The sequence below is a fragment of the Methylobacterium durans genome (assembly GCF_003173715.1).
GTDB classification, from domain to species: domain Bacteria; phylum Pseudomonadota; class Alphaproteobacteria; order Rhizobiales; family Beijerinckiaceae; genus Methylobacterium; species Methylobacterium durans.
This window is the reverse complement of sequence record NZ_CP029550.1, coordinates 5,231,336-5,288,058: the sequence shown is the minus strand read 5'-3', so window position 1 is coordinate 5,288,058 and position 56,723 is coordinate 5,231,336. Positions and strand designations below refer to the sequence as shown.

Sequence of the window (56,723 nt, the reverse complement as noted above, 5' to 3'; positions counted from 1 at the left end):
CACCATATTGACTCCGAGCAATGGTTTGTTGACTCCGTTGTGGCAGGTGGCGCAGTAGACCTTCGGCGCATCGCCAGCCGCCGGACCGAGGCGGTTCGCGGGAAGCTTATCGCGCAGCGGATTCAGGTAATTTCCGTTAAGCTCACGCACCATTCGGATGCCGTGCCAAGCCGTCACTCGCTGAGGTGGACTATCTGACCAACTATAGAATGAGCGCGTATTGTGGCAGAAGTTACAGTTCACACCGAGCGATTTCGAGAAATTCATCATGAGCGCGTAGGTCCATTGAGCCTGCTTGATCGATTGCGGGTTGCCTGTCTGCAATGCGGTCTTCGACGCGACCCGGATCTCGCCCTCCTGCTCCAGGAACGGCGTGAACGGGTCGAAGGGCAGAGCGGAGCCGCCGGCCGCTGTCGAAGGATGATTCTTGCCGGCCGGCATCTGAGCCGAACCGCCGGCCTGCGCAGGGCCGGGATCGCTGAACCAGACATGGGGCGGGACCAGCTTGCCGCGATGGCAGGTGAAGCACGTGACCCCGGTTTCACCGACATGCTTCGTCCAGTCTGAATTGATGTGCTGCACCATCTGCAGCATGCGCCGAGCCACGACCTTGGTGTAGAGCGAGTCGTCCGCGAAGTTCGCTGTGTTGTGGCATGCGGCGCACCCCTGATCGGCCGCGACCCATTTGGTCATCGAGACCATCAGCCGCGTGAACTCGCCGACATTGACGTCGCCCAGGACTTTGACGTTCTCGTAGACGGTGCCGGCCTTCTCGCCCTCGTCTCCCGCGTAGGGCACCGAGCCTGGGATGGTGTTCTCGGCCAGCGCGGCGGCTTTGGCCTTCGGCTCCTGCAGTAGCACCATGCCGGTGCCGCGATAGCCGTGCTGCTCGCTCTGCGTCTTCGGCGGGTTCATCGCCTTGTACACGACGAACCCGAAAACGTTCAGGGCGATTGCGATCGGAACGAGGAGAAGCAGCAGGGCTAGGCGGAAGCCGATCATCGCAGAGCCCCTTCCCGCAGAGCGTGACGACGTGGCCTCAGAACCCCTTCCCGCCCCTGCGGTAGCTTAATCGGGAGCGCACGCGGTGTTTACTGTCGCACCCTTTCTCCCGGTGCGCATAATAAGTTTGCTGATCGTCCCGATAAGAAGTTCTGCATTTGTACAAGTCGATATTTCGTGTTCGGTAGAATGTGAGGAACGCCTTCAGGGATCAAAGTCATGACGACGTCGCCGATGCGCTCGACGATGGGCATGTGCTCGGCGCATCGGGAGTTCTCGTCTCCCGAATCCCTTGCAGGCGACGCCAAGATGGACATCTCGGCCAGGGCAGGGCCTCGGCGGAGATGTCCAGGCGCACCTCGGAATCATCGGGACGATGGCGGCTCCGGCCGGACGCGAACCGGTGCGGAGGTCGTCCGATGAACAGGCTCTTCGCCGCGTCGGCGGCCTGCACCGGCGTTCTCCTCCTCGCGTCGAGTACCCAAGGGGCGTCGCCCCCCGGCGATCCGCCGGCTGCCGACAAGCAGGTGACGGCCGTCGTGCGCAACGATCTCGGCCAGCTCAAATGGGTCGTGACCGAGGCGGCCGACTACACGCCGCTGGAGGCGGAAGGGCGCCGGGTCTACATCAAGGGCGGCTGCAACTACTGTCATTCCCAGTACGTGCGTCCCATCAGCACCGACGCGCGTCCATGGGGGCCGGTCACCGCCGATGTGCGCCGCTGGGGGCCGCTCGCGGAGCCGGGCGAGTCCGCCTATGATCTTCCTCTGAATGAGTGGACACCTCTGCTACGCTCCTACGGGGGCTGGAAGGTGTCTGATGGGGACAACGAAACGAACGTTCACGCCTGAGTTCAAGCGTGAGGCCGTGGCCCTTCTGGAGAGCAGCGGCCGGCCGCAGATGCAGATCGCAGCCGAGCTTGGCATCCAGCCCTCGATGCTGCGGGCCTGGCGCGCGAGCCTACAGGACAGCCCGCCACGTGTGGTCGGCAGTGGGCCTACGCCTGTGGCGGCTTCGCCTCTGACCTCACCGGCCGATCAGGCCGCCGAGATCGCTCGCCTGCGGCGCGAACTCGATCGCACGCGCATGGAGCGCGACATACTAAAAAAAGCCATCGGCATCTTCGCGGAGGTGCCGAAATGACGTTTCGCTTCATCGAGCAGCATGGAAGCATCTGGCCGGTGCGTCTCATGTGCCGCGTGCTCGGGGTCTCGGCCAGTGGGTATTATGCCTGGCGCTCCCGGCCTGAGAGCCGCCGCGCCCAGGAGAACCGTACCTTGCTGGCGGACGTGCGACGCCTGCAGGAACAGCACAAGAGCCGCTACGGCTCACCGCGGATGCATGCCGCTCTGCGCGCGGAGGGACGCGGCGTCAGCCGAGGCCGCATCGAGCGGCTGATGCGCCGACACGGCATCCGGGCTCTGGCAGGCCGCCGCTATCGCCCGTGCACCACCGACAGCAATCATCCCCTGCCGCTCGCTCCCAACCTCCTGCAGCAGACCTTCGTGGCGGCAGCCCCCAACCGCGTCTGGCTAGCCGACATCACCTACCTGGCGACTGGCGAGGGCTGGCTCTACCTCGCGGCCGTGCTGGATCTGGCCACCCGCAAGCTCGTGGGATGGGCCATGCGCGAGCACATGCGCATCGAGTTGACCCTGGCCGCGTTGATGATGGCCACCCAGCGGCAACGGCCAGCTGCCGGGCTCATCTGTCATTCGGATCGCGGGAGCCAATACGCTGCGGCAGCTTACGGCGAGCAACTCGCCGTCGTAGGGGCGGTCGCCTCGATGAGCCGGACAGGATGCTGCTTCGACAATGCCCCGATGGAAAGCTTCTTCCACACACTCAAGGTCGAACTCGTCCATCAGCGCCGATGGGCAACCCGCGACGAGGCACGTCGCGACCTGTTCGCCTACATCGAGGGCTACTACAACCGACAGCGCCTCCACTCCGCCCTCGGCTACCGTACGCCTGAGCAAGCTGAGCAGCGCTGGGCAACGTAACCTCCGTGTCCACTGAAACAGGGATCATCGGTTACGTCCGTCAATGAGGTGGACTTTCGGGGTGGAATTGGAGCCGCCATCGGTCAGGCAGCCTGTGGTGGAAGTGTCGTGACGCTCTCCTCGATCAACGCCGGAGCAAACCCGGCCATGCCCTCGATCTGCATATAGCGGTGCTGAAGCTGCCACTCGTCGTTGGCCTCCAGAAGCACCGCACCGATCAGGCGTTGGATCGAGTCCGTGTTGGGGAAGATGCCGACCACATCGGCGCGCCGCTTGATCTCCTTGTTGAGGCGTTCCAGCGGGTTCGTGCTGTGAAGCTTGGCCCGATGCTGGAGCGGGAAAGTCAGGTAGGCCAGCACGTCCTCGCACGTGGCCTCGATGAAGACCTTCAGCTTCGGCCAGCGGTTGTGCAGTTGCTCGCCCAGGTGCTGAAGGGCGGCCCGGGCGGCGTCCTGATCGGGCTGCTGGAAGGCGTGGCGCAGGCCGGCAGCCACCATGGTCTGCTGGGTCCGCGGCACGTAGGCCAGCGCGTTCCGGGTCCAGTGAACGCGGCAGCGTTGCCAGGTCGCCTTCAGCACCCGGCGGATGGCCGCCTTGAGCCCCTCGTGGGCATCCGAGATGACGAGCTGCACGCCCGAGAGCCCGCGCTTGACCAAGCTCCGCAGGAAGTCGGTCCAGAACACCTCGGCCTCACTGGGGCCGATGTGCAGGCCGACGATCTCGCGCCGGCCTTCGGTGTCCACCGCGACGGCGACTATGGCAGCGACAGAGACGATGCGACCGCCCTCGCGCACCTTCAGGTAGGTGGCATCGAGCCAGAGATAGGGCCACGCACCCGAGAGAGGGCGCGTCAGGAAGGCGTTCACGCGCTCGTCGATCTCCTTGCACAGCTTCGACACGGAGGACTTGGAGATGCCCGACAGACCCATGGCCTGCACCAAGTCGTCCACGCGCCGGGTCGAGACGCCGGCGATCCACGCCTCCTGGATCACGGCGACCAGCGCCTTCTCGACCGTGCGGCGCGGCTCCAGGAAGCCGGGGAAATAGCTGCCGGTCCGCAGCTTGGGGATCTTGAGGTTGAGTGAGCCGAGCCGTGTGTCGAGGCTGCGCTCGCGATAGCCGTTGCGGTAGGTGCTGCGTTCGCCTGTGCGCTCGTAGCGGCCCGCGCCGATCAGGCCCTCCACGTCGGCCTCCATCAGGATCTGCAGGACCGTCTCGGCCAACGAGCGCAGGAAGTTGCCGTCGTCAGCCTTCTGCAGCGCCTCGATCAGTGCCACTCTGTCGTCGGTCATCGGGTGCTCCCGGCTCAGGTTGAAGTCCGCAAACTCCACCTTAGCCGCCGGCCCCGATGGCCACCCCAATCCCCACCGAAACGGTCCCGGAAATTACACCTCGTCCGTGGACGCTACCTCAGGATCCTTGAGGATCTTGACGTCGAGACCTTCGCTTTTGGCCTCCAGGAAGATCTCCTTCTTGGCCTCCATGAGATCCTTGATCTCCTCCTCAACCTTCTCGACGCGCTCAATGATCGAGCGGATGCGGTCACCCGCGACGCCTACGGTGTCAGTCGTGTCGGTCATGGTTGATCCTTTCCCAATCTGGATGGGCAACCTCGCCGAGGAGGGTAAGCAGCCGGTTAAGGCTATGGAGTGGCTCCGCCTTGCTGATCGGGGCGCTACGTTTCGTAGGGGCGAAGCCAATGTGAGCCGCCTTGGCGGTCCGCCTTACCGATCTTCCAGCGTCGCCGTGACGAGGCCAAGGATCCTCTGCCAAGCCGGTGCGGACGGCGTAACCAGGTCGAAGTGCCCGGCGTCCGGGATGTCGACGAGCTTCGGCTCAACCCCCGACCTTCCGCGTAGGGCAAGTGCATAATCATACGCGACCCACGGCGGCACGAGCCGGTCGAGCACGCCACTGACCATGACGACCGACCCGGCCGATGGAGTGAGGGCGGCCGGCGAGACCTCCGCAAGCCTGTCGGTTGGGGCGAGCCGCTCGACGATGCCGGGCCCACACAGCACGGGGACGAACCGGACGAACGTCCCCAGGTCGCCGACGCCGCCCAGGCTGATCACGGCGCGGGGCGTGAACTGTGGCACCGCACGTAGCAGGCTCTCTGGCGGGAGCGAGCCGCGCGAGGCTGCCCACAGAGCCAGATGGCCGCCGGCGGAGTGGCCGACGAGCACGACGCGCGAGAGATCGAGTCGGTGGGCTGACGCTTCCGAGGCCAGCCGGTCCAGCGCCGCGACGACATCCTGATAGGTGCCCGGATAGCCGCCCCCAGCCTCGTTCGCGCGCCGGTAGCCGATGCTCCACACGGCGATGCCGCGCCGTGTCAGCTCCGGTCCGAGATGGCGCATCTGCTCGCGTCCAGCGGTGCTCGCACTCCAACAGCCGCCATGGATGAGGACCGCGACCGGGTGCGGACCGGGGCCGGAGGGCAGGAACACGTCAACGCCTTGAGAGACTGCCTCGCCGTAGGGGACCTGCAGGGTGGGCTCAGGCCGCGGCAGGTCGCGGAAGGCCGACAGCGCCACCGGATCGGCAAGGGCAGGGCCAGCTGCCAGAGCTGCTATGAGCGCGAGGGATGCGCGCCGCTTCATGTCGACCTCCTTGCTACCGCGCTTGGCCGCAGTGACAGGGTGCGTTCGGGCTTCAACATAGCAGGAGCGCTTGCGATGATCTCTCGACGCCGGAGCACAGAAGCCTTAGCGAGTAGGTTTCACGCCGTGCGCGATCGCCATCAGAATGACTTCCCGCCGAGGTACTTCACGAGCATGCAGCCAAGCTTCAGTCTCGCTTCGATAAGCCGTACCGCTCAAGAACCTTGAGCAGGATCAGAACTGCAAAGGCAAAGCCCATCGCCACTGCGAGCAGCTTGAACTGTGCCGCCCCTGCCACGATGCCAGCCGACGCTGCGAGCCAGATGCTGGCTGCCGTGGTCAGGTTCTTCACGTCGCGCTGAGCCACGAAGATGGTGCCGGCCGCGATGAAGCCGATGGCCTGCGCCAAACCCTGAATGACACGAAGCGGATCTGCATCACCGCCGTGCGCCCGCACGTCCGCATACATGCTCAAGGCCGATGCCGTGATCAGGGCCGAGCTGAGGCTAACGAGCGAGTGGGTCTTGAGACCTGCGTCCTTGCCGCGCAACTCGCGCTCAAATCCCAGCAGGAGACCACACAGCGTCGCCGCGCCCAGCCGCAGCAGGATCTCAGACAAGGGCAACGCTGTCGCGTCGGGAAGCATCTCAAGCCTCGATCCGCTTCATCGTGTCCATGGGGCGTGGGACTACCAGTAGAGTTGCAGCCGGAACTCGGCGATGTCAGCGTCGATGTCCCGGCCACTCACCGCGGGAGAGCGCTCCGCCTTCGCGTGAATGTAGTTGGCCATCAGGCGGATGTTCTTGTCAGGATACCAGTTCACGCCCGCCGTCCAGTTGCGTTCGACACCACCGGCGATCGCGGCGTCCTTGAGATCGAGGAAGCTGAAGCGGGCTGCAAGTTCGAACACGCCGATGCCGCCGCGGCTCACCCGCTGATCCTCACCGACCTGGACACCTTTGAAGATCGCGAGATCGGCGCCGTAATCGGTCTTGAGCTGGTAACGGCGGCCCTTGCCGTTGATGACCCACGCGCCCTCAACGTAGCCCCCCTCGAAGCTGGCGCCCGGCAGCAGACCGTCGCGCCCGACCTCCGCTCGGATGTACTCGCCCTGCAGGCGGAAGGGGCCGTTCTGATAGGCTGCCTCAAGGCCGAGGCGGGTCAGATCGGCTGCGTTCCGGATGGCGCGGGTGTTGATCAGGCTGGTTTGGAAGACGAACGCCTCTGGCTTTGACGAGAAGGAAGGGCTGCGATCGTTCTGGTCATAGGAGCGGAAGCTGCCGGCAAGACCCAGATGGAGCACCTCGGTCTCACTCAGGATCGGAGCGTAGGTGGCGCGCACCGTCCCGGCGATGCCGCCGAGCTCGACGCCGGTGTTGATGTTGCCGCCGAACACGCCCCCCGTCAGCGTCCAGCGCTCGCCATACCCCGCGACAGCAAAGCCCGCGTTGCGGGCCGGCACGAGGGCGTCGGGCAGCGCGCGCTCGACGAAGGTCGTGTTGTTGTCGCTGATCAGCTGCTGCAGGCTGAACGGCTCCTTGAAGTTGCCGAGCGAGATGACCAGCCCGTCGATGCCGCGATAGCCGATAGCCGCGTCTTGGATCGGCGTCCGGTCGGTGTTCACGTCGTACTGGAAGGCGAGTTCGACCGCGTCGTTGATCGTCAGGTAGGTCTCGATCCAGGCACGCCGGACCTCGATGTTGGAGCCGAATCCGTCGGCGATCCGCGGGCTGGTGCCGCCGAAGGCGGGATCGAGGTGCAGGCGGCCTCCGATCCGGAACTTCACCGCATCGTCGGCCGACTCAACCGTGATGCCCCGCTCGTTGAGGCTGACGCCCGGGATGCCAAGGTCCGTCTGGACGAAGCGAGGCAGGGAAGGCACGGCTCCGGCATCGGCGGCAAGGCTTGGAGCGGCAAGGCTCACAACCGCAACAGCATAGCTAGTAGCGGCGGCTAAGCACCGGGAATGCCTGAGAAAACGGTGCTTCATCGTGGATTTTTGCCGTGGGAACTCGCGGCAACGACCATCTCCGTCCGCACCTCCGGAGTCACTGTCCCTGGCTGTACGCGACGGCTGTTCCTCAGCCGCTGCGGTTTATAGGTGACACGCCCGCTGAAGGTTGGTGGCGTTCGCAACACCCAGTCGACGCATGGCCGCTTTCGAGAAACCTTCCGAGTCAACTGAACGGCCTCAGAGTGCCCCCTTCCGGACCTTCCATCTTGCCGCTTCGGTGGTCTGCTTTAGAGGAAGAAACAGACCTCGTAGTAGCGGCAGGGTCAGCGCTGTCGCTCGCCTTAGCGACGCAGGTCCGGATGATCGCGGCCCACTGCGGCGGGCACGAACGGGCCAGCTTGGACATGCCCGAGTGTTTGGCAGCCTGAGGCGCGGCATGTGCCGAGGTCAGCGTCGACAGTTGCGCCGTGCCGGGAGCCCGGGGCAGCGTCACCGTCGCCAGCGCCCACATAGCCTGCGTCACCGCTGCGACAGCAGTCATCTGCTCCGCTTCGACCTTGTTAAAGGCCGCCGGAGCCGCGGTGTGCAAAACGGCCTATTGCTTCAGCGGAATAGGGACGGCCACCAGAACTGGATCAACGCCTCGGGGTAGAGGAGAATGGCGCAGTCGGCCTACCCGCAAGTCGGGCGGCATGGAGCGCCATACGTGACGGGCTTTGAGGGTGCAGCATTCCGTCACGAGCTGGGAGCAAACGAGGTGGAGCAGCGCGTGCCAGACGGAGAGCAACGAATCGGTGCCTCCTACAGTGGCGATCAATCCAAAGCGACATCCGCGCCTCCGCCTGAGACGCAGTCTCAGTTGGCGTACCGGATTATCGAAGAGATGATTGTCACGTTGCAGATCCCGCCCGGCAGCATCATTTCCGAAAAGTCCTTGAACCGGCAGCTGAGCATCGGGAGGACACCAATCCGCGAGGCGCTGCAAAGGCTCGCGCTTGAGGGGACCGTCAGAGTTGTTCCGCGGGCGGGTGTGATCGTTTCGGACATAGACTTGATCGATCAGCTCAAGATGATCGAAGTGCGTCGAGAGATCGAGAAGATCCTCGCTGGGCGTGCTGCCCGCCTTGCCGGCCCGCAGACATGCGACGAGTTCCGCCGCCTTGCTTCCGACTTCGAAGAGGCTGCCGCTAAAGACGATGGGAAGCTTTTCATCGCGGCCGATCGGGAGTTCAACGGGCTGATCGTGGCGGCGGCGCAGAACAACTACGCAGCACACGCAATCGGTCCGATCGAGGCTCAGACGCGGCGCTTCTGGTATCTGCACTTTCAACGGTTCGGTGATCTGCAGCGGGTCTGCGAGCTTCATGCGAAGATCGCTCTGGCAGTTGCGCAGAACGACGAGCCCGCAGCCCGGCGGGCCTCCGACGCGCTCCTCGACTATGTCGAGTGGTACACGAGGCGCACGCTCGAGAGTCTGCGCTAAGATTCAAAATGCGGCTTGCGAGGGCGGAAGAATCGTGTAGTTCTATTCTGACATGTCAGCGACACGTTAGAGGTCGGCATGCAGTCTCAGGGAATGGGCATCAAACCCGTTCATGGGAGGAACGTGATGGACGCTAAATTGCCGGGCTCGATGCCTGTGTCGCCAAGAGGCAGGCGCCTTGGTCTTGGCTTGACCGCCATGATGGCAACCTCCAGTCGTCATCACTACTGGGTTTAATTCGCGCGGCTATCTGCCAATAAGATCAGCGCCACCCTAGCCGAGTTCAGGGCACCTTCTTGCTTCTGAGCTTGAAAGAGCGCGGCTTTGATCGGCCAAGCGACAGAAGCGTAGTGGCATCCCGAAACCTCTCCAGGTCGTTCGCCGCGATCTGCGGAGTGTTCAACCAGCATGCGGTGATCACACCGAAACCACATAGTGCTTAGCTCGCACCGGCTCCGGCAGGTGCTTGCCTCCTCAAGGATCTGCTTTCCCGCAGGTCGAAGCCACGCTTCACCAGCATCACCGAGGTGCCTTGTACCTGGGGCAGCTTAGGTGCCGGCGAACAGCATGGAGGAGCTGGACTGCCACGTAGTTGCAGCTTCCGACGACAACCAACGTGGCGCTCACATGGAGCGGCAATGCGCCTCCGGACCATGCGGTTTGGGGGCGGGAGCAACAATCTTGCCCGCGAGCCGAGAGAGCCAATAGTCCTAAAGATTTAACGACGATGTTCAGGCTACGAAGCGCGGCCATTTCAGAATTGTTGACGAATCCGCGCGGTAGATTACGCTAAGGCGGCGAGAAATAATCGGCGACGCTCCTCGTGAAAGCTTGTTTTGTCCAAATCCAAGGAAATGGGAGGCTCCGAATGTCAAAATCGAAATCGCTCGCCGCCATAGCGGGCGTAGGCATCAGTCTCGCCTTCGCGGGCAGCGCGGCAGCGCAGGGCACCCCTTCTGGCCAGTCCACGCCACAAACACGGCAGGACGCTCGCGAGACGAAGGAGCTTGAGCGTGGCGGTTCAGGAGCGGGGCAGGATGCCTCCGAGGGGCAGAGCCTGAAGATCCCGCAGCCGACTGCGCCCAGGCAGCCCTCTCCAACCACAGCACCACCCGCACCCGCGGAAGGCGCAGCGCCGGCTGGCCAAACTACGCCGCAGACCCGGCAGGATGCGCGCGAGACGAAGGATCAGGAACGCTCTCCCGGTGCGTCGAAGGATGCAACGGAGGGACAGACGTTGCGTCCGCCGCAACCAACCGCGCCGCCGCAGGCCGATCCTAAGAATTCCAAGACCTTTCTGCCTTTTGTCTACGGGCCTCTGGAACAGTCCGGCATGAAGGCGGCCGGCAGGGAGGGCAGCCCGACGACGTACCTGCTCTCCGCTACGCCAGCCACGACCCAGTGGGGCTGGTTCGACAACGCCGAGCAGCCGGTGCTGCGCATCCGTTCCGGCGACACGGTCGTCATGGAAACCATGATGCACTCGCACAACCAGCTCGTACCCGGCATCACGATTGAGCAGGTGAAGAAGACCCGCACTGACTATCCCGGTCGCGGGCCGCACTCGTTGACTGGGCCGATCTACGTCGAAGGGGCAGAACCGGGCGACGTACTCCGAGTTCGCATCAACAAGATCGTGCCACGCGCCTATGGCATGAACTTCAACATACCTGGTCTGTTCGGCCAGTTCCCGAAGGAGTTCCCAGAAGGGCAGATCAAGTTCTTCTATCTCGATCTCGAAAAGATGCAGACCGAGTTCGCCCCGGGAATCACCATTCCACTGAAACCCTTCCCCGGCACAGTCGCGGTCGCCCGGGCCGAGCCGGGCCGCTACTCCTCCGTGCCGCCAGGACGGTTCGCCGGCAATCTCGACATCCGAGAACTCAGTGAAGGGGCGAGCCTCTACGTACCCGTCTTCGTCAAAGGTGCGCTTCTCTGGTCAGGGGATTCTCATGCCGTCCAGGGCAACGGCGAAGTCAACCTGACTGCGCTCGAGACCGCCTACAAGGAGCTGAACCTCACGATCGAAGTGCTCAAAGGACAGCGGCTCGAGTGGCCGCGCATCGAGACCCAGACAGACTGGATCACGGTCGGCTACGATGAAGATCTGGACAAGGCGCTCGACCTCCTCAAGGCTGAGACCACCAAGTTCCTGATCGAGCAGCGTAATGTGCCCTCCGAGCGGGCAGAGCAGGCCATGCTCGACGGCTGGAACTGCCCGATCTCGGAGGTCGTCAACATCGTCAAAGGCACCTACTGCATGATCCCGAAGGCCGCGGATGCGCCACGGCCGGTCCCGTTGCCGACGCAGGACACGGACGAGGCCTTCGTCACCGTCGCTCGGGACGCACGCCTCGGCAAGGCAATGGACGGCGCCTCAATGGCGATGATCAACACCATCGTCGAGAAGAAGGGGCTCTCGCGGCTCGATGCCTACGGGCTTCTCAGCATGACGATGGATTGCCGGATCGCGCCTCATCGCGAGGGCGATAAGGCTGTCCACTGCATGGTGCCCAAGAACCTCTGGACGAAGTAGGCCAGGAGGACGGGATGAGATGGACGCGATGGAGCGCGGCGGCACTTGCCGCGCTCGGCTTCGTTCTGGCCGGGCCGTTCGCTGCTGCACGAGCGGAGGTCGCACCGCTCGTGGTCGTCACCACGCCAGACCTCAAGAGCATCGCGGAGGCGGTGTCGGGCGGGGCGGTACGGGTCGAAACCCTCGTGCAGCCCGGCGCCGATGCGGAGACCTTCGCACCGCGACCTGGCCATGTGGGGATGATCCGCGATGCGGCACTCATCGTTCGGGTTGGGCTTGGGTTCGACGAGTGGCTGGACAAGCTCATCCGGCAGGCTGGCGACACAGGTCAGGTGAGGAATGAACAGATCCTCGATCTTTCGACCGACATCGCTCTGCTGGAAGTCCAGGGTCGCAGCGTCGAGGCTCGCTCCGGCCACGCCCACGGTGCGGCCAACCCGCACTACTGGCTCGATCCGGCAAATGCGGAGGCGATGTCGGCCCGCATTGCCGAGGCGCTCGTGCGCATCGCGCCGGCGGGGCAGGACGCCATCGCCAGCGCGCAGAAGCGCTTTGCCGTGGACCTGAAGCAACGGCTGACCCGCTGGACGGCAAAGCTCGAGCCATTTCGAGGCGAGGCTGTCGTCGCCTACCACAACGGCTGGCCGTACTTCGCGCGCCGCTTTCGGCTCAACATCGTGGATCTGATCGAGCCGAAGGAGGGTATCGCTCCAAGTCCGGCGCGCCTTTCTGGCCTAGCCAGCCGCATGCGGGCGAGCGGTGTGCGTGCCATCCTGCATGAGCCCTTCGAGCCAGTGGAAGCCTCGCGCTACCTCGCGGAGCGCACCGGTGCACGTGTCGTCGTACTCGCTCCCTCGGTCGGCGCCGTTCGGGAGGCCACGGACTACCTGTCGCTGTTCGACTACAATGTCGATCGCCTGGCAGAAGTCCTGGCCCAGCCCCGTTGATCCGCAGGAAGCCGAAGCATCCATGTCGGACCTCGTCGCGCTTCTTCTCACACCGTTCCTGGCCGCGTGTCTGTTCGTAGGCATCCACACCTGGCTCGGACTCCAGGTGCTGCGCCGAAAGGTGGTGTTCGCGGACCTCGCATTGGCGCAGTTGTCCGCGCTCGGCGGTACGATCGCGGTTGCAGTCGGGCATGCACCGGGCGGTGCCGCCGGCTTCGGCTACGCCTTCGCCCTGACGCTCCTCGGGGCGGCACTCCTGACGATCACCCGGCGCGTCTCCGCGCAGGTGGGGCAGGAGGCGGTGATCGGTATCCTCTACGTCGTCGCCACCGCCGCGGCGATCCTGGTGGTTGACCGGTCGCCCCAAGGTGCCGAGCACGTCAAGCGTATGTTGGTCGGCGACATCCTGACGGTGAACGCCACCGATCTCCTCAAGCTCGCGCTCATCTACGCAGCGGTCGGCGCAGTGCATGCGCTGTGCCGCCGGCACTTCCTTGCGACAGAAGAGGACGGATTGCCGCGACACCAGAGGTTCACCGCGCTGTGGGATTTCCTATTCTACGCCACCTTCGGACTGGTGGTGACGAGCTCGGTCGCAGTCGCTGGTGTGCTGCTCGTCTTCTCGTTCCTGATCATTCCGGCTGTGATTGGCTCTCTGTTCTCCGCGCGGATCAGCGTGGCGCTCGGCGTCGGCTGGGGCACTGGGATCGCAGCCAGCGTTCTGGGCTTTGCCGCCTCCGTCGCACTGGACGCGCCGACCGGAGCGACCATGGTCGTCGCCTTCGCTTCGGTTCTGCTGGTCGCCGCTGGCGCTCGAGCTTTATTCTTCGCTGCCCCTGAGACCCGGCGTCTGAATGGCCGACGTGCCGCCGTGTCAGTTGCGGCGGCGCTCTTGGCCGCCGTGGGAGCTCAGGGCGTGTGGCTGATGACCCAACCTATGGCCGACCAGCCTCTGCTCGCGCTTGTTGAGAGCGGGCTCGGGATCGGGCCCGAACGCTTCCTGTCCGAGGCGGAACGGCAGGTCGTCCGCGAGGCTGCCGAGACGGAGCGGGGCCATCGTGCCGAAGTCGAGCGTCTGGCTGGGATGGAGCGCAATGCGCGTTGGCGCGGCGATGTTCTGCGCGAGGAAGAACTGCGGCGTATCTCCTCATTCCAGCAGACGTTCAACGAGATGGGTCGGGGCGAACGCTTCGTGCAGGACCATCTGCGTGGCTTGGCCCGGTCGCGGGAACGATGGACCGTGGGCATCCCCATGACCGCTTTGTCCGTCCTGGGACTTCGTCTGCTTTTCCGCACCCGGAGGACGGGCGTCCGAGCAGTGCGACCGGGATGGAACCGATGACCGCACGGCGTGGCGGCATGATCCGGCGCCGCCGGCCGTCCGCCGGGCGGCAGGACGCTGGTCGTTCTGCTTCCCGAAGCGGGCGTCCCCGGCGGACCCGCAGTCGACCTGCGCGATGGTCGCATCACTTGATAGGGTGGCCGTTTCGTCATGCTTTGAGACTTGATCAAGGCGCCGAACCGTCCGATGCTTCGTTTTTGCTGCTGCGCCGCAATATAAACGCCTAGAACAATTGCAGGACGCGAGGGAGTCCAGTCATGAGCAGTGCGGAAGACTGGAGTCACTTGAGGTTGACGGCTTCGAGACGAACCCTCCTCTTCTCGTCCGCGGCCGCTCTGGGGGCGGCAGCATTGGCCACGGGGTCTCGTGCGGAGACGGCCGCCGCACGCAACGGGCTGGCACGTTCCAGCCAGGGCATGGTGACGAGCCCGCACGAATTGGCGAGCCAGGCCGGGCAGGAAGTGCTCCAGGCGGGTGGCAATGCCATCGAGGCGGCCATCGCCATCAACGCCACCCTCTGCGTCACCTACCCCCATTTCTGCGGCCTGGGTGGTGACGCATTCATGATCATCAGCGACCGCGAGGGCAACGGCTTCACGCTGTCCGGCATCGGACAGGCCGCCGCGAAGCCGCCGAACTACGGCGGGCCGATTCCGGTGCGCGGCCCTGGCTCAGCCCTGACGGCGGCCGCGGCCGTCGACACCTGGGATCAAGCCTTCGAATTCAGCCGCCGGTCGTGGGGTGGCCGGCAACCTTGGAAGGGATTGTTCAAGCGCGCGATCCAGTACGCATCCGAGGGCTTTCCAACGACGCCCTCGCAGCGCTTCTGGTCGAACTTCCGGGCCAACGAGATCGGGAACTGGCCGGATGTCGTTCGCGTGTTCACCGTCGATGGCCGCATCCCGGACGTGGGAGAGACCTTTCGGCAGCCCGATCTCGCCCGCACGCTGACCGTTCTCGCCGAGAACGGCGGCCGCTATTTCTACGCGGGTGACCTCGCCCTGCGGATTGCCCGTGGCCTGCAACAGGCCGGCTCGCCCCTCACCGCGAACGATCTCGCCCGCTGCCGGGCGCGAAACGAGACCCCGCTCCGCGTCTCCTATCGTGGAGGCGAACTCGTGAGCCTGCGTCCGCCTACGCAGGGCATCGCGACGCTCGAGATCATGGGAACGCTCGATCGGCTCGATCTGGCGGCCATTCCCGAGGGTAGCGCCGACTACTATCACGTGCTCGTCGAAGCGGTGAAGACGGCCTTCATCGACCGGAACCGGTACGTCGCCGACCCCGATTTCGTGGATGTTCCCGTCAACCGCCTGCTGTCGAAGGTCAACCTCGACGCACACGCCAAAAGCATCGACATGCGCAGGGCTGCGCCGTGGCCGTATGTCTTCAAGCCCGGCGATACGGTCTTCATCGGAGCCGTCGACAGAGACGGCAACTGTGTCAGCATGCTCCAGACCGTCTACTTCGACTGGGGCAGTGGCGTCGTCGCGGGTGATACGGGGATCCTCTGGCACAATCGCGGCGCGTCCTTCAGCATGGATCCCCAGCACATCAACGTGCTGCAGCCCGGTAAGCGACCGTTCCACACGCTCAATCCGGGGATGTATTTCAGGGGGGGTCGGCCCAGGCTGCTGTACGGCACGCAGGGGGCAGACGGGCAGCCGCAAACCCTCGCGGCCGTGCTGACGCGGCTGATCGACTATCAGATGGATCCGCTCAACGCCCTCACACGCCCGAGATTCCTTCTGGGGAAGACCTTCTCGGACAGTCGCGACAGCCTGAAGCTGGAACTCGACGCGGGCCAGGACGTGTTCGCGGACCTCGCGGCACGCGGGCATGAGATCAGCCCCATCCCCGCGCAGAGCCCCCTGGCCGGCCATCCGGGTGCGATCCGCATCGAGGCCGATGGCAGCTTGGTCGGCGCCCACGACCCGCGCAGCGACGGCTTGGCCCTCGGCATCTGAGGCCGGCAGCGCGAGACAACCCCATAGTTCGAACAGGTCACACGCTGCATCAGCAAGGGAGAGTTACGATGCTCAGGGTACGCTGCACGTGTGGATGCACGAGTCCGAGCCGGCGCTCCTTTCTTCAGGGCGTAACATCATTCGGGATGGCTGCCGCCAGCGGGCTCGGTGCTCTCAGCGTCATGTCAGCGCCCTCCTCAGCAAGGGCGCAAGCTGGCGAGGGTCCGCCCGGCGAGATCGAGCTTCTGGTTCGGCAGGTCCGCATCGCCGATGGCAAGCCGCCAGTGGATCTCGCCATTAGCAAAGGGCGCTTCGTGGCCGTGCAGCCCAACCTCGCTGCCGATGCGCCGCGCGTAATCGATGCCCAAGGCCGAGCCGCGATCCCCGGCTTGCTCGAACCCCACATCCATCTGGAGAAGGCACTGCTCGAACAGCGGATGCCGAACCAATCCGGCACCTTGGCGGAGGCGATCCGGATCACGGGTCAGCTCAAGGCACAGCAGGTGCGCGAGGACGTTCTGGATCGCTCCCGACAAGTCCTCGACATGGCGATACGCAACGGCGTCGTCGCTCTTCGCGCTCAGCCCGACGTCGATCCCATCCAGGGGCTGATCGGCGTCGAGACCGGGCTGGCTTTGGCTGACGAGTATAGGAACGCGCTCGATCTGCAGATCGTCGCCTTCCCCCAGGAGGGCATCCTCAAGGCGCCAGGAACTCTGGCGATGATGGAAGAGGCGCTCAACATGGGCGCGAGCGTCGTCGGAGGCTGTCCGTACAACGAGCGCACCTGGGAGGACACGCGGAGCCACATCGACGAGTGCTTCAAGCTGGCTCAGAAGTACGACCGCCCCGTCGATTTGCACGCCGACTTCGCCGACGACACCTCGGATCGCCGCTTCGCGGCGGCTTCCTACATCGCGCAGAAGACCATCGACACCGGATATCAGGGCAAGGTCACGCTGGGGCACATGACCAGCCTCGCCTCTCTGATGCCCGATCAAGCGCAGCCCGTCCTCGAACTGCTCCAGCGCGCCGATATCAACATTGTTACGATTCCCGCGACGGACACCTATCTCGGCGGCCGGAAGGATCAGGCCAATCCGAGGCGCGGACTGACACCCGTGGCCGCGCTGAGGAAGGCGGGCGTGAACGTGACCTACGCCTCGAACAACATCCGCAACGCGTTCACGCCGTTCGGCAAGGTCGACCCACTGCAGATCGGCAACATGCTCGCTCATATCGCTCAACTCGGGTCGCCGGACGACCAAGCCTATGTTCTGCGCATGGCGACCACGAACGCGGCCCGAGCAATGGGCATCAGCGACCGCTACGGGATCGAGGTCGGCAAACAGGCCGACCTGGTAATCCTCGACACGCCGAACGTCGCGAACGCGCTCCTCGACCTTCCGCCGCGATCCTGGGTGATCAAAAAGGGACGGGTCGTCCTCGAGACGAAGCACGAGGAAAAAATCTCCAAATAGGCGTGCGTCGGGCTGCGGTAGAACACAAAAGGCGCATCCCTTCTCTGGGCTGTGTCGATCAGCGTGCAGGCTTTCTGCCTTTAGGACCGGGAAGCTATTTCTGCCTAGAGGAGGTGCAAAGCACCACCTGACGGCCCAAGGTCGGCTCCTGCCGCGGCTCAGCCCCGTTAGCTGAGCTGCTGCAACGTCCGCTTCGGGGGGGGCGGCCGGGGTCGGCTGGGCGGCCGGAATGGGCGCACAGTTGCCGACCGGGTTTGGCCGGAAGCTGCCCGTCGGCTTTCGGCAACAGATCCGCAGAAGCGGACGCTCCGAACGGTCCAGACTACCGACTCGAAGTAGTTGACCGCCGGAACCGACAAATCGCGCGGGAAGGAGGAAGCATCTGATACCGCTTACAATGCGGCCGGCGCAGTGCGGTGCAGAGAAGCCACTGCGCCCGAAGTCAAGCGCCTTCCGTATAGCGCGCTTGCCACCGCGCCGGCCCGATGGCCTGCACCAGAACCTTCGTACCAGGGCTCGCGCCCGTGAAGCTGCCGATGTGCGGATGGCCCCCGTAGCTCAGGAGCCAGCCTGTCTGGCCGTCGACGCAGTCCACCTGCAGGGTGGCCTGACTTCCATCGGCCAGGCGCTGGATCAGCCGGACGCCTGAGCCCGAGAGGATCGAGAGCACCTCGTCCAACTCCGTGCCATCGTCAGCCTTGTTCTGGTGGAGTCGGTCAAAGCGGCTGTAATCAACACCTGCTTCAACGATGTAGAGCTGCGGATATGTGACGTTGTTGGCCACATCGAGCGTGCTGAGTTCACCGCCGTCCGGAACGCTGGGCTCTCGTCCAGATGCAACGATGACCTCCAGCAGGCGCTCGCGTGGGAGAAGGAACGCCTCACGCACGGTCACGACCTCTGCGCTTGTCAGTTTGGGTCGAGCGAGCAGCGTGCGCACATCGCCGGGAGCAGCTGTCAGGTCAATCGGCCATAGGCGTGTGCCGAAGGCAGCCAGCGCCTCGTTCGCTGCCTCAACTCCCACAACAGTGCGACCGCTCGGCTTCAGTTCGAGGCTTATCCCATCCATAGCCGCACCGTTCGTTCCACATTCTCATGCCATCAGAAACCAGTTTGATGCTGCCGTGACGTCAGATCAAGCCGCGAGGATCAGTTGCTTCGCTGATCCGGAGTGAGCTATTCAGATGCAGAGGCGCCTTGATCAGGTACAACCGGCCTCCGGTGGAGCGAGGCCGGCATGACCGAAGTTGCATCGAGCGTAGGTCACTTCGGTGAGCCCTTCTTCATGGACCGTCCGGGCGGGCTGGACGACCCCTTTGCTGATCTCGCGCGGTACCGCCAAGACTGCCCGGTGTACTACCATCCGGCGCTCGATCAGTGGTTCGTGTTCCGCTACGACGATGTCGCCGCTCTCCTGCGCGACGAGCGGCTGAGCGCTGATCGGATGAAGGGCTTCGTTGATCAGGCGCCCGAAGCCGTCCGTGGCGATCTGCGCAGCATCGAGCCGCTTCTGCGCAGCTGGGTGTTGATGCGCGACGGGGCAGACCACGCCCGGCTGCGCAAGCTCATCAACATCGGTTTCAACGCCACGGCCGTGCAGGCTCTGCTGCCCTGCATCGAGCAGGCGGCCAACACGCTGCTGAATGGGCTTGAGGGCAGGCCAGCTTCGACGTCTGCGCAGACTACGCCTTCCTGCTGCCGGCCTATGTGCTCTCGGACTTCCTCGGCGTGCCGGCGCAGGATCGTCACCGCATCGTGCAGTGGTCGGTCGACTTCATCGACTTCTTCAACATCTTCCCGATCACCGTCGACAGCGCCACGCGCATGATCGAGAGCACCAGAGCCATGCAGGCCTACACGCTGGCTCTGCTCGAGGAGCGCAGGCGTGCACCCCGCGAGGACTTCCTCGGGATCTTATTGCGTCACGCCGGGACACCTGACGGTCCGACGACGGAGGAGATCGTCGGCAACGCCATGCTGTTGCTGCTGGCGGGCCACGCGGCGGTGCGCAACCTGATCGGCAATGTCGTCTGGCTGCTGCTGACGCGACCCGACGAGAATAGAAAGCTCGATGCTGATCCGACCCTGCTGCGTGCTGCCATCGACGAGACGCTGCGCTTCGAGCCGCCGGTCACCCTCATCCCGCGTATCGCACTGGAGCCGATCAGCGTGTGCGGCAACAGCATCCCGGCGGGCGCGGTGGTGCAACTCAGCTTAGCTGCGGCCAATCGTGATCTGGCGCATTTTCCTGACCCTGACCGGTTCGACATCGCTCGCCAGCCCAAGCAGCTGATGAGCTTCGGGCACGGCCCGCATGGGTGCGCGGGTGTCAACCTCGCTCGCCTCCAGAGCGAGATCGCGCTCCGGACACTACTCTCTCGGCATCCCGAGCTCGCCCTCGATCCTGAACGCCCGATCACGTGGTACAGAACGGCGGCCAACCGTGGTCCCGTCAACCTGCCGCTAAAAACAGCAGCCATCAGGGCGTAGTGCGGAGGCCAAACGTTGAACTGGATTACAGTCAGTGGCCGATGGCGGACATTTCATTGCGGTGTCTCACGCCGACGAAATCCTGGCAGTTGTCGCGCAGGATCTTGCAAGACCCACGAGAGCTCACGCACTTGGCTAGCGCTGTTCGCGTTTGAGTGCCGTCAACTATGGCGGACGCGGATCACTGCTCGGCCGCAAACTCGCCATCTCAGCATCCGATGGCGCGGGCCCAGGATCGGGTAGTTCCTTCAGTGATAGACGTCCGATCCTGCCAATCTGCTGAGAACAAGGCTTCGCCCTAGCGCATGTTCGAGAGTGCCCAGTCTCCGACCCTGGCCTTCCTCTCGGGAGGCGGGCTCATGGGCGCGCGCATGCGCGCCCACGACTGGTCGACGTCGCCGCTTGGCCGGCCTGAGACTTGGCCGCAGTGCCTGCGCTCGGCCGTGAGCCTGATGCTCGGCTCCAAGTTCCCGATGTTCGTGACCTGGGGATCTGAGCTCGGCTTCCTCTACAACGACACCTACGCGGAGATCCTCGGCGACAAGCACCCGGCCGCCCTCGGCCGGCGCTTCTACGACGTCTGGTCAGAGATCTGGCCTGACATCTCGCCCCTGATCGATAGGGCCATGGTGGGCGAGGCGACCTGGGCCGAGAACCTGCCGCTCGTCATGAACCGGCACGGCTACGATGAGCAGACCTACTTCACCTTCTCCTACTCGCCGGTGCGGGACGACGCGGGGACCGTCGGCGGCATGTTCTGCGCCTGCACCGAGACAACGGGTAAGGTGAAGGCCGAGGAGGCGCTGCGGGCCAGCGAGGCGCGAGCGTCCGGCGTGCTGGAGGGCATGGACGAGGGCTTCATGCTCCTCGACCGCGACTTCCGCATCCTGCAGATGAACGCCGAGGGGCTCCTGCTCGAGGAGAGGCCGCCCAGCGAGGTTGTGGGCCGCTCGCACTGGGAGGTCTACCCCGGCTCAGAACGCATGCCCATCGGGCAGATGTACCAGCGCGCCATGCGCGAGCGTGCCCCGCTCACGCTGGAGCACCGCTACGTCTGGCCCGACGGGCATGCGGCTTGGCTGGAGGTGCGGGCCTACCCGCATCCGGAAGGTCTGGCCTTGTTCTACCGTGACGTGACCGAGCGCCGTGAGCGGGAGGACGCGCTGCGCGAGGCCGAGGCGCGCCTGCGCGCGCTCGCCGACAACCTGCCGGGGGCATGGTCTACCAGATCGCCATGGAGCGCGACGGCGCCAGCCGGCGCTTCCTCTACATCTCGCGGGGCTTCGAGCGCATGACCGGCGTGCCGGCCGAGGCCGCGCTGCTCGACCCAGCTGCAGCCTACGACCTGATCCTGCCCGAGTACCGCGCGAGCCTGGCTGCGGCTGAGCAGGCCGCCATCCGCGACCTGACACCCTTCGACTTCGAGGCGCCGTTCCGACGGGCCGATGGCGAGGTGCGCTGGAGCCGCATCATCTCAGCACCTCGACAGTTGCAGGACGGTTCGCTCGTCTGGGACGGCATCCAGCTCGACGATACCGACCGCAAGCAGATCGAGGAGCGCCTGCGCGAGAGCGAGGCCAAGTTCCAGACCATTGCCAACTCGATCGACCAGATGGTCTGGTCGACGCGGCCCGACGGCTACCACGACTACTACAACCAGCGCTGGTACGACTTCACCGGGGTGCCGGCGGGCTCGACCGACGGTGAGGAGTGGGAGGACATCGTCCACCCGGGCGACCGAGAGCGCACGTGGACGCTCTGGAGAGAGGCCCTCGCGGCAGGCGAGCCTTACCGCATCGAGTACCGCCTGCGGCACCACACCGGGCAGTACCGCTGGGCGCTGGGCCGTGCCCTGCCGATGCGCGACGAGGCCGGCCGGATCACGCGTTGGTTCGGCACCTGCACCGACATCCAGGACATCGTCGAGGCGCGGGAGGTGCTGGCACGCTCGCGCAAGGAGCTCGAACGGCTGGTGGCCGAGCGCACAGCCGACCGTGACCGCATGTGGCGGCTTTCGACCGACGTCATGCTGGTCGCGCGCTACGATGCTACCATCGAGGCGGTGAACCCGGCCTGGACGACGCTGCTCGGGTGGGAGGAGCGGGAGCTCCTCGGAGGCGCGTTCATGGACCTCGTCCACCCGGACGACGTCTCCGCCACGTTAGCCGAGGTGGGCAAGCTGTCGGAGGGCCTGACCACTCTCCGCTTCGAGAACCGCTACCGCCGGAAGGACGGCAGCTACCGCTGGCTTTCTTGGACCGCGGTCCCGGCCGAGGATCTTATCCATGCAGTGGGTCGCGACGTCACGGCCGAGAAGGAAGCAGCGCAAACCCTCGCTGAGACCGAGGAGGCGCTGCGTCAGGCCCAGAAGATGGAGGCGGTGGGCCAGCTCACCGGCGGCATCGCCCACGACTTCAACAACCTGCTGACCGGCATCGTCGGCTCGCTCGACATGATGCAGACCCGGATCGCGCAGGGCCGCACCGACGCCATCGAGAAGTACGCCAAGGCCGCGATGTCCTCGGCCAACCGCGCCGCCGCTCTCACGCATAGGCTCCTGGCGTTTGCCCGTCGCCAGCCGCTCGACCCGAAGCCGGTCAACGCCAACACGCTCGTGACCTCGCTGGAGGACCTGCTGCGCCGGACCATCGGTGAGGCGATCAGCCTGGAGATCGTCACCTCAGGCGGGCTCTGGCCAACCTTGTGCGACCCCCATCAGCTGGAGAGCGCGATCCTGAACCTCGCCATCAATGCGCGGGATGCGATGCCGGATGGCGGCAAGCTCACCATCGAGACCTGCAACACACACCTCGATCGTGCGTACGCCAAGCTGCACCCGGGCGTGGGGCCGGGCCAGTACATCTGCATCTGCGTGACAGACACCGGAACCGGCATGCCGCCCGACGTCATCGCCCGCGCGTTCGACCCGTTCTTCACGACGAAGCCGATCGGGCAGGGCACAGGACTGGGCCTGTCGATGATCTACGGCTTTGCCCGCCAGTCGGACGGTCACGCCAAGATCTACTCGGAGGTTGGCCAGGGCACGACGGTGAAGGTCTATCTACCCCGCCATCGCGGCACTGTTGACACCGCCGGCGCTCAGAGCGCAGCCCTGACCGATATTCCTCGGGCGGAGCACGGCGAGACTGTGCTCGTGGTCGAGGACGAGCCGGTGGTGCGTGACCTCATCGTCGAGGTGCTCAACGACCTCGGCTATAGGGCTTTGGAGGCACAGGACGGCACCTCAGGACTCAAGGTCCTGCAATCGCGCGAGCGAATTGACCTGTTGGTCACCGACGTCGGCCTGCCGGGGCTGAACGGGCGCCAGCTTGCCGATCAGGCACGCGAGAGCCGTCCGGACCTGAAGGTGCTGTTCATCACGGGCTACGCCGAGAATGCGATGTTCGGCAACGGGAACCTCGACCCAGGCATGCAGATGATCACCAAGCCCTTCCCGGTCGAAGCTCTCGCCACCCGCATTCGCGAGATGATCGAGGGTTGAGGCACGCTTGCGAAGGTGACGACCGACCGCGGTTCGCGTCTGAGCCGGAGCGCCAGCCGCCACGGTGGATGCAGGCTCCTCCCAGGCCAAGTAACAAGTGCATGAAGCGATCCGGTCCGGGCGGCCCGCAACCGCGCCGCGCTGGGTCGCCGCGACTGGGTACCGAAGCAGCGGGACGAGGCCCTACTTCGTCTCAGTGTGGGCCGCTGCTTGCAGCACCGCGCGGACGACGGAGACGTAGTCCTTGAAGAGGCCGGGAACCGCCTCGCTCGGACCGGTCCAGTTGATGGTAAAACAAAATGTGACCGGCGAGGCGCCAACAATCATCTGCCCCGCGAGGCAGAAGCAGTGGAAGTCGCCCCAGTCGAGGCTGCCGCCCTTGCCGTAAGCAGCAACGCCGCTCGGGACGGCCATGGCGATGCTGTCAGCCATGGCGGAGATCCGCTTGAACTCGGCCAGCGTCCCGAGCTGCGCGAAGACGCCGCCGAGCAGCGCCCGTCGGTACCATCGAACCAGCTCATCGGCGGTGCTCATCATCGTCTGGACGTCGTTGACCGGCGCGCGCAAGGGGCCCGGCGCAGGGCCGCCTGCCAGGAGGCGCTGAAGCTGGGTCCAGCCGAGGTCGGTCCCCGGCTCGGCGCCGGCGAGGTAGGAAACGAGGCGGCGCGTCGAGTCGGGGACGCGGGTGGAGCCTAGGCCGGCTTGGCGCACGAGGTCGCGCACGCGGTCCGGGCCGACCAGCGCCAGCGCGACGTCGGTCGCCGTGTTGTCGCTGTGGGCGATCATGGCCTCGAGCACGCTGCGCAGCGTCGTCGTGCCGGTCAGGTTGAGGAAAACGGGACTGCTCGGCGAGCGCACGGCGTCGTCGATCGCGTGTTGATCGTCTTCCGAGAGCTGGCCCGCCTCCACGGCGCGCAGGCACTGAGCCAGGATGAATGTCTTGATGGCGCTGCCGACGAACAGCGGCTCAGCGGCTCGGTGGGCCGCTTGCCAGCGCACTTCGTCGGACCCCGCCACGACAAGGCCGCTGCTCGTCACCGGCATGGCGGCGAGCTGCGCAAGGCCGTCCACGACCGGCTGGGGCGGCTGCCCTGGCGCGCTCACGCGTGCAGGCGCCCCCGCAGCCGAGGCGGCCACCTGGACGAGAACACGTCGGGTGAAGTCCACGTGCCGTCTCCTGCCTCTTGAGACGCGCACCATCCTCGGTCGCGACCAACTGGGCCGTCAAGCGCGCCGGCGACTCACGCGGGTTCCGACCCAGTGCTGCCGGTCTCGCGCCCTGGCCCCGGATCGGCAGACAGCGTCACAACGGGAGCCACGTCGGCTCGCGAAGCCGGTTGTCGGCCCCGCGGACCAAATCGGCTCGGGCCGCGTGCGCGCCGCAGGCGACGAGTCATGCGGGCTGATCACCCGAACCGGCGTGTCATCCCGGTGGGTGCTCCGGCTCGATCACAGGAGACCGCTCGCGAACTGGCTGGCATGCCCCTGATGGCTGATGCGGAAGTTGCCTCCCAAGCAGATCGCTCCTTCCTCGAAGAGCTTCTCGCGTTCCAGAAGCCGCGCGTAAGCGGATCCGCGCGAGTGCCGGGTGAGCGATCGCCGACCTCCAAAGGTTTGGTGTCGGATCGATTGTGTTGAAAAACTCCGCGGCGCGATCAAAGTCCTCTATAGCTAGTATTTGTCGCTCGATACGAACCCAGGTGTTGTAGGTTGATGTCCTCGAAAGGGGGGCAAGCGGAGTTTTTCAACACAATCGATCAAGAGCGGCCGTTCCGAAAGCACTCATCGAAGGTCTGGAATTGGCGCAACTGAGCTACACAAGCTGAGCTGCTGCAACGTCCGCTTCGGAGAAGTCGCGAGAGACGACTGAGCGGCCGGGATGGGCGCTATTCGGACGGTCTGCTTCCCGACAGGGAGCTGACCTCACCTGCTACTCCAAAGCCGAACGTGCAGGTGAAAAGAAAAAGGGGCGGGCGACGGACGGGCGGTTCTAACAGTGAGCCCGGTGCAAAGCTTTCTGGTCCGGTAGAGAACGGTTTCCCTCGGCGACGGCCGTCGAAGCCGTCGCCGAGAGATAATTCGCGGCACCGGCCACGGCTTGGGGAGGCCGGACATGAGAAGAGCGTTCCTGCGCCGGCTTCCCCCTTGCTGCTCCGCAACTACTCGGCTGCAATCCGATATGGGCTATCCTGATCGAGCTCGACCGGCGTGGGCTCGCGCGCAACTTCCACCAAGTGCGTGATCGTGTGCACGGGCTGACGAACGGAAGAGGCCGCCTTGCGGCGGAGAATAGGCCTCTCAGCCAGAGCGATGTCCTTGTCGATCCGTGTTGCCTTGTCCTCCCGCAGCTCGCGCTTGGCTCTGCGAAGCTGCTTGGCGACCTTCTCCAATGCGGACCTGAATGCGGCATAAGCGTCTTTGAGCTGCGCCTCCCCGCTCATCGTCTTCAGCGTACCGACCTGGATGGTGACCGTGCATTTGTACAGCGGACCTTCCCGGTTGAAGTGGACCGAGCTGGACTCAAGGCGGCCAAAGTACTTGCGCACAGTCTGAAGAATGCTCGCCCTCGCGTACTGAGGAAGAACGTCGCCCAGATCGACATTCGAGCTCTGAACAAAAATGGACCGAGCTGCATTCTCAAGCATCACATCCTCCTTGGCGTCACAGATTGGTCAGGAAAGACAAAATGATGAACGATTTCTCATGAGACCGCACGTGTGACAGCACATCTCTTATATTGAACAGGGCGTCTGTCATTGCGGCTTCTCGGACAAACCCAGGTTTGCATTTGACTAGACTTATGATTGCTGGTGTTTCAGGTCAGCCGCTCCAGCATTGTCGACTCTCGTCCTCTACGACAAGGGCCATTCGTCTATCCGTCCCGTGAGTAGACCCGAGTGACGCCTGCCCGATGACGAAGAAGTACGTTCCGAGAGCGCTTCCTCTCTTAGGCGGCAAGCGCTTCTACATCCTGCAGCAGGAGCGGGGCAGCCGCAGCCGGAGCAAACGGCTTCGGCCGCCACGTCTCGCCCAAGCTCAGGAGCGCCGCCTTCACCTCGTCGAGGCGAGAGGGCTCGCCCTCGATCATGCCTTCCCCTGCCGCGATCTCCTTCAGGTACTCGTCCCAGGCCCAACGCTGAAGGATCTCCCGCTTGCACCCCTCCATCAGGCGCGGCTGATCGAGTACGTCCGCCGGTCTGCGGAAGACAGCAGCCGGATTGACGAAGGCACGCTCAAGATCCGGCAGTTGCGCTCGCTCAGCAGCGTCACAACCCTCGTCATCGGATTTGCGGACTGGAGCACTCAGCCCGCGCCCGAAAGCGGCCCGAGGGCGTCGACCCCACTGCCAAGGTGGGACCTGCTTCACCTGAGCTACCTGCACAGGATCTGGCTCGACAGTGAAGTCGAGACCCTGGCGCTCCGCGTAGGCCACCGCCTGCGCTCGTGTGCCGAAGGTGAGTTGCACCTGCGTTGCAAGCGTGTCGTCGCCACCAGTCCAGCCCATCAGGTCGTCGAGTTCGGGTGGCGTGCGCCGCTCGAAGCTGGGGATCCAATCGTTCTGATGCGCGCGCCCCGCCGTCTCGACCGGACGCGTACGGCGCCTGATGAGCGCGCGAGCACCCACGAGCCAGGGCGTGGGATTGACCTCCAGAGGTGGGCGATTGTGCCCGATGCCAATCACGTGTTCCTGCATGGTTGCCTCTCGATCCAGTGGTGTGGTCACGATTCGAAGGCGCCCAAATGCGCGGCGGCCTGCACGCCGAAGCTGGCCGCGAACGAGAGCAGCGCCGCGTCCCAGGCCGTCAGGTGCGGGCTGTCGGCCGGCGGCCCGGCCCGCGTGATCGCCTGACCGAGCCAGACGAAGCCTGCCAGGGACAGCAGGGCAGCGAGGCTGACCGGCATGCTCGGCATCGGCAGGACCAAGGCCAGGGCCAAGCAAAGTGCGACCGAGATGAGCCAGTCCGTGAACAGTGCCAAGTTTGCATCGAGCGATCCCCTGACAAGGTGAAGGCGGCGGCGCACGGCCGACCGCCGACGCCGATCGTCGAGACGAAAGGTTGCCATCGCTGCCTCCCGCTTCAGTTCAGCGCCTGCTCGCCGGATGTGCCGCTACACGGCTTCCGCCGAGTGAGCGCGAGCGGAAAGCGGCGGCTCCGTTCCGGGAGGTCACGATCCAGCGCCGTGTCGGCCGTGCCGGCGGCTGTGATCCCGTCGAGGGCCTGCAGGGCGGCCAGCACCGCGTGGAGCGGCACAGGCTCGGCCCGGCAGCCGGGCAGGCAGCGCAGGGTCGGACATGACTCGACCGCCCGGGCATCGGAGGCCCAGGAGGCCAAGATCGCGCGCTTCTCGGCGCGTGACAGATTCGGGTAGGCCAGCACCTCGCGCGGGTGCCGGAACACGTCGCCGAGCGCGACGAGCGCCTCGAACGGATCGACGGCCGACGCCCTGAGCGTCGCGGCGGCCATCGGACCGAGGCGCTCGATGGTTGTCTCGATCTGCTGCATGGAAACCCTCCTCCGGTGAGCAAAGGCTGGGCCGCCGGCGCCGCCTGGAGGTCCGCGCCGGCCGCCATGTCATGCGTTCAGTCGTTCTTCTCGCTCCCTGTTCGAGGGAGGCGCCCGGTCAGTGTGCCGTGACCTGCGGCGTGCCGCCGTTGATCGCAATGCGGCGTCCGCGTTCCGGCGCCTTGGCCGAGCGGGGCAGCGTCACGCTGAGGACGCCGTTCCGGAACGTGGCCTCGACCTTGTCCTCCTCCACCGCGAACGGCAGGGCGAGGACGCGCTCGAAGCGGCCGTAGGAACGCTCCGAGTAGCCGCGCTCCTTGTCCGTCGTCTCGGCCCGCTTCTCGCCCCGCAGCGTCAGGACGCCGTCGTCGATCGTGAGCTCGACGTCCTTCTCATCGAGGCCGGGCAGCTCGGCGGAGACGCGCAGGCCCTGCTCGGTCTCGACGAGCTCGACGCTCGGCCAGCCGAGGCCGCGCGTCGTCAGGCCGGGCATGCCGCCGCCGAGACCCGAGAAGACGTCGTCGAACAGGCGGTTCATCTCGCGGTGGAGCGTCAGGAAGGGGCTCGCGGGCTCGTCCCGCATCCGGCTCGGCAGGGGCGTGTTCGTTCCGCGGCTCCAAGGGATCAGATCTCTCACACTCATGCTCTCGTCTCCATCAGCATGCGTGACGTGGCGCGTCCTCCCGCGCGGGCCGGTCGGCCAGCGCGGGATCGGTGTCGGTCCGGGTCGGGAAAGCTCAGGCGGCCTTCGCGTCGCCCTCAAGCTGCGCACGCGCATTGTCCTGCCCGCCTGCGGCCTGATCGCCATTGATGGCGATGCGGCGGGGCTTGAGCGCCTCCGGCACCTCGCGCTTGAGCTCGACCGTCAGAAGGCCGTTCTCGAGCGAGGCGCCCGTGACCTTCACGTGCTCGGCCAGATTGAAGGTCTGGCGGAAAGTGCGGGCCGCGATGCCGCGGTGCAGGTACTGATGCTCACCGTCCTGGTCCTTTCGCTGGCCGGCGACCAAGAGCGTCGTGTCGTGCTGGGTGAGCTCGATATCCTCGGCCGTGAACCCAGCAACCGCCATGGTGATGCGATACGCGGCCTCGGCCACCTTCTCGATGTTGTAGGGCGGCCAGGCGGCGGACGGTTCAACCCGTTCGGCTTGGGTCAGGAGATCGAACAGCCGGTCGAAGCCGACGGACGAGCGGAAGAGGGGCGCAACGTCGTAGGTTCTCATAACCACATCCTCCTATGAGCAACGTGACTACAAGCGACGCCGGACACCGCGTGACCGGCGCCCAACTGGCGAGCCCATCTCGGGCCTCGCACGCGCGTAGCGCACCAGACAGAATGCAGTTCCAGAGGATCACGAGAAATTTGAGAGCTGCTTGCCAGCAGCATCCGCGCAGGCTGCGGCAAGGCCGGAAGCGATCCAGGTTTCAATTGCTCATGGGAATGGCTTTGTGAGTTTCAAAACCTCCCGGCGGTGATGTCCACTTTGGAGACGCCGCCTGAGCTGGCTGAATGGCCGGAATGGGCGCAAAGGAGAAGGGCCGCTTCCGGACCCGGAGCTAAAGCTTGGCTCTTGCTTTGACACCACTGCTCTCCAACCTGGCGAGCGGTTGAGCATCAGTCCCGCCCATTCGGGGATGGCAAATGGTGTCCGCAGCAGGCTCGAACTGAGTCTCTGGAGGAACGCGAACCAGTCTCCAGCCGCGAGCGCCGGGCATCAGCGGAAACTGCTCCGTAATGCAGGAGATTGGGAGGCGATCCCACCTTCAGAAGGCAGGAAGCAGTTGTCCGTTAAGGCGCTCAGAGACGGCGCCGAACGAACCCAAGCCGTTACGCCCGGCCACACAGCGGCTTCGGAGAGCGAGGCGCTCGGTTTCACCAGGAATGCCTGGTGGAGCTGAGGGGATTCGAACCCCTGACCTCCGCAGTGCGATTGCGGCGCTCTCCCATCTGAGCTACAGCCCCGTCGAGGCGCCGGCCTTGTAGGCTTTGGCCCCTCAGCCTGTCAATTCCCGAATCTCGCTGCCGTCCCGCCGTAGCGCGGCTCGGGTGCGGGCCGACGAGGACTTCAGATCCCCGCATGAACGCCTTCATCTGGCTCTTCGACACCGTCGTTCAGCTCTTCATCTACGTCCTCATCGCCAGCGCCGTCCTGAGCTGGCTCGTGGCCTTCAACGTGGTGAACGTGCGAAACCCGATCGTCGCTCAGATCGGCGAGGTGCTCTACCGCATCACCGAGCCGGTGCTGCGGCCGATCCGCAACCTCCTGCCGAACCTCGGCGGCATCGACATCTCGCCGATCATCCTGATCCTGCTGCTGCTGTTCGCGAGCCGGTTGCTGCACGAATTCGTGCCGACGCAGACCGCCGTCTACACCCGCTGAGCCGGCATTCCCGAAGGACGAGACGAACCGACCCCATGAAGACCAATCCCGGCCGCTTCTTCGAGGATTTCCGCCTCGGCGAGACCATCCGCCACGCGACGCCCCGCACCGTCACCACGGGCGACGTCGCGCTCTACACCGCCCTCTACGGGCCGCGCTTCGCCGTGCAATCGTCGGACGCCTTCGCCCGCGCCATCGGCTTCCCGCAGAGCCCGCTCGACGATCTGCTCACCTTCCACGTCGTGTTCGGCAAGACCGTGCCCGACATCTCCTTGAACGCGCTCGCCAATCTCGGCTACGCCGAGGGTGGCTTCCGGCGCCCGGTCTATCCCGGCGAGACGCTCTCGACCGTCTCCGAGGTGATCGGCCTGAAGGAGAGCTCGAACCGGCAGACCGGCGTCGTCTACGTGCGCTCGGTCGGCTCCGACGCCGCGGGCGAGACGGTGCTGAGCTATTGCCGCTGGGTGCTGGTGCGCAAGCGCGACCCGGAAGCCAAGATCGCCGAGGAGCGCGTGCCGAGCCTTGCCAAGGTGGTCGCTCCGGCCGACCTCGCGGGCGCGATCCCGCCGATCGACCGGGCCGCCTACGATCTCGACCTCGCCGGCAGCCCCTACCGCTTCGGCGACTACAAAGCGGGCGAGCGGATCGACCACGTCGACGGCATGACCGTGGAAGAGGCCGAGCACCAGATCGCGACGCGGCTGTTCCAGAACACCGCCAAGGTGCATTTCGACGCGTTTGCCACCAAGGAGACCCGGTTCGGCCGGCGCCTGATCTACGGCGGCCACGTCATCTCGCTGGCCCGCGCCTTGAGTTTCAACGGGTTAGCCAACGCCTTCGCGATCGCCGGGATCAACGCGGGCCGGCACGTCGCGCCGCTGTTTGCGGGCGACACGGTCTATGCCTGGAGCGAGGTGGTGGAGACGGCCGACTTGGCCGGCCGCGACGATGTCGGCCTGCTGCGCCTGCGGACGGTCGCGACCAAGAACCAGCCCTGCGGCGCCTTCCCCGACAAGCAGGGCGAGGGCTACGACCCGGCCGTCATCCTCGATCTCGATTACTGGGCCTTCATGCCGAAATGATCGCGCTCACGCGAACGGGCCGAGCGATCACGAACGGGCCCCGCGCGCGTTGATCGCGATCATCGGATCTCACCCCGGGGCGATGAGGCCGAGCACGGCCTGACGCAGGGGGTTGGCCGGGTCCGAGAGGAGCCGCAGGGCCATCGCGCAGGCGATGGTGACGAGGAGCGGGCGGATGAGCCTCGCGCCGAGGCGCACGGCGAGCAGCGAGCCGATCTGCGCGCCGAGGAAGGCGCCGAGCGCCATGGCGAGGCCGATCGGCCAGACCACGTGGCCGGAAGCCGCGAACAGGCCGAGGCTGCCGAGGTTGCTCGCGGCGTTGGCGAGCTTGGTGTGGGCGGTCGCCCGCACGACGCCGAGGCCGAGCAGCGTCACGAAGCCGACCATGTAGAAGGCGCCCGCACCGGGACCGAACACGCCGTCGTAGAACCCGACCGCGGGCGCGAGGCTGAGCGCGAAGGCCGCCGGCGTCAGCCGGGCGGTGGCGTCCTCGCTCGACATGCGCTTGGCGGTGGCGAAGTAGAGGGCGATGCCGACGAGCAGGACCGGCACGCCGGCATCGAGCACCGCGCGGGGCAGGAGGCTCACGCAGAGCGCCCCGAGGATCGAGGCCCCGCCCGCCGTGACGGCGATCGGCCACGCCCTCGGCCAGTCGATCAGGCCGCGCCGGGCGAAGGCGAGGGTCGCGGAGGTGGAGCCGGCGCTGCCCTGGAGCTTGTTCGTCGCGATGGCGCTGACCGGGTCGAGCCCCGACAGGATCAGGGCCGGCATGGTGATGAGCCCGCCCCCGCCCGCGATGGCGTCGACGCAGCCCGCCGCGACCGCCACCGCGAACAGGCCGGCGATCAGCCCCGGATCGACACCCCAGATCATCCCGTCGTTCCCTGTGGGGCCCCGCGAGGGCCCCTTGCCCGAGGGCCCTTTGCCCGCACCGGCCGGTGCCGGCAGCCCGCGCCTCCATAATCCAGCGGGCCGGGACATCAAACGGCGGCGATCAGCCCCTGCCCCAGCCAGCCGCCGGGCTCGCGCACCCCGGGCAGGGCGAAGAAGTAGCCGCCGCCGATCGGGCGGATGTATTCCTCCAGCTGCTCGCCGCTGAGCCGGGTCTGCACCGCGAGGAAGCCCGCGGTCAGGTCCGCCTGGTAGCAGGCGAACAGGAGGCCCATGTCGAGCTGCCCCGCCGGCGTCAGGCCGCGGGAATAATTGTAGCTGCGCCGCAGGATCAGGTTGGCGCGGGTCTCGGCGCTGCGCGGGTTCGCCCGCCGGATGTGGGCGGCGAGCGCGATGCGGGCGCCGTCCGGGTCGCCGTCGTAATCCGGCGGGGCCCGCTCGTGGCCGCGCCCGAGAGGCGCCCCGCTCGCCTTGTGGCGGCCGATGATCGCCTCCTGCTCGCGCAAGGGGGTGCGGTCCCAGCGCTCGACCAGGGTGCGGATCACCCGCACCACCTGGTAGCTGCCCCCCGCCGCCCAGGCCGGCTCCGACCCCCCTGCCCGCACCCAGACGTAGCGGTCCATCAGCTCGGCGTTGCGGGCGTCGAGGTTGGCCGTGCCGTCCTTGAAGCCGAGCAGGTTGCGCACCGTGTCGGCGCCCATCGACTTCACCACGTGCGGGGGCAGGAAGCCCTCGATCTTCCAGCGCACCGTGGCGAGGCCCGGCAGGTGCTTGAGCACGTCGCGCAGGGCGTGGATGTTGGTCTCGGCGGTGTTGGCGCAGAGCTGCAGCATCAGGTCGCCGTGGCACTGGCTGGCGTCGAGGGCGTCGTTGGGGAAGCGCTCCATCTGGCCAAGGCGGCGGGGCCGGAGCTTGGCGAGGCCGAAGCGATAGTCGAACAGGCTGGCCCCGACCGAGAGGGTGGCGGTGAGGTTGTCGGGGAAGACGACCGGCCCGAGCAGGCCGGAATCGGGGGCGGGCAGGCGCGGGTCGATCTCGGGCACCGGGCCGCCCTTCGTCAGGAAGGCGAGCCGCTCGGTGAGGATCCGCAGGAGGTGGGCGAGCTCGTCCCGGTTCTCGGCGAGCACGTCGAAGGCGGCGTAGAGCACGCTCGCGGGCTGCGGCGTGACGATGCCGGCCTGATGGAAGCCGTAGAAGGGTTGGGCGTCCCGGGTGCCGTCGCTGCGCGCGTCCGGCATCGTCTCGCCGAGCGGTGCCTGCGGCGGCGCCCCCTCGCTCGCCCGCGCCGGCAGCGCCAGCATTCCGGCCGCCCCGAGCGCCCCGATCAGCCCGCGCCGCGACGGACCTGACCCGCCTGCCCCCTGCCCGCTCATGATGCTCCTCCGGTTCGCGCCGTCCGCGCTGTGCATCGGCGCCCGGCGCTGTCCGGGGATGCGCGACGGGGCGCCCAGCCCCGGTTCGGGCTTGCCGGTTCGCGCATCGCCCCGGAGCCTCCGAAACGTCTCGGGACACGAGCGCGGGCCCCCTCTCCCGTTCGGGAGAGGGACCGGGTGAGGGGTGCCACCTCTCCGGATAGACCTCCACCCCTCACCCGGTCCGCCTGCGGCGGACTCGACCTCTCCCGAACGGGAGAGGTGGGGCGACGCGTCATGCGCGCACCCGCCATCAGTCGAGCCCCAGGCGGCCGCGCAGGGTCGCGAGTTCCTCGGCCAGCACCGTCACCGGGCCCTTCAGCGCGTTCCGGTCCCGGTCGGTCAGGCGGTCGAAGCTGACGTAGCCGCCCTCCGGCGTGCGGTGGCGGGCGAGCTGGGCCTCGATGCGGCTGAAGGCGCGCTCGGTCCGGTCGACGAAGGCCGGGTCGCGGGCGGCGAGGTGGGGGCGGACGAGCCCGAAGATGGTGCGCGCGCCCTCCAGGTTTCCGGTGAGGTCGAAGAGGTCGGTGCGGCTGTAGCGCTCCTCCTCGCCGCTGATCTTGGTGGCGGCGATCTCCTCGATCAGCGAGGCCGCCCCGCCCACCATCCGCACCGGCGGGATGGCGAGTTCGGTGATGCGCTCGCGCAGCTCCGCCGCGTCCGCCACGAGGCGCTCGGCGATGGGGTTGAGGCCCATCGTGCTGCGGTCGAGGAAGAGGCCGCGCTCGATCCGGTGGAAGCCGATGAAGGCCGGGTCGCGGTCCTTCAGCTCGAAGGCGTCGGCCCGCATGTCCATGCTGCGCGCCAGTTCCGGCACCATCTGGGCGACGGGCTCGATCCGCTCGTAGGGCTGGCGGGCCGGGGCGTAGAGCGCCTGCGCCTCGGCGAGGCGCCCCGCCTTGATCGCGTCCGCGAGGCGGACGGTGCCGCCGAGGAACGCGTCGGCCTGGGCGAGCACGTAGGTCCGGTAGGCGGCGGCCGGCCCGGACAGGTCGGCGGCCATCCGCTCCGCGGCCGGTCCGGACCCGCCGGCGCGGGCCCCGTGCGGGAGGGCGGCGGCGAGGGCGAGGAGGGCGGCGAGGAGGAGCCGCGCCGCGAGGCGGGCGGCCGGGTCGAGCGCGTGCCGTCCCTGAGGCTTGTCGCCGTGCATCGGGCCTTCAGGCGTTCCTGTGCCGGGACCGGGTCACCGGCGCCCGGGCGGGAGCGGCTCCGGCGCGGCGGCGCCCGGCCGGTCCGGGCTCGCGGGCACGCGCGGGATCGGGTCATGCGGAGGGGCGGTGAGCATCGCGGGGAGAACCTGTTCTGCCCGGGATCCGGATGGCGGGCCGGACCCGGCAATACAATCAGAGATGGAATCTCTCAACGCGCCCGCGGCGATCCGCGCGCCTTCGCACCCCGTGCCGCGACGCTTCGCGCGGGCCGGGGCCGCACACCTGACCGCCGCGCCTCAATGGGCGCCGAAGGCCGCCAGCCCGGCCAGCCCGCGCAGATAGGATTGGCCGCTCTCCTCGCGCCGGGCGCTCAGGCCCGCGGCCAGTTTCTCGAGCTGGATCTGCAGGATCCCGATACTCGCCGGGGACAGGTTGGCGGGAAGCAGCACGACCACGTCGCCCTCGTCGAGCCGGATCGTCTCACGGGTGGCTGGAGCATCGGCCATCGGACCCTCCATCGGGCAGTCCTGATCGCTCTGCCCGAGGGTTAAGGTCTCATGAACCTTCCGCCGCGGCGGTGCTCCGGCGCACCCGCTGCGTGTCGAGGCGCGGGTCCCCTCTCCCGTTCGGGAGAGGGACAGGGTGAGGGGTGCGACAGATCCGGAGAGGTCGCACCCCTCACCCGGTCGGCTCACGCCGACTCGCCCTCTCCCGAACGGCAGAGGTGGGGCGCCGGACCCCTTCAACGTCGACGACTAGGCGCAGGTCCCCTCTCCCGTTCGGGAGAGGGACAGGGTGAGGGGTTCGCCGGATCCGGAGAGGTCGCACCCCTCACCCGGTCGGCTTCGCCGACTCAGGCCTCCCGGACGGGAGAGGTGGGGCGCGGCGGTCGGCCGGTCCGGCTGGTCCGTCAGGCGACGCGGGTCTCCGGCTCGCGGGCTCGGCTTGGCGAGTCTCCGCCCGGGTGAGGCGCCGGGCGATCTCGTCGGCGCCGACCGCCCGTCCGTAGAGGTAGCCCTGGCCGCAGCGGCAGCCCATCGCGACGAGGGACGCCTGCTGCGCCGGCGTCTCGATGCCCTCCGCGACGACGGCGAGGTCGAGGCTGCGGCCGATGTCGAGCACCGCCCGCACGATCGCGGCGTCGTGCGGGTCGGCCAGGATGTCGCGCACGAAGCCGCGGTCGATCTTGAGCTTCGAGAGCGGGAAGGTCTTCAGCGTCGCCAGCGAGGCGTAGCCGGTGCCGAAATCGTCCAGCGCGATGCCGACGCCCCGCGCGTGCAGGCGCCGCAGGGGCCCCGCGTCGCCTCGTCGTCGAGGAGCGCGATCACCTCCGTCAGCTCGAGTTCGAGGGCGTCCGGCGGCAGGCCGTGCCGGGCCAGCGCCTCCAGCACGACGTCGGCCAGGGTGCCCGCCCGGACCTGCTCCGCGAACAGGTTCACGGCGATCGTCAGGGGCGGCAGGCCTGCGGCCCGCCACGCGGCGGCCTGGCGGCAGGCCTCGTCGATGGTCCACCAGCCGAAGCGCAGAGCCAGGGCGCTCGATTCGATGGCCGGCAGGAAGTCGGCGGGGGGCAGCAGGCCCCGCTCGGGATGCTGCCAGCGGATCAGCGCCTCGACGCCGCGGATGGCGCCGGTGGCGAGGTCGATCTGGGGCTGGTAGGCGAGCACGATCTCCCCGCGGGACAGCGCGCCGCGCAGCGTGTCCTGCAGGGCCCGCCGCTCCGCCGCGCGGTCGCGCATCGCGGGCTCAAAGAGGCGGACGCTGCCGGCCGCCTCCCGCCGGGCCCGATCGAGGGCGAGGTCGAGGCTCGCCAGCACCTCCTCGGCATCTGCGCCGTGGGCTGGCGCGAGGGCGACCCCGATCCGGGCGCCGACATGCAGGACGTGCTCGCCGAGGTGGAACGGGTCGGCGAAGGCCGAGATCAGACCCTCGGCCCGGGACCGGGCAGCGTCCGCGCCAGCCTCGTCCGGCACCAGCACGGCGAGTTCGTCCTCGCCGATGCGGGCGAGCAGCGCGTCCGCCGCGAGCCGGCCGGTCAGCCGGACCGCGAGGGCTTCGAGGAGGACGTCGCCGACCGCGTGGCCGAGCCCGTCGACGAGGCCGCGCAGGCCCTCGACGGCGATGGCGAGCAGGCCGGCGGGGCGCCCCTCCCCCATCAGGGCGGCGAGGTCGTCCGCGAGGCGGATCCGGTTCGGCAGGCCGCTGCGCGGGTCCTGATGGGCGAGGCGCACGAGGCGGGCGTCGCGGCGGCGGCGCTCGGAGATGTCGCGCAGCACCGCGCCGACGCCCATCGTCTCGCCCGCGCCCCACAGGGTGAGGGACAGCTCGACCGGGATCTCGCTGCCGTCGCGGCGCAGCGCCGTGACCTCGACGTTCTTGCCCGCGAGCCGCGCGGCGCCGCCGGCCGCCACGTTCGCGAGGCCGGCGACGTGGTGGCCGCGCAGGCGCGCCGGCACGATGAGGCTGACATTGTGGCCGCGCAGGCCCCCCTCGGGATAGCCGAGCAGGCGCTCGCAGGCGGCGTTCGCGAAGGTGATGGTGCCGGCCGCATCCGTGGTGATCAGGGCGGCGGCGGTGGCGTTGACGAAGCCGTCCGCGTCGCGCCGCGCCATCGTCCGGCGGCGGGCGGACACCGCGTCCATCACGAGGCCGCCGAGGCGGGCGAGCTGGGCGCGGGCCTTCCCCGCCGTGGCGCGGCGGGGGACTTGGTCGGCCACGCAGAGGGCGCCGACCCGGTGGCCGCTGCGCGTCACGAGGGGGGTGCCGGCGTAGTAGCGGATGCCCAGCGGCCCGCGCACGGCCGGGAGATCGCGAAAGCGCGGGTTCGCGGCGGCGTCGGGGACGACGAGGATGCCGCCCTCCGCGACGACGTGGTGGCAGAGCCCGTCCTGTCTCGGGAAGTCGGCGAGGCCGCCGAAGCCGACGCTCGCCTTCACCCATTGGTGCTCGGAATCGAGGAAGGAGATCGCGCAGAGGGGCGTCCCGAACAGGTCGGCGGCGAGCTCGGCGATCCGGTCGAAGGCCGGCTCCGGCGCGGTCCCGGCGATCCGGCAGCGCATCAGGGAGGCGGTGCGGGCGCGCTCCGCCTCGGCCGAGGACGCTGCCGCCTCTGTCTCCGAAAATCCCCGCATCCGCATCGTCATCCCGGTCGCTGATCCGCGAGCGGCCGGGATCTTCCTGCGGGAAGAGCTATGGAACCGTTAATGAAAGCGGTCGATCAGCCGGAACTGATCGACCTTTTGCTTGGGATAGACGGCAGCACGAACCCGCTTTGTATCGATCACGACGGCGCTCATCGTTCCGAGATCGCTGCGCGGCCGCTGCCGCCTTCAGCGGACGATCACCTTGGTGCCGACCCTGACGCGGTCGTAGAGATCGACGACGTCCTTGTTCGTCATCCGGATGCAGCCGGAGGAGACGGCGGCACCCATCGTCTCGGGCTCGTTCGAGCCGTGGATGCGGTAGAGGGACGAGCCGAGATACATCGCGCGGGCGCCGAGCGGGTTGTCCTGGCCGCCGGCCATGTAGCGCGGCAGGTCCGGCCGGCGGGCGAGCATCTGGGCCGGCGGGCGCCAGGCCGGCCATTCCTTCTTCATGGTCACGGTCTTGGTGCCCGACCACGAGAAGCCCTGGCGGCCGACGCCGACGCCGTAGCGGATCGCGGCGCCGCGCCCGAGCACGTAGTAGAGCCGGCGCTGGCTCGTGGAGACCACCACGGTGCCGGGCTTCTCCGGGCCGGACCAGGCCACGGTCTCGCGGGGGATCGCCTGCGTGCGGAAGATGTTCATGAAGTCGGCGAGCGGCCCGCTGTCGAACGGGCCGGCCTGCGCGGCGCCGGGCGCGAGCGCGGGGATGCCGGCGGCGAGGGCGCTGGCGAACAGGAAAGCGGCGGCGCGGCGCCTCGTCATGGGTCGTTTCCTTCTGCGGCGGCGGTCGGCGGCGGCAGGCCCGGCGCGAGCCCGTCTCGGTTCGGTTGCGCGCAGTCCGACTCTGCGGCCGAGGCTTGGCCGGGGCGGCGGGGCCGGTCAAGACGGGCTGGTCGGACCAAGAGGAAGCTGTGGGAATTGCGCAACGCTGGTCTTGACTCGGGGCGCGAATTAGAAATTCAGTTGCGAATCAGAATGATTAAGAGCACGGCTAAGCTTCGGTCGGGCTTGAGGAAAGGATGTTTTTTCCCGGGCCGTCCGGTTCCCCGGACGCGCCTGACAGGATGTCGCAGGTGATTGCGGCGCGGCCTCGTCTGCCCCTATGTCGGCCCCGTGATGTCTCGAACCGCGATCGACAGGCTGCGCCGCAGGACGGCCCGCACCCGCGCGACCGGCTCCGCCCGGTCGGGGCGGATGGGCCTGCTCGCGGGCCTGCTCGCGGTGCTGATCCTCGTCCTCGCCGGTCTGCCCGACGAGCGCTACGCCACCCTGATGCCGCGCGCCGACGCGGCCGCCGCGACCGCGCTCAGCGCCGCCCCGGCGGGCCACGCGGCCACGCGCCACGCCTGGAAATCGGAGCGGCGGGGCCTCGCCTTCGTGGCCTCCGCCGATCTCGACGACCCGCCGAGCGACGATCGCCGGCTCGTGCCGGACGCGGCCGGGGTCGAGCGCCTGTCGCCGGGCGCATCCTACCCGCCGCGGACGGCCGGGGCCCTGCCCGCGGCCGCGACCTCGCTGCCCGAGCGGCCTCCGAAATCCGCCTGACCCGTCCCGGGCCCCGCCTCCGCTCTCACGCGGACGTGAGACCCTGCGGGACGGCGCGCGAGCCCCTGCCGTTGGATCGCCTCGATCTCCGGCGTAGACTCGCCCCCGGCGCGAACCGGACCGCCTCCGCGCGGCCGCGGCGCCCGATGCGGCACATCCCTGCATCCTTTCGACCGGGTCGCCCTCCCCCCGCTGGCCCGGCGCTTGCCACGCCGCCGAACCCCACCCGAGCCGGGTGGTCCGGCCTTGGCCCGTTCGAGCCGTGACGGCCGCCAGAGCGCGAAGGCGCCGCGCGGCCGCGACGATGCACCGTGTCTCAGGAGCAAGTTGATCGTGACGTCCCGCCATGAACCCGTCCGCCGCGTGCGGGGCCTGCCGACCTACCCGGCCTCGCTCCTCGCGGGCGCCGTGCTGGTCGCCCTCTCGGCCTGCAACCAGAAGCAGCAGGCCGCTGCGCCCGTGCCGCAGCCGCCGCCCGAGGTCAGCATCGTCACCGTGGCGCCGCAGCCGATCCCCTACGTGCGCGACCTGCCCGGCCGCGTCGCCCCGGTCCGGGTCGCCGAGGTGCGCTCCCGCGTCTCCGGCCTCGTGGTGAAGCGGCTGTTCGAGCAGGGCAGCCAGGTCAAGGAGGGCGACATCCTCTACAAGATCGACCCGGCGCCCTACGAGGTCGAGCTCGCCAGCGCCGAGGCGGCGCTCGCCCGCCAGGAGGCGGCGCTGACGCTGACCATCCAGCAGGCCGAGCGGCTCGAAACCCTGCTCACCAAGCAGACGGCGAGCCAGGCGCAGTACGATTCCGCCTTCGCCGCGCGCAAGCAGGCCGAGGCCGAGGTGGCGGGCGCCAAGGCGACCCGCGACCGGGCGCGGCTCAACCTCAGCTGGACGGACGTGCGCGCGCCGATCTCGGGCCGGATCGGCCGGGCGCTGCTGACCGAGGGCACCCTGATCGAGAAAGGCACCACGGGGGTTCTGGCCACGATCCAGCAGCTCGACCCGATCTACGTCGACATCACCCAGTCGGTGGGCGAGCTGAACAAGCTGCGCCGGGACCTCGCCAGCGGCGAACTCTCGCGGCTGGAGCACGACGCGGCCAACGTCCACCTCATCATGGACGACGGCGCGCTCTACCCGCTGGCCGGCCGGCTCCTGTTCTCGGACGTGACCGCCGACCCGAGCACAGGCCAGGTGACCCTGCGCGTGCAGTTCCCGAACCCGCACGACGAGCTCTTCCCCGGGATGTACGTCCGCGCCCGCATCAAGCAGGGCATCGACTCGGACGCGATCGCGGTGCCGCAGCAGGCGATCCAGCGCACCAACGACGGCAAGGCCGAGGTCTGGGTGGTGAAGGTCGACGACAAGGTGATGCTCCAGCCCGTCGAGGTCGGCCCCGTGGTCGGCCAGAACTGGCTGATCCGCGACGGGCTCAAGCCCGGCGAGCGGGTCGTCACCGCGGGCTTCCAGAAGATCACCGCCGGCATGCAGGTGAAGCCGGTCGACGTCAGCCCGCCCGCCGATCAGGCCGAGCTGAAGCCCCGCGACGCCGACGAGGCGGACGTCGCCGCTCCCGCGCAGCCCGCCTCGCAGGTCCGCTGACCGCGCCCTCCGACACCATCCCGCCGCGCGCCGCATGAGCCGCGCGGCGGCGTGTCCTCCCGGAATCCAGAATCCCGCATGGCTCGCTTCTTCATCGACCGGCCGATCTTCGCCTGGGTCGTCGCCCTGTTCATCTGCCTGGGCGGGGCGCTCACCATCCCGCAATTGCCGGTGGCGCAGTACCCGATCATCGCGCCGCCCTCGATCGCGCTCTCGACCGCCTATCCGGGCGCGTCCGTCGAGAATCTCTACACCGGCACGACGCGTCTCATCGAGGACGAGCTGAACGGGGCGGCCAACATCCAGAGCTTCGAATCGGCCTCCGATTCCTTCGGCGTCGTCGAGATCACGGCGAATTTCGAGCCCGGCACCGATCCGGGCTACGCCGGCGTCGAGGTGCAGAACCGCCTGAAGCGCGTCGAGGCGCGGCTCCCCGCCGAGGTGCGCCAGCAGGGCATCCTGGTCGAGGAGGCCTCGGCCGCGACGCTGAACATCATCACGCTCGTCTCCACCGACGGCTCGATGGACGAGGTCGGCCTCGGCGACTTCCTGATCCGCAACGTCATCAACGAGATCCGCCGCATCCCCGGCGTCGGCCGCGCCACGCTCTACTCGACCGAGCGCAGCCTTCGCGTCTGGATCGACCCCGACAAGCTGCGCGGCCTCTCGCTGAATCCGTCCGACGTGACGAAGGCGATCCAGAACCAGAACGTGCAGATCGCCTCCGGCGCGGTCGGCGCGCAGCCGAGCCCGTCCACGAGCGCGATGAACTTCCCGATCATCGTGAAGGGCCAGATGACCGAGCCCGAGGCGTTCGGCGCCGTGGTGCTGCGCGCCAACCCCGACGGCTCGACCGTGCGGCTTCGCGACATCGCCCGGATCGAACTCGGCGGCGAGGATTACAAGTTCACGACGCGGCTCAACGGCGGCGAGGCGGCCGGCATCTCGGTGACGCTGGCGCCGGACGGCAACGCCCTCCAGACCGCGAAGGCGATCCGCGCCAAGATGGAGGAGCTGTCCCAGTTCTTCCCCGACAACCTGAAATGGGACATCCCCTACGACATCACCCCGGCCGTCGAGGCCTCGATCGAGAAGGTGCTGCACACGCTGATCGAGGCGGTGGTGCTGGTCTTCATCGTGATGTTCCTGTTCCTGCAGAACATCCGCTACACCCTGATCCCGACGATCGTGGTGCCGATCGCGCTCTTGGGCACCTGCACGGTGATGCTGCTCGCGGGCTTTTCCGTGAACGTGCTGACCATGTTCGGCATGGTGCTCGCCATCGGCATCCTCGTCGACGACGCGATCGTCGTCGTCGAGAATGTCGAGCGCATCATGAACGAGGAGGGGCTGCCCCCGAAGGAGGCGACCCGGAAGGCGATGGGCCAGATCACGGGCGCCATCATCGGCATCACCCTGGTGCTGATCGCGGTGTTCATCCCGATGGCGTTCTTCCCCGGCTCGGTCGGCATCATCTACCGCCAGTTCTCGATCGCGATGGTCACCTCGATCGCCTTCTCGGCCTTCCTGGCGCTCTCGCTGACGCCGGCACTCTGCGCGACGCTCCTGAAGCCGATCGAGAAGGGCCACGGCCACGCCAAGGGCGGCGTGTTCGGCTGGTTCAACCGGGTGGTGGACCGGGAGACGGCCCGCTACGGGCGCGGCGTCCAGACCCTCATCGCCAAGTCCGGCCGGGTGATGCTCGTCTACCTCGCCCTCGTCACGGGCGTCGCCTACGCCTTCGTGCGCCTGCCCGAGGGCTTCCTGCCGGTGGAGGACCAGGGCTTCTTCACCGTCGACATCCAGACGCCGCCGGGCTCCTCCTTCAACCGGACGCTCGCTGCCGTGAAGAAGGTCGAGGAGCACCTGATGGCGCAGCCCGGCGTCGCCACGGTGACGATCGTCAACGGCTTCTCGTTCTCCGGCCAGGGCCAGATGACGAGCCAGGCCTTCGTGACCCTGAAGCCCTGGGGCGAGCGCGACGCGGACAACTCGGCCGCCAAGCTCGTCGAGGGGACCAACAAGGCGCTGGGCAGCTACAAGGACGCGGTGATCCAGGCGCTGGAGCCGCCGCCGATCGACAATCTCGGCAACGCGTCCGGCTTCTCGTTCCGCCTGCAGGACCGCGCCCAGAAGGGCTACTCGGCCCTGATGGCGGCGCAGGAGCAGCTGCTCTCGCTCGCCAAGAAGAGCCCCGTCCTGCAGAAGGTCTACGTCGAGGGCCTGCCGCCCGCGCCCCAGGCCGAGCTCGTGATCGACCGCGAGAAGGCGGCCGCCCTCGGCGTCGGCTTCGACGACATCAACAACACGATCCAGGTCAATCTCGGCTCGGTCTACGTCAACGACTTCCCGAACCGGGGCAAGATGCAGCGCGTCATCGTGCAGTCGGAGGATCTGCAGCGCCTCAACGCGGCCGACCTCCTGAATTACGGAGTGAAGAACAGCCAGGGCACGATGGTGCCGATGTCCTCCTTCGCCGACCTCAAGTGGAGCGTCGGGCCGGCGCAGATCATCGGCTTCAACGGCTATCAGTCGGTCCGCATCACCGGCGAGCCGGCGGCGGGCTACACCTCGGGCGAGGCGATCGCCGAGATGGAGCGGCTCGCGACGCAATTGCCGAAGGGCTTCGGCTTCACCTGGACCGGCCAGTCCCTGCAGGAGAAGCAGGCGGGCAGCCAGGCCTCGCTGCTGCTGGCCCTCTCGGTGCTGATCGTGTTCCTCTGCCTCGCGGCGCTCTACGAGAGCTGGTCGATCCCGTTCTCGGTGCTGCTCGTGATCCCGCTCGGCGTCGTCGGCGCGGTGGCGGCGGTCTACCTGCGCGGCATGCCGAACGACGTCTACTTCAAGATCGGGCTGATCACGATCATCGGTCTGTCCGCGAAGAACGCGATCCTGATCGTGGAATTCGCCAAGGACCTCTGGAAGCCCGGCACCAGCCTCGTCGACGCGACGGTCCAGGCCGCGACGCTCCGCTTCCGGCCGATCGTGATGACCTCGCTGGCCTTCATCTTCGGCGTGGTCCCGCTGGCGGTGGCCACCGGCGCCGCCTCGAAGAGCCAGCAGGCGATCGGCACCGGCGTGATGGGCGGCATGATCTCGGCCACCGTGCTCGCGGTGTTCTTCGTGCCGGTCTTCTTCGTGGTGGTGATGCGGCTGTTCAAGCGGAAGGCGGTCGAGGCGGAGGCCGGCGCGCGCGCCGAGCCCGCCCACGCGCCGGAGCCGCACCGCATCCCGGCGGAGTAGGCGGGACGGGATGCGCGCCGCGCTCCCTCTCCCGAACGGGAGAGGTGACTCCCTCCTTCAGGCGAGCCCGTCGATCGCGATCCGCAGGTGCTCGGGCCCGCGCAGAGCCGCGCCCGGCCGGTAGGGCGGCGGGTCCTCGACGAGGCGGGGGTTCTGCAGGCGCCGGCTCAGCGCGGTCAGCGCCGCCGCCGTCTCGAAGCGGGCGAGCGGGGCGCCGACGCAGTAATGCAGGCTGCCGCCGAAGCCGAGATGGCGGGTGCCGGTGCGGTCCGGGTCGAAGCGATCGGGATCGGGAAACACCGTCTCGTCCCGGTTGCCGGAGGCGAGCAGCAGCACCACGTCCGCGCCCTCGGGGATCGTGAGGCCGGCGACGTCGATGTCGGCCAGCGCCGTCCGGGTCCGGAACTGCACGGGCGGGTCGTAGCGCAGCATCTCCTCGACGACGCGGGGCGCCCAGGCGGGCTCGGCCTTGAGGCGGGCCAGCGCCTCGGGGTGGCGCAGGAGGGCCAGCGTGCCGTTGGTGATGAGGTTGACCGTGGTCTCGTGGCCCGCCACCAGCATCAGGATCGAGGTGGCGATGAGGTCGTAATCGTTCATCCGGCCCGCCCCCGGCGCCTCCTCGTTGGCGAGGCCGGACAGCATGTCGTCCTGAGGGTGCCGGCGCTTCTCCTTGATCAGGTCGCCCATGTAGGCGGAGATGTCGTCGAAGCAGCGGCTGTTCTTCGCCCGGATCTCGTCGTCCTCCAGGCTGTCGGGCTCGAGCGCGGTGGCGAGCTGCGTCGCCCAGCCGTGGAATTTCGGCTCGTCCTCGGTCGGCACGCCGAACAATTCGCAGATCACGGTGACGGGGAGCGGGTAGGCGAGGTCGTCCACGATGTCGATCTCGCGCTCTCCGCACGTCTTCTCCAGGAGATCCGCCACGAGCCTGTCCGAGCGGGCGCGCATCCGCTGCACGCGCTCCGTGCTGAACTGGTGCATGACGCAGCCGCGCAGGCGGTCGTGGTCTGGCGGGTCGCGGAAGATGAAGGGCCGGTGCGCGTCCGTCACCCGGTCGCGGATCGGCTTCACCAGCCAGTCGGTGAAGGGGTTGCCGGTGAGCGGCCGGTCGGCGGGCGGCAGGGTCTCGGAGCTGATGCGCGGATCGCCCAGAAGGCTCGCGACGGCCCCGTGGGTCGCGGCGACGTAGGTGCCGTCGTGCTGGCGCGAGACCGGGCATTCGCGCAGCCGCGCGAAGAGCGGGTACGGGTCGGCCCGGTTCGCGGGGTCCTTCACCTGGTCGAGGAGCGTCGGGTCGGCCATGCCTGTCCTGGAATCTGCCTGGATATCGGCCCGGAGAGCGGGGAGCCGGGCGTCAACCGGCCAGCCGCCTCAAACGATCCCCGTGGCGTAGTAGACCGCGATCACGACGAACACGGCCGCGGTCTTGATCAGGGTGATCGCGAAGATGTCGCCGTAGGATTGCCGGTGGGTGAGGCCCGTGACGGCGAGCAGCGTGATCACGGCGCCGTTGTGGGGCAGCGTGTCCATTCCGCCGCTCGCCATCGAGGCGACCCGGTGCAGCACCTCAAGCGGGATCCCCGCGGCTTGAGCCCCCTGCACGAAGCGGTCGGCGAGGGCGCCGAGGGCGATCGAGAGGCCGCCCGAGGCCGAGCCCGTGACGCCGGCCAGCACCGTGACGGTGACCGCCTCGTTGACCAGCGGGTTCGGGATCGCCGACAGCGCGTCCGAGATCGCCTTGAAGCCCGGCAGCGCCGCGATGACGGCGCCGAAGCCGTACTCGGTCGCGGTGTTCATGCCGGCCAGAAGCGAGCCCGCCACCGCGGCCTTGGTCCCGTCCGAGAAGCGGGCGCGGACGTTGCGGAAGCCGAGGATGACGGTCGCCAGGATGCCGAGGATCAGCGCGCCCTCGACCGCCCAGATCGCCGCCACCGTCTTCACCGGCACGATGACGGGGTTGGCCGCCATCTCGGGCGTGAGGGCGACCTTGGCCTCCGCGCCGTAGAACGCGTTGATCGCGGTGAGCAGCAGGCGGTTGCCGATCCCGACGATGAGGAGCGGCAGGAGAGCGATCGCCGGATGGACCGGGGCGGTGTCGTCCCGCGCCTCCGGCTCGTTGGCGTGGCCCTCCCCGTAGCCCTCGCCCGCGGCGGCCGCCCGGCGGCGGCGCCATTCGAGGTAGGCGACGCCGAGCACGAAGATGAAGACCGCGCCGATCACCCCGAGCCAGGGCGCGGCGTAGGCATCCGTCTTGAAGAAGGCGGCCGGGATGATGTTCTGGATCTGCGGCGTGCCGGGCAGCGTGTCCATCGTGAAGGTGAAGGCGCCGAGCGCGATGGTGCCGGGGATCAGGCGCTTCGGGATGCGGCTCTGGCGGAAGAGCTCGGCGGCGAAGGGGTAGACGGCGAAGACCGCCACGAACAGCGAGACGCCGCCGTAGGTGAGGATCGCGCCCACGAGGACGATCGCGATGATCGAGCGGCCCTTGCCGAGCACCCCCGTCACCGCGCCGACGATGGAGCGGGCGAAGCCCGAGATCTCCACGAGCTTGCCGAACACGGCGCCGAGCAGGAAGACGGGGAAGTACAGCTTCAGGAAGCCGACCATCTTCTCCATGAAGAGGCCGCTGAAGATCGGCGGCACCGCGGCCGGATCGGTGACGAGCACGGCGCCCATCGCCGCCACGGGGGCGAACAGGATGACGCTGAAGCCCCGGTAGGCGATGGCCATCAGGAAGACGAGCGCCGCGAGGCAGATCACGAGATTCATCGGCCAGGCATCCCCGATCGGGCCCGGTCCGCGCCGCGCCCGAGCCTGAACATGGCGCAGCTTGGCCCGGAGGCGAGGCGGGCCGGCCGGCTCACGATCACGTCAGCCCCGTCCGCGGGAACGCGGCGCGGGCGGAGCCGGTTGGCGTGCGGGCCGTCCGGCCCGAAATCCCCGTCCCGGAGCCCCACGTGACCTTCCCGGCCATCACCGCCTTCTACGCCGCGCTCCTGGCGCTCCTCTTCGTCGGGCTGTCCGGCTGGGTCGTCGCCGGACGCCTCTCGTCGGACGTGCTGCACGGGGACGGCGGCGATGCCGAGCTGCAGAAGCGCATCCGCTGCCAGGGCAATTTCGCCGAGTACGTCCCCTTCGCGCTCCTCCTGATCGCGCTCTTGGAAGCCTCTGGCGGCAGCCTCGCCCTGGTGCGCGGCCTTCTCGTCGTGCTTCTCCTCGCGCGGCTCCTGCACCCGGTCGGCATGCTGGCGCCGAAGAACGCGCCGCGCCAGTTCGCCTGCCGCGGCGGCGGCATCGTCGCCACCTTCGGTGTCACGGCGGTCGCCGCCCTCGCGCTCCTCGTGCGCACGGCCTGAGCCGCGCGGGCCCCGGCCCCCGGAAACATGGCCCCGTCTGGAACGTTTCGAAGCTGGCGCGCGGGTTCCCCGTGCCGCCCGAGAGGCAGGCCCGGAGCCCGCATGCCCAGCATCGTCGGCATCGTCACGATCGCCCAGGAAAGCCGTTTCCAGCTGACCGACGCGCAGGGCGTCTCGCACCTCTTCGTGCTCTCGCCCCACGCGCTCGCGGAAGGGGACGACCTGGAGCCGCTGCAGCGGGAGCAGGCGCGGGTCCGCGTCCATTTCGAGGCGGCGCGCAACATCCTCGGCTACCGCGCAGAGCGCATCGAGCGGACGTGACGATGGACAACATCTTCCACATGCATCCGCGCGCGGCCGAGCATCATCAATCGGACCTCGACCGCGTCATCCCGGATGAATCGGAGCTGACGGCGGGCGTCCGGATCGAGCCCGGCCGCTCCTACGGCTTCTTCACGGACACCACACTCTGCATCGGCTGCAAGGCCTGCGAGGTCGCCTGCAAGGAGTGGAACAACCTGCCGGCCGACAATCTCGGGCTGACCGGCCAGAGCTTCGACAACACCGGCGCCCTCTCGGCCAACACCTGGCGCCACGTCAGCTTCGTCGAGAAGAGCGGCGCGGATGGCGTGCGCGCCGATGTGCAGCAGCCCTTCCAGAGCGGCTGGCTGATGATGAGCGACGTCTGCAAGCATTGCCACCACGCGCCCTGCATGGAGGCCTGCCCGACCGGCGCCCTGTTCAAGACCGAGTTCGACACCGTCGTCGTGCAGCAGGACATCTGCAATGGCTGCGGCTACTGCGTGCCGGCCTGCCCGTTCGGCGTGGTCGAGGTGAGCTCCCTCGACGGCAAGGCGCACAAATGCACGCTCTGCTACGACCGCCTCAAAGGGGGCCTGGAACCCGCCTGTGCCAAGTCCTGCCCGACGGACTCGATCCAGTTCGGCGAGCTCGCCGACCTGCAGGACCGGGCGGCGAGCCGCGTCGCGGAGCTGCACGCCCGCGGCGTGCCCTCGGCCTACCTCTACGGCACGCCCGGAGCGCCGGGCGCCACCGGCGGCATGAGCCACCTCAACGCCTTCTTCCTGCTGACCGACCGGCCGGAGGTCTACAACCTGCCCTCGGCGCCGAGCCGGCCCTCGCTCCGGGTGGGCCCGAGCCTCGCCTCGGGGCTCGCCGCCGTGGCGGGCCTGACGCTCGCCGCCGCCCTCCTGTTCGGGCAGGGGGAGCGCCGCCCATGAACGTGCCCTACCCGGTCCTGAGCCGCGGCCCCGAGGATCCGCCCGCCCGGCCGGGCTCGGCGATGGACCGGGACAGGCCGCCGCCCGGCCGCGACGCTGCCTGGGACGGGCCGACCTATTACGGGCGCCCGGCCCTCAAGCCGGCGCCCTTCGAGGCGGGGGTCGTGGGCGGCTACGTCTTCCTCGCCGGGTTGTCGGGGGCGAGCGCCCTGATCGCCACGGTCGCCGACGTGACGCTGGGCTCCGAGGCGCAGGATCTCGTGCGCCGGGGCCGCTACGCCGCGCTTCTCGCGCCGACGATCGGCTCCGCGCTCCTCGTCTACGACCTGCACACGCCGGAGCGCTTCCTCAACATGTTCCGGGTCGCGAAGGCGACCTCTCCGATGTCGATCGGCACCTGGATCCTCGTCGGCTTCTCGGGGTGCGCCGCCCTCACGGCGGCGGCGCAATTCGCGGACGACCGGGGCGTCGGCCCCGGCGCCGCGCGGACCATCGCCCGGGGCGCGAGCCTGCCCGCGGCATTCCTCGGGGCGGGGCTCACCACCTACACGGCGGCGCTCCTCGCCGCGACCTCGACCCCGCTCTGGGCCGCCGCGCCGCGGGCGCTCGCCGTGCGCTTCGGGGCCTCGGCGATCGCCTACGGGGCGGCCTTCCTCTGGCTCGGCGAGCGCGACGGCGGCCTCGCGCGGCGCCTCGAGACCCTGGCGGCGGCGGCGCTCGCCGTCGATCTCGCGGCCGACGCCGCCGCGACGGCCGCCTACAGGGCCAAGGGCGTCGCGCCGGCCCTCTCCGGGCCCGCCGGCACGGTCGAGAAGGTCATGGGCACCGGCCTCGGCGCGGCGCTGCCGCTCGCCCTCTACGCGGCCTCGCGGCTCGCGGCGCGCCGGCCCCCGCCCCGGCTCGGGACGCTCGCCGCCCTCGCGATCCTCGCCGGCGGGGCGGCCTTCCGCATCGGGATCCTCAAGTCCGGCGCGGAATCCGCGTCGCGGCCCGACGTCAGCTTCCGCTTCATGCAGTCGGACAACTTGCGCGAGTAACCCCGGTCCCCGCCGGCGGCCCGCGCTCTAAGTCTCCGGGCAGGGGCCGGCCAGAGCCCCTCCGGAGGAGAGCATGAGCCAGGGCAGACGGGACTTCCTGAAGGCGGCCGCGACGGGGCTCGCCTCCGCGACGATCGGTGGCGCCGCCGCCGCGGAGACGCGCGCGAGCGCAGGGACGACGGACAAAGCCATGACAGCCACGATGCCAAGGGGCCTCACCCTCCTGAACATGCGCCGCGGGGCGGGCTACGGCCTCGGCGTCAAGCTCGAGCGCGGCATCCTCGACGTCAGCGCGGCCTCCGAGGCGCTCGGCCTGCCCGCGCCCGCCGACATGGACGACCTCCTGCAGAACGGGCGCGGTGCGGAGGTCACGGCCCTCGTCGAGGCCGTGGGAAAGGACCGGGAGGCGGTGTTCCTGCTGCGCGAGGAGAAGATTGCCTTCGCCCCCCTGGTCACGCGGCCCGAGAAGATCGTGATGATGGGCTTCAACTACCGGCACCATGCCGAGGAGACCGGCACGCCGATCCCCAAGAACCCGCCGCTGTTCAACAAGTACAACAACGCGCTCAACCACCACGGCGGCACCATCAAGCTGCCGACCGCGGTGGCGCGGGAATTCGACTACGAGACCGAGCTCGTGATCGTGTTTGGCAAAACCTGCCGCGACGTGTCGGAGGACGAGGCGCTCGACTACGTGGCCGGCTACGCCACCGGCAACGATTTCAGCGCCCGCGACCTGCAGACGCTGACCTCGCAATTCATGATCGGCAAGACCTCGGACGGTTTCGCCCCGCTCGGCCCCTACCTCGTCAGCGCCGACCTCGTGAAGGACCCGAACAATCTCAAGCTGAAGACGACGGTCAACGGCGTGACCCGCCAGGACTGGAACACCAACGACATGATCTTCAACTGCCGGCAGCTGATCAGCTTCGCCTCGCGGATCATGACGCTGAAGCCCGGCGACATCTTCTACACGGGCACGCCGCAGGGGGTGATCTTCGGCGAGAAGACGCCCCGCGCCGAGCGGGCCTGGCTGAAGGCCGGGGACACGGTGACGAGCAGCCTGGAGGGCCTCGGCGAACTGCGCTTCACCCTGACCTGAGCGCACCGCGACGCGCCCCTCCCCGCGTCGGCCCATCGTGTTCACGCATTCGGACAGCGCGGCTCGACGGTCGGCGCGGGCGGCGCGACGCGCTCCCTCTCCCGTTCGGAAGAGGGCTGGGGTGAGGGTGCAGGTCTTTCCGGAGGGGTCGCACCCCTCACCCGGTCGGCTGACGCCGATTCAGACCTCCCGAACGGGAGAGGTGATGGGTTCCTCGGAGAAGACCCTCTACTCGCCGTCGTCGTCGCCCTCGTAGGGCCGGTAGGTGCGCAGCGAGCGGCCGTCCGGGAAGACCACGGAACGCTGCCGCAGGACGATGTAGCCCGCGGTCTGCGCCTCGCGGATGCGGCGCAGGCGCTCGTCCGGGACGGTGTAGCCGTAGCCGTAGCCGGCCGGGACCGGGCCCGCGACCGCGTAGGGGTAGCGCGCCGGCGTGGCGGCGTAGGGGCTCGCGGTGTAGGGCGTGGCCCGCACGACGCGGGCGGTGCGCGAGGGCGCGGGACTCTGGCGGAATGTCCGGACCGCCACGCGGCCATGCGGGTGAGCGCGGACGGTGCGAACCGGATGGCGGGCGGGCGCCGCCGCTGCCCGTACCGCCTTGCGGCCGGTTCCGGCGGCGCGGGCTGGCGGCGCCTCGGCCGCGCGGACCGTGCTCTTCTCCCGCGCGGCGGGCTCGGCCGCCTTGCCGGACACCTTTCCGGGCGCCTCGGCCTTCGGCGGCGTCGCGGCGCTGCCGCGGGCGGGCGGGTCGGTCCAGGCTCTGGCGGGGGAGCGGCCGCATCCTCGGCGCGGCCGGGCAGGATGCCGGCCGCGAATCCCAGGAGCAGGATGGCAGCGAGACTGCAACGCGCACCGCACGGCATGACGGCCTCCCGGGTCCCGCGATCGTCGGCGACGTACGACATCGCCCTCGCGAACGGGTTGCGCGGCGCGCGGGCGGGACCGCGGCGCGCAGGACTCAACCTTAGCCAAGCGCGCATCGGCCGTCCACAACCGAGCGAGTCCGTCCGCTCTTTTCTCCCCGCAACGGGCTCTGAACAGTGGAGAGGTGCGTCCGCACAGAGCGCGGAAGCTTCGTCCGAGCGCTCGCCGGATTGCTCAAATTATAGCCGTTCAGGACTGTACAAGTCGAAACATACGGGATGAAAGAAGTACTAAGGCCATTTCTCGAATCACTAGTACCATCATATGTTATTGGCGTACCGCTCTGCCTGCGCCGAAATCGCATGCGTTAAAGGATCGTCAGGTTCCTCGAGAAAACCGCGGCCGAAACGGCTCGAACAGCGAGGATCCGATCCAGGCTAACCGTGCGTGGTCTGCGGGTGCTTGCTGGCATCCCACGCATGCTCGTGCGTTGAGGGGAGTCGCAGTGAGATGAACGAGAATCCCATCCGGGTGCGGGTCCCCGAATCCAGCGCAGCCTTCCTGAACGGCACCGGCCTCGTCGGGGCGATGGACGCGCAGGGCCTCTCGGCCTCCCGCGTACCCGCCGGCTGCAACCCGCTGCTCGACGGGCTGCTCTCCGAGGCGCCCGCCGCCTGGTCGGACGAGCTCGAACTCGTCACCCTGACGCCGGGCGAGACGCTGACGCCGGCCGGCGCCAGCCCCACGCACATCGTCTTCCCGATGGGCGGCCTGATCTCCCTCCTGGTGCGCAGCGGCCCGGCGGCGAATGCCGAGGTCGAGGTCGCCATGGTGGGCCGCCACGATCTCGTGGGCGCTGCCGCCCTCCTCGGGGCCGAGCCCTCCGCCCACCGGGCCGTGGTCCAAGTCGGCGGGTCCGCCTACCGGGCGCCCGCCGCCTCGGTGCGCCGCCTGATCGAGACGGTGCCGGCGATCCGCTCCCTGCTCCTGCGCTACGTGCGCATGAGCCTGGAGGAAGCCTACCAGCTCGCCGCCTGCAACAGCCGGCATTCCCTGGAGAAGCGGCTCTGCCGCTGGCTGCTGCAGGCCCACCAGCGCCTGGAGAGCGACACCCTGCCCTTCACGCACGACCACATCGCCCAGATGCTCGGCGTGCGCCGGGCGAGCGTGACGGTCGCGCTGCACATCATCGAGGGCGAGCGCCTGATCCGCTCCACCCGGGGCCGGGTCGACCTGCTCGACCGGGCGCGCCTGCAGATGGCGGCCTGCGAGTGCTGCGGGGCGATCGCGCATAACCGCCGCTCCTTCAGCTTCGGCCCGGCCGAGGCGGCCGACCGGGGCGCCCCCGCCTGCGTGCCCTGCTGAGGGGATCCGCAGCCGGCGCGGGACCGGGCTGCGACCACGCCGCCGCTTGCGGGAAGCGGGGCCGCACCTGACATCCGGAGGGCATGTCCGCCGCCCTGCTGCCCGCCCTCCGCCTCCTGATCGTCGCCGTCCTCGTCCTGTTCCTGCTGCCGCTCGCGACCTACGCCCTGTGGTGGACGCTGCGCGGCGGGCGCCCCGCCGACTGGCGGGGGGCGGATTGGTCGAGCGCCGGCCTCCTCCCGCCCGCCCGGACTGCGCCCGAGGCGCTGGTGCGGATCTACGCCGCGCGGGTCGGGCGCTGGCGGGGCATCGTCGCGCACCATTCCTGGATCGTCGTGAAGGAGGCGGGGGCCGCCCGCTACACCCGTTACGACGTGGTCGGCTGGGGCGCGCCCGTGCGCACCGATGCCTTCGCGCCGGACGGGCGCTGGTTCGGCAACGCGCCGGAGATCGTGCTGGCCCTCGACGGCGGGGCGGCCGCCCGCGCGATCCCGGCGATCCGCGCCGCGGTCGCCGATTATCCGCACCGGTCGCTCGGCTCCTACCAGGCGTGGCCGGGGCCGAACTCGAACACCTTCGCGGCCCACGTCCTCGCCCGCATCCCGCAGAGCGGCATCACCCTGCCGCCGACTGCGCTCGGCAAGGACTGGACGCCGCCCGGCTGCTATGCCGAGGTGACCCCAAGCGGCACCGGCATCCGGCTGAGCCTGCACGGCTATGCCGGCCTCACCCTCGGCTGGGTCGAGGGCGTCGAGATCAACCTGCTCGGCGCCGTGGCAGGCTTCGACCTGCGCCGCCCGGCGCTGAAGCTGCCGGGCTGGGGACGCCTCGGCCTGCCGGCCTGACGCGCCCCTCGCGCGAACCGGAGAGCGGGCGCGGGAACCGTGACCGCGGCCAGGGCTTTCCGCATCCATGCCCGAGACCGCCCCAGACCCCGTGCCCGATTCCAGAGCAGGCGCGCTCCGCGTCAGCGTCGACCTGAATCGCTGCCAGGCCTACGCCCAGTGCTGCTACGCGGCGCCGCGCCACTTCCGCATCGAGGGCCGGGAGGCGCTGTTCTACGACCCGGCGCCCGCCGCCGCCGACCGGGAGGCGATCGAGCAGGCCCGCATCGCCTGCCCGGTGCAGGCGATCCACGTCGAGGTGATCCGAGCCGAGGATCCGGAGCGGAGCGCGCCATGACCGCCCCCGCATCCGGGCACGCCGTCGTCGTCGGCGCCGCGCTCGCGGGCCTGCGCGGCGCCGAGGCCCTGCGGCGCGCGGGCTTCTCCGGGCCGCTCACCATCGTCGGGGCCGAACCGCACCCGCCCTACGACCGGCCGCCGCTCTCGAAGCACGTCCTGACCGGGGAGGTGCCGGCCGACGGGACGCGGCTCCCGAACCTCGTCGGCCTCGACGCCGCGTGGCGCCTCGGCGCGGCGGCCACCCGGCTCGACCGGGAAAGCCGGACGATCCACCTCGCCGACGGCACGGCCCTCCCCTACGACCGGCTCCTCGTCGCCACCGGGACAAGGGCGCGGCCCTGGCCGAACCCGCACGAGGGGCGGCTCGGCGGTGTCCACACGATCCGCAACCGCGACGATGCGGCGGCCCTGCGCGCGGCGCTCCGGGGCCGGCCGAAGCGGGTGCTCATCGTCGGCGGCGGCTTCATCGGCTGCGAGGTGGCCTCGGCCTGCCGCAGCCTCGACATCCCCGTCACCCTGGTCGAGCCCTCGCCGACCCCCCTCGCCCGGGTGCTCGGCACCCATCTCGGCGCGGCCGTCGGCGCGCTGCACGAATCGCGCGGCGTGGAGCTGCGCAGCGGCGCTGAGGTCGAGTGGCTGGAGGATGACGGCGCCGGCCACGTCGCCCGGGCGCATCTCGCCGGCGGCGGCAGCGTCGAGGCGGACGTGGTGGTGGTCGCGCTCGGCGCCGTGCGCAACACCGACTGGCTCGCCGGCTCCGGCCTCAGCGCCGATCCGGGCGGCCTCGACTGCGACGCGCGCGGGCACGCCCTCGACGAGGCGGGGCAGCCGGACACGGCCATCGCCGCGGCCGGCGACGTCGCCCGCTTCCCGCACCCCCTCTACGACGGGCGCCGCGTCGCCCTGGAGCATTGGGGGCACGCCGTCGCGCAGGCCGAGCATGCCGGCCGCCTGCTGGCGGGCCGCCCGGCCGAGGCGCCCTACGGCGCCCTCCCGACCTTCTGGTCGACGCAAGGGGGCCTCAACATCAAGTCGGTGGGTCTGACGGACGGGGCGGACGGGATCGTCATCGCGCAGGGCTCGCCGCGGGAGGGACGCTTCCTCGCCCTCTACGGGCGGGCGGGGCGCTGCATCGCGGCCGTCAGCATCGACTGCGCCCGCTGGCTGCCGGCCTATGCTGCGATGATCGAGGCCCGCGCGCCCTTCCCGCCGATCCGGCGGGGGACCGACCAGCCGGGCGGACTCGAGATCCTGCCGCCGGGCTGGCCCGAGCGGGCGCGCCGCTAGGTCGCCGGAACCCGCCCTGCCCCACGCGGTTCTCGCTGGGAGCACGGTTTTTCTCGCCTGAGGGATCGGGGATCATGGCGCGGGACGGACGGAACGGACGGGGCCATCCCTGGAGCGGGCGCTCCCGCACGGTCGGCAAGGGGCTCGGTGCGCGGGTCGCCGGCTTCCTGCAGGATTGGTCGCTGCCCCGCCAATTCGCGGGGCAGGACGTGCAGTCGACGGCCGCCCGCTCCTCGGCCTCGGAGCGGCTGCGCCCCCGCCTCGAACAGGCGGACCGGGTCGGCACCAGCATCTGCCCCTTCTGCGCGGTCGGCTGCGGCCAGCTCATCTACGCCAAGAACGGGCGCCCGATCCACGTCGAGGGCGATCCGCACTCGCCGGTCAACGCCGGCACCCTCTGCCCCAAGGGCGCCGGCACGCTCGGCATGCTGCTCTCGCCGGAGCGGATCACGCAGGTGCTCTACCGCGCGCCCCGCTCCCGGCAATGGGAGGTGCGCCCCCTCGACTGGGCGATGGAGCGGATCGCCAAGCTCACCAAACAGGCCCGCGACGAGACCTTCGCCGAGACCCTGCCGGACGGGCGCATCGTCAACCACACCTTCGGGGTCGGGTCGCTCGGGGGGCGACCATGGACAACGAGGAGAACTACCTCATCAAGAAGCTGTTCGGCGGCGGTCTCGGCATGCTGAACATCGAGAATCAGGCCAGGATCTGACACTCCTCCTCGGTGCCCAGTCTGGGTACCTCCTTCGGACGCGGCGCCGCCACCATGGCGCTGTGGGACCTCGCCAATTCGGATTGCATCATCGCGATGGGCTCCAACATCGCGGAGAACCATCCGATCGCCTTCCGCTTCGTCACGGAGGCGCAGCGCCGCGGCGCGACCGTCATCCACGTCGATCCGCGCTTCACGCGCACCAGCGCGCTCGCCGACATCTACGCGCCGATCCGCTCCGGCACGGACATCGCCTTCCTCGGCGGCATGATCCGCCACATCCTGGAGCACGACCTCTGGTTCCGGGACTTCGCGCTCG

At 68.5% G+C, this 56,723-nt stretch carries 49 protein-coding genes, 1 tRNA gene and 2 pseudogenes (2 of these 52 running past the window's edge); 27 read left to right on the top strand and 25 right to left on the bottom strand.

Annotation, left to right across the window (positions count from 1 at the left end; translation table 11 throughout):
• A protein-coding gene (pufC, locus tag DK389_RS24370) for a photosynthetic reaction center cytochrome PufC (RefSeq protein WP_109893478.1) crosses the window boundary here: on the bottom strand, positions 1-1,002 show its 5' portion. The gene continues 54 nt to the left of window position 1, outside the view; only the first 1,002 of its 1,056 coding nucleotides appear in the window; the start codon lies at positions 1,000-1,002; its stop codon lies off the left edge, out of view.
• A gap of 419 nt (positions 1,003-1,421) precedes the next feature.
• Between pufC and DK389_RS24365 the strand changes: the two genes are divergently transcribed.
• On the top strand, positions 1,422-1,853 hold the full coding sequence (locus DK389_RS24365) for a cbb3-type cytochrome c oxidase subunit II (RefSeq protein WP_109893476.1): 432 nt from the start codon (positions 1,422-1,424) through the stop codon (positions 1,851-1,853).
• Positions 1,822-3,005 (top strand): IS3 family transposase gene (locus DK389_RS24360; protein WP_418291967.1). Its coding sequence is split into 2 segments (ribosomal slippage): positions 1,822-2,116 and positions 2,116-3,005, totalling 1,185 coding nucleotides; the frame shifts between segments, so codons are not numbered across the junction. Before DK389_RS24365 ends, DK389_RS24360 begins: the two co-directional genes overlap by 32 nt.
• A gap of 83 nt (positions 3,006-3,088) precedes the next feature.
• Here the strand turns inward: DK389_RS24360 and DK389_RS24355 are convergent.
• The 5 genes and pseudogenes from DK389_RS24355 to DK389_RS24335 form a co-directional block, all read right to left on the bottom strand.
• Positions 3,089-4,297 carry an IS256 family transposase gene (locus DK389_RS24355; RefSeq protein ID WP_109896011.1) on the bottom strand — a complete coding sequence of 403 codons (1,209 nt, stop codon included), beginning with the start codon at positions 4,295-4,297 and terminating at the stop codon, positions 3,089-3,091.
• A gap of 123 nt (positions 4,298-4,420) precedes the next feature.
• Positions 4,421-4,585, bottom strand: a pseudogene (locus DK389_RS24350) (DUF2312 domain-containing protein); the annotation flags it as partial.
• 144 nt (positions 4,586-4,729) lie between these two features.
• Entirely contained in the window at positions 4,730-5,608 is an 879-nt protein-coding gene (locus DK389_RS24345; RefSeq protein ID WP_109893474.1) for an alpha/beta hydrolase family protein, read from the bottom strand.
• A gap of 187 nt (positions 5,609-5,795) precedes the next feature.
• Positions 5,796-6,254 carry an MgtC/SapB family protein gene (locus DK389_RS24340; RefSeq protein ID WP_109893472.1) on the bottom strand — a complete coding sequence of 153 codons (459 nt, stop codon included), beginning with the start codon at positions 6,252-6,254 and terminating at the stop codon, positions 5,796-5,798.
• A gap of 42 nt (positions 6,255-6,296) precedes the next feature.
• Positions 6,297-7,598, bottom strand: coding sequence for an OprO/OprP family phosphate-selective porin (locus tag DK389_RS24335; RefSeq protein WP_109893470.1), 1,302 nt, complete (start codon positions 7,596-7,598; stop codon positions 6,297-6,299).
• A gap of 670 nt (positions 7,599-8,268) precedes the next feature.
• Here DK389_RS24335 and DK389_RS24330 point away from each other — a divergent pair.
• The 6 genes from DK389_RS24330 to DK389_RS24305 all read left to right on the top strand — a co-directional run bounded on the left by DK389_RS24330 (position 8,269) and on the right by DK389_RS24305 (position 17,318).
• Entirely contained in the window at positions 8,269-9,045 is a 777-nt protein-coding gene (locus DK389_RS24330; protein ID WP_236960334.1) for a GntR family transcriptional regulator, read from the top strand.
• 868 nt (positions 9,046-9,913) lie between these two features.
• A complete protein-coding gene (locus tag DK389_RS24325; RefSeq protein WP_236960333.1) occupies positions 9,914-11,581 on the top strand; it encodes an acetamidase/formamidase family protein in 1,668 nt (555 codons plus the stop codon).
• A gap of 14 nt (positions 11,582-11,595) precedes the next feature.
• Positions 11,596-12,528, top strand: coding sequence for a metal ABC transporter substrate-binding protein (locus tag DK389_RS24320; protein WP_109893464.1), 933 nt, complete (start codon positions 11,596-11,598; stop codon positions 12,526-12,528).
• A 22-nt stretch (positions 12,529-12,550) separates the two neighbouring features.
• Positions 12,551-13,870, top strand: coding sequence for a metal ABC transporter permease (locus DK389_RS24315; RefSeq protein WP_109893462.1), 1,320 nt, complete (start codon positions 12,551-12,553; stop codon positions 13,868-13,870).
• 257 nt (positions 13,871-14,127) lie between these two features.
• Positions 14,128-15,837 (top strand): gamma-glutamyltransferase, encoded by a 1,710-nt coding sequence (gene ggt / locus DK389_RS24310; protein WP_109893460.1) that lies wholly within the window; start codon positions 14,128-14,130, stop codon positions 15,835-15,837.
• Positions 15,838-15,905: 68 nt separating this feature from the next.
• A complete protein-coding gene (locus DK389_RS24305) occupies positions 15,906-17,318 on the top strand; it encodes an amidohydrolase family protein (RefSeq protein WP_335645498.1) in 1,413 nt (470 codons plus the stop codon).
• A 442-nt stretch (positions 17,319-17,760) separates the two neighbouring features.
• On the opposite strand, the gene DK389_RS24300 is transcribed toward DK389_RS24305, so the two are convergent.
• Complete coding sequence (locus DK389_RS24300; RefSeq protein ID WP_162560820.1) at positions 17,761-18,387, bottom strand: hypothetical protein; 627 nt, start codon at positions 18,385-18,387, stop codon at positions 17,761-17,763.
• Positions 18,388-18,555: 168 nt separating this feature from the next.
• On the opposite strand from DK389_RS24300, the gene DK389_RS32810 reads away from it, so the two are divergent.
• From DK389_RS32810 to DK389_RS24285, 4 genes are all read left to right on the top strand, one after another.
• Complete coding sequence (locus DK389_RS32810) at positions 18,556-19,146, top strand: cytochrome P450 family protein (RefSeq protein ID WP_162560819.1); 591 nt, start codon at positions 18,556-18,558, stop codon at positions 19,144-19,146.
• Positions 19,047-19,808, top strand: a complete 762-nt coding sequence (locus tag DK389_RS24290) for a cytochrome P450 (protein WP_162560818.1) — start codon at positions 19,047-19,049, stop codon at positions 19,806-19,808. The genes DK389_RS32810 and DK389_RS24290 overlap by 100 nt, the downstream gene beginning before the upstream one ends.
• Before the next feature lie 359 nt (positions 19,809-20,167).
• Positions 20,168-21,103 (top strand): PAS domain-containing protein, encoded by a 936-nt coding sequence (locus DK389_RS35765; protein WP_236960332.1) that lies wholly within the window; start codon positions 20,168-20,170, stop codon positions 21,101-21,103.
• Complete coding sequence (locus tag DK389_RS24285; protein WP_236960330.1) at positions 21,025-23,310, top strand: PAS domain-containing protein; 2,286 nt, start codon at positions 21,025-21,027, stop codon at positions 23,308-23,310. Before DK389_RS35765 ends, DK389_RS24285 begins: the two co-directional genes overlap by 79 nt.
• Before the next feature lie 183 nt (positions 23,311-23,493).
• Here the strand turns inward: DK389_RS24285 and DK389_RS24280 are convergent, their stop codons facing one another.
• The 8 genes from DK389_RS24280 to DK389_RS24245 all read right to left on the bottom strand — a co-directional run bounded on the left by DK389_RS24280 (position 23,494) and on the right by DK389_RS24245 (position 29,775).
• Positions 23,494-24,477 carry a serine hydrolase gene (locus tag DK389_RS24280; RefSeq protein ID WP_162560817.1) on the bottom strand — a complete coding sequence of 328 codons (984 nt, stop codon included), beginning with the start codon at positions 24,475-24,477 and terminating at the stop codon, positions 23,494-23,496.
• Positions 24,478-25,469: 992 nt separating this feature from the next.
• A complete protein-coding gene (gene hpf / locus DK389_RS24275) occupies positions 25,470-25,955 on the bottom strand; it encodes a ribosome hibernation-promoting factor, HPF/YfiA family (protein WP_109893450.1) in 486 nt (161 codons plus the stop codon).
• 302 nt (positions 25,956-26,257) lie between these two features.
• Positions 26,258-27,004 (bottom strand): NADH dehydrogenase ubiquinone Fe-S protein 4, encoded by a 747-nt coding sequence (locus DK389_RS24270; RefSeq protein WP_109893448.1) that lies wholly within the window; start codon positions 27,002-27,004, stop codon positions 26,258-26,260.
• Between the two features lie 26 nt (positions 27,005-27,030).
• The gene (locus DK389_RS24265; RefSeq protein WP_109893446.1) at positions 27,031-27,375 is read right to left on the bottom strand and encodes a hypothetical protein; all 345 of its coding nucleotides are present in this window, start codon (positions 27,373-27,375) and stop codon (positions 27,031-27,033) included.
• A 14-nt stretch (positions 27,376-27,389) separates the two neighbouring features.
• Positions 27,390-27,815 (bottom strand): hypothetical protein, encoded by a 426-nt coding sequence (locus DK389_RS24260; RefSeq protein ID WP_236960328.1) that lies wholly within the window; start codon positions 27,813-27,815, stop codon positions 27,390-27,392.
• Between the two features lie 118 nt (positions 27,816-27,933).
• On the bottom strand, positions 27,934-28,458 hold the full coding sequence (locus DK389_RS24255; RefSeq protein ID WP_109893444.1) for an Hsp20/alpha crystallin family protein: 525 nt from the start codon (positions 28,456-28,458) through the stop codon (positions 27,934-27,936).
• Positions 28,459-28,552: 94 nt separating this feature from the next.
• Positions 28,553-29,035, bottom strand: coding sequence for an Hsp20 family protein (locus DK389_RS24250; protein ID WP_109893442.1), 483 nt, complete (start codon positions 29,033-29,035; stop codon positions 28,553-28,555).
• Between the two features lie 664 nt (positions 29,036-29,699).
• Positions 29,700-29,775 (bottom strand) — tRNA-Ala (locus DK389_RS24245).
• A 115-nt stretch (positions 29,776-29,890) separates the two neighbouring features.
• On the opposite strand from DK389_RS24245, the gene DK389_RS24240 reads away from it, so the two are divergent.
• Both DK389_RS24240 and DK389_RS24235 read left to right on the top strand, forming a co-directional pair.
• Positions 29,891-30,193: a YggT family protein gene (locus tag DK389_RS24240; protein ID WP_109893440.1), complete on the top strand. Its 303-nt coding sequence runs from the start codon at positions 29,891-29,893 to the stop codon at positions 30,191-30,193.
• A 35-nt stretch (positions 30,194-30,228) separates the two neighbouring features.
• Positions 30,229-31,275, top strand: a complete 1,047-nt coding sequence (locus DK389_RS24235) for a MaoC family dehydratase (RefSeq protein WP_109893438.1) — start codon at positions 30,229-30,231, stop codon at positions 31,273-31,275.
• A 69-nt stretch (positions 31,276-31,344) separates the two neighbouring features.
• Here the strand turns inward: DK389_RS24235 and DK389_RS24230 are convergent, their stop codons facing one another.
• The 7 genes from DK389_RS24230 to DK389_RS24200 all read right to left on the bottom strand — a co-directional run bounded on the left by DK389_RS24230 (position 31,345) and on the right by DK389_RS24200 (position 38,637).
• Positions 31,345-32,148 (bottom strand): TSUP family transporter, encoded by an 804-nt coding sequence (locus DK389_RS24230; protein WP_109893436.1) that lies wholly within the window; start codon positions 32,146-32,148, stop codon positions 31,345-31,347.
• A gap of 107 nt (positions 32,149-32,255) precedes the next feature.
• The gene (efeB, locus tag DK389_RS24225; RefSeq protein WP_109896806.1) at positions 32,256-33,539 is read right to left on the bottom strand and encodes an iron uptake transporter deferrochelatase/peroxidase subunit; all 1,284 of its coding nucleotides are present in this window, start codon (positions 33,537-33,539) and stop codon (positions 32,256-32,258) included.
• Between the two features lie 292 nt (positions 33,540-33,831).
• Positions 33,832-34,728, bottom strand: coding sequence for an iron uptake system protein EfeO (gene efeO, locus DK389_RS24220; protein WP_109893434.1), 897 nt, complete (start codon positions 34,726-34,728; stop codon positions 33,832-33,834).
• Positions 34,729-35,025: 297 nt separating this feature from the next.
• A complete protein-coding gene (locus DK389_RS24215; protein WP_109893432.1) occupies positions 35,026-35,235 on the bottom strand; it encodes a hypothetical protein in 210 nt (69 codons plus the stop codon).
• Between the two features lie 325 nt (positions 35,236-35,560).
• Positions 35,561-35,983 carry an EAL domain-containing protein gene (locus tag DK389_RS34860; RefSeq protein WP_250645690.1) on the bottom strand — a complete coding sequence of 141 codons (423 nt, stop codon included), beginning with the start codon at positions 35,981-35,983 and terminating at the stop codon, positions 35,561-35,563.
• Complete coding sequence (locus DK389_RS24210) at positions 35,941-37,860, bottom strand: putative bifunctional diguanylate cyclase/phosphodiesterase (RefSeq protein ID WP_250645678.1); 1,920 nt, start codon at positions 37,858-37,860, stop codon at positions 35,941-35,943. Before DK389_RS24210 ends, DK389_RS34860 begins: the two co-directional genes overlap by 43 nt.
• Positions 37,861-38,058: 198 nt before the next feature.
• Positions 38,059-38,637, bottom strand: a complete 579-nt coding sequence (locus tag DK389_RS24200; protein ID WP_236960326.1) for a L,D-transpeptidase — start codon at positions 38,635-38,637, stop codon at positions 38,059-38,061.
• 315 nt (positions 38,638-38,952) lie between these two features.
• Here DK389_RS24200 and DK389_RS24195 point away from each other — a divergent pair, with 315 nt between their 5' ends.
• From DK389_RS24195 to DK389_RS24185, 3 genes are all read left to right on the top strand, one after another.
• Positions 38,953-39,420 carry a hypothetical protein gene (locus DK389_RS24195; RefSeq protein WP_109893430.1) on the top strand — a complete coding sequence of 156 codons (468 nt, stop codon included), beginning with the start codon at positions 38,953-38,955 and terminating at the stop codon, positions 39,418-39,420.
• Positions 39,421-39,792: 372 nt separating this feature from the next.
• Entirely contained in the window at positions 39,793-41,013 is a 1,221-nt protein-coding gene (locus DK389_RS24190; RefSeq protein ID WP_472436463.1) for an efflux RND transporter periplasmic adaptor subunit, read from the top strand.
• A gap of 78 nt (positions 41,014-41,091) precedes the next feature.
• Entirely contained in the window at positions 41,092-44,256 is a 3,165-nt protein-coding gene (locus tag DK389_RS24185) for a multidrug efflux RND transporter permease subunit (RefSeq protein WP_109893426.1), read from the top strand.
• Between the two features lie 57 nt (positions 44,257-44,313).
• Here the strand turns inward: DK389_RS24185 and DK389_RS24180 are convergent, their stop codons facing one another.
• Positions 44,314-45,555, bottom strand: coding sequence for a cytochrome P450 (locus DK389_RS24180; RefSeq protein ID WP_109893424.1), 1,242 nt, complete (start codon positions 45,553-45,555; stop codon positions 44,314-44,316).
• A 69-nt stretch (positions 45,556-45,624) separates the two neighbouring features.
• Positions 45,625-47,022, bottom strand: coding sequence for a GntP family permease (locus DK389_RS24175; protein ID WP_109893422.1), 1,398 nt, complete (start codon positions 47,020-47,022; stop codon positions 45,625-45,627).
• A gap of 188 nt (positions 47,023-47,210) precedes the next feature.
• On the opposite strand from DK389_RS24175, the gene DK389_RS24170 reads away from it, so the two are divergent.
• The 5 genes from DK389_RS24170 to DK389_RS24150 all read left to right on the top strand — a co-directional run bounded on the left by DK389_RS24170 (position 47,211) and on the right by DK389_RS24150 (position 50,989).
• On the top strand, positions 47,211-47,609 hold the full coding sequence (locus DK389_RS24170) for an MAPEG family protein (protein WP_109893420.1): 399 nt from the start codon (positions 47,211-47,213) through the stop codon (positions 47,607-47,609).
• Between the two features lie 102 nt (positions 47,610-47,711).
• On the top strand, positions 47,712-47,930 hold the full coding sequence (locus DK389_RS24165) for a hypothetical protein (protein WP_109893418.1): 219 nt from the start codon (positions 47,712-47,714) through the stop codon (positions 47,928-47,930).
• Positions 47,931-47,932: 2 nt separating this feature from the next.
• Entirely contained in the window at positions 47,933-48,850 is a 918-nt protein-coding gene (locus DK389_RS24160; RefSeq protein WP_109893416.1) for a 4Fe-4S dicluster domain-containing protein, read from the top strand.
• Entirely contained in the window at positions 48,847-49,887 is a 1,041-nt protein-coding gene (gene nrfD / locus DK389_RS24155; RefSeq protein ID WP_109893414.1) for an NrfD/PsrC family molybdoenzyme membrane anchor subunit, read from the top strand. Before DK389_RS24160 ends, nrfD begins: the two co-directional genes overlap by 4 nt.
• Positions 49,888-49,960: 73 nt before the next feature.
• The gene (locus DK389_RS24150; protein WP_109893412.1) at positions 49,961-50,989 is read left to right on the top strand and encodes a fumarylacetoacetate hydrolase family protein; all 1,029 of its coding nucleotides are present in this window, start codon (positions 49,961-49,963) and stop codon (positions 50,987-50,989) included.
• Between the two features lie 228 nt (positions 50,990-51,217).
• Here the strand turns inward: DK389_RS24150 and DK389_RS24145 are convergent, their stop codons facing one another.
• Positions 51,218-51,682, bottom strand: coding sequence for a hypothetical protein (locus DK389_RS24145; protein ID WP_236960324.1), 465 nt, complete (start codon positions 51,680-51,682; stop codon positions 51,218-51,220).
• 681 nt (positions 51,683-52,363) lie between these two features.
• Between DK389_RS24145 and DK389_RS24140 the strand changes: the two genes are divergently transcribed.
• From DK389_RS24140 to fdh, 5 genes and pseudogenes are all read left to right on the top strand, one after another.
• On the top strand, positions 52,364-53,218 hold the full coding sequence (locus DK389_RS24140) for a Crp/Fnr family transcriptional regulator (protein WP_109893410.1): 855 nt from the start codon (positions 52,364-52,366) through the stop codon (positions 53,216-53,218).
• 83 nt (positions 53,219-53,301) lie between these two features.
• Entirely contained in the window at positions 53,302-54,063 is a 762-nt protein-coding gene (locus DK389_RS24135) for a DUF3750 domain-containing protein (RefSeq protein WP_109893408.1), read from the top strand.
• Positions 54,064-54,130: 67 nt separating this feature from the next.
• Positions 54,131-54,400 carry a ferredoxin gene (locus DK389_RS24130; RefSeq protein WP_109893406.1) on the top strand — a complete coding sequence of 90 codons (270 nt, stop codon included), beginning with the start codon at positions 54,131-54,133 and terminating at the stop codon, positions 54,398-54,400.
• Positions 54,397-55,689, top strand: coding sequence for an NAD(P)/FAD-dependent oxidoreductase (locus tag DK389_RS24125; protein ID WP_109893404.1), 1,293 nt, complete (start codon positions 54,397-54,399; stop codon positions 55,687-55,689). The genes DK389_RS24130 and DK389_RS24125 overlap by 4 nt, the downstream gene beginning before the upstream one ends.
• A gap of 74 nt (positions 55,690-55,763) precedes the next feature.
• Positions 55,764-56,723, top strand: a pseudogene (gene fdh, locus DK389_RS24115) (formate dehydrogenase); it runs 2,285 nt beyond the window's last position.

What these genes read in the sequence shown, in the direction of transcription:
- DK389_RS24365 (WP_109893476.1), top strand. Translation starts at nt 1,422, where the DNA reads ATGAACAGGCTCTTCGCCGCGTCGGCGGCCTGCACCGGCGTTCTCCTC.
- DK389_RS24355 (WP_109896011.1), bottom strand. Translation starts at nt 4,297, where the DNA reads ATGACCGACGACAGAGTGGCACTGATCGAGGCGCTGCAGAAGGCTGAC.
- DK389_RS24345 (WP_109893474.1), bottom strand. Translation starts at nt 5,608, where the DNA reads ATGAAGCGGCGCGCATCCCTCGCGCTCATAGCAGCTCTGGCAGCTGGC.
- DK389_RS24340 (WP_109893472.1), bottom strand. Translation starts at nt 6,254, where the DNA reads ATGCTTCCCGACGCGACAGCGTTGCCCTTGTCTGAGATCCTGCTGCGG.
- DK389_RS24335 (WP_109893470.1), bottom strand. Translation starts at nt 7,598, where the DNA reads ATGAAGCACCGTTTTCTCAGGCATTCCCGGTGCTTAGCCGCCGCTACT.
- DK389_RS24325 (WP_236960333.1), top strand. Translation starts at nt 9,914, where the DNA reads ATGTCAAAATCGAAATCGCTCGCCGCCATAGCGGGCGTAGGCATCAGT.
- DK389_RS24320 (WP_109893464.1), top strand. Translation starts at nt 11,596, where the DNA reads ATGAGATGGACGCGATGGAGCGCGGCGGCACTTGCCGCGCTCGGCTTC.
- DK389_RS24315 (WP_109893462.1), top strand. Translation starts at nt 12,551, where the DNA reads ATGTCGGACCTCGTCGCGCTTCTTCTCACACCGTTCCTGGCCGCGTGT.
- ggt (WP_109893460.1), top strand. Translation starts at nt 14,128, where the DNA reads ATGAGCAGTGCGGAAGACTGGAGTCACTTGAGGTTGACGGCTTCGAGA.
- DK389_RS24305 (WP_335645498.1), top strand. Translation starts at nt 15,906, where the DNA reads ATGCTCAGGGTACGCTGCACGTGTGGATGCACGAGTCCGAGCCGGCGC.
- DK389_RS24300 (WP_162560820.1), bottom strand. Translation starts at nt 18,387, where the DNA reads ATGGATGGGATAAGCCTCGAACTGAAGCCGAGCGGTCGCACTGTTGTG.
- DK389_RS32810 (WP_162560819.1), top strand. Translation starts at nt 18,556, where the DNA reads ATGACCGAAGTTGCATCGAGCGTAGGTCACTTCGGTGAGCCCTTCTTC.
- DK389_RS35765 (WP_236960332.1), top strand. Translation starts at nt 20,168, where the DNA reads ATGGGCGCGCGCATGCGCGCCCACGACTGGTCGACGTCGCCGCTTGGC.
- DK389_RS24285 (WP_236960330.1), top strand. Translation starts at nt 21,025, where the DNA reads ATGGTCTACCAGATCGCCATGGAGCGCGACGGCGCCAGCCGGCGCTTC.
- hpf (WP_109893450.1), bottom strand. Translation starts at nt 25,955, where the DNA reads ATGCTTGAGAATGCAGCTCGGTCCATTTTTGTTCAGAGCTCGAATGTC.
- DK389_RS24270 (WP_109893448.1), bottom strand. Translation starts at nt 27,004, where the DNA reads ATGCAGGAACACGTGATTGGCATCGGGCACAATCGCCCACCTCTGGAG.
- DK389_RS24265 (WP_109893446.1), bottom strand. Translation starts at nt 27,375, where the DNA reads ATGGCAACCTTTCGTCTCGACGATCGGCGTCGGCGGTCGGCCGTGCGC.
- DK389_RS24260 (WP_236960328.1), bottom strand. Translation starts at nt 27,815, where the DNA reads ATGCAGCAGATCGAGACAACCATCGAGCGCCTCGGTCCGATGGCCGCC.
- DK389_RS24255 (WP_109893444.1), bottom strand. Translation starts at nt 28,458, where the DNA reads ATGAGTGTGAGAGATCTGATCCCTTGGAGCCGCGGAACGAACACGCCC.
- DK389_RS24250 (WP_109893442.1), bottom strand. Translation starts at nt 29,035, where the DNA reads ATGAGAACCTACGACGTTGCGCCCCTCTTCCGCTCGTCCGTCGGCTTC.
- DK389_RS24240 (WP_109893440.1), top strand. Translation starts at nt 29,891, where the DNA reads ATGAACGCCTTCATCTGGCTCTTCGACACCGTCGTTCAGCTCTTCATC.
- DK389_RS24235 (WP_109893438.1), top strand. Translation starts at nt 30,229, where the DNA reads ATGAAGACCAATCCCGGCCGCTTCTTCGAGGATTTCCGCCTCGGCGAG.
- DK389_RS24230 (WP_109893436.1), bottom strand. Translation starts at nt 32,148, where the DNA reads ATGATCTGGGGTGTCGATCCGGGGCTGATCGCCGGCCTGTTCGCGGTG.
- efeB (WP_109896806.1), bottom strand. Translation starts at nt 33,539, where the DNA reads ATGAGCGGGCAGGGGGCAGGCGGGTCAGGTCCGTCGCGGCGCGGGCTG.
- efeO (WP_109893434.1), bottom strand. Translation starts at nt 34,728, where the DNA reads ATGCACGGCGACAAGCCTCAGGGACGGCACGCGCTCGACCCGGCCGCC.
- DK389_RS24215 (WP_109893432.1), bottom strand. Translation starts at nt 35,235, where the DNA reads ATGGCCGATGCTCCAGCCACCCGTGAGACGATCCGGCTCGACGAGGGC.
- DK389_RS24210 (WP_250645678.1), bottom strand. Translation starts at nt 37,860, where the DNA reads ATGCGGGGATTTTCGGAGACAGAGGCGGCAGCGTCCTCGGCCGAGGCG.
- DK389_RS24200 (WP_236960326.1), bottom strand. Translation starts at nt 38,637, where the DNA reads ATGACGAGGCGCCGCGCCGCCGCTTTCCTGTTCGCCAGCGCCCTCGCC.
- DK389_RS24185 (WP_109893426.1), top strand. Translation starts at nt 41,092, where the DNA reads ATGGCTCGCTTCTTCATCGACCGGCCGATCTTCGCCTGGGTCGTCGCC.
- DK389_RS24180 (WP_109893424.1), bottom strand. Translation starts at nt 45,555, where the DNA reads ATGGCCGACCCGACGCTCCTCGACCAGGTGAAGGACCCCGCGAACCGG.
- DK389_RS24175 (WP_109893422.1), bottom strand. Translation starts at nt 47,022, where the DNA reads ATGAATCTCGTGATCTGCCTCGCGGCGCTCGTCTTCCTGATGGCCATC.
- DK389_RS24165 (WP_109893418.1), top strand. Translation starts at nt 47,712, where the DNA reads ATGCCCAGCATCGTCGGCATCGTCACGATCGCCCAGGAAAGCCGTTTC.
- DK389_RS24160 (WP_109893416.1), top strand. Translation starts at nt 47,933, where the DNA reads ATGGACAACATCTTCCACATGCATCCGCGCGCGGCCGAGCATCATCAA.
- nrfD (WP_109893414.1), top strand. Translation starts at nt 48,847, where the DNA reads ATGAACGTGCCCTACCCGGTCCTGAGCCGCGGCCCCGAGGATCCGCCC.
- DK389_RS24150 (WP_109893412.1), top strand. Translation starts at nt 49,961, where the DNA reads ATGAGCCAGGGCAGACGGGACTTCCTGAAGGCGGCCGCGACGGGGCTC.
- DK389_RS24140 (WP_109893410.1), top strand. Translation starts at nt 52,364, where the DNA reads ATGAACGAGAATCCCATCCGGGTGCGGGTCCCCGAATCCAGCGCAGCC.
- DK389_RS24135 (WP_109893408.1), top strand. Translation starts at nt 53,302, where the DNA reads ATGTCCGCCGCCCTGCTGCCCGCCCTCCGCCTCCTGATCGTCGCCGTC.
- DK389_RS24130 (WP_109893406.1), top strand. Translation starts at nt 54,131, where the DNA reads ATGCCCGAGACCGCCCCAGACCCCGTGCCCGATTCCAGAGCAGGCGCG.
- DK389_RS24125 (WP_109893404.1), top strand. Translation starts at nt 54,397, where the DNA reads ATGACCGCCCCCGCATCCGGGCACGCCGTCGTCGTCGGCGCCGCGCTC.